51 protein-coding genes and 1 riboswitch (2 of these 52 cut by a window edge) are annotated in these 57154 nt (G+C 73.5%); of the genes, 19 read left to right on the top strand and 32 right to left on the bottom strand.

What is annotated here, in order from left to right:
* The 11 genes from ACIQVZ_RS05805 to ACIQVZ_RS05755 all read right to left on the bottom strand — a co-directional run.
* Positions 1–463, bottom strand: partial view of a hypothetical protein gene (locus ACIQVZ_RS05805; protein WP_402447483.1) — the 5' portion only. 434 nt of this gene lie to the left of the window's left edge; only the first 463 of its 897 coding nucleotides appear in the window; it begins with the start codon at positions 461–463; its stop codon lies beyond the left edge, outside the window.
* On the bottom strand, positions 460–1131 hold the full coding sequence (locus tag ACIQVZ_RS05800; protein ID WP_402447481.1) for a hypothetical protein: 672 nt from the start codon (positions 1129–1131) through the stop codon (positions 460–462). Before ACIQVZ_RS05800 ends, ACIQVZ_RS05805 begins: the two co-directional genes overlap by 4 nt.
* Positions 1124–2437 (bottom strand): putative T7SS-secreted protein, encoded by a 1314-nt coding sequence (locus ACIQVZ_RS05795; RefSeq protein ID WP_402447479.1) that lies wholly within the window; start codon positions 2435–2437, stop codon positions 1124–1126. The genes ACIQVZ_RS05800 and ACIQVZ_RS05795 overlap by 8 nt, the downstream gene beginning before the upstream one ends.
* Positions 2434–2730, bottom strand: coding sequence for a hypothetical protein (locus tag ACIQVZ_RS05790; protein WP_350880384.1), 297 nt, complete (start codon positions 2728–2730; stop codon positions 2434–2436). The genes ACIQVZ_RS05795 and ACIQVZ_RS05790 overlap by 4 nt, the downstream gene beginning before the upstream one ends.
* A gap of 147 nt (positions 2731–2877) precedes the next feature.
* Positions 2878–3366, bottom strand: coding sequence for a hypothetical protein (locus ACIQVZ_RS05785; RefSeq protein WP_350880382.1), 489 nt, complete (start codon positions 3364–3366; stop codon positions 2878–2880).
* A 101-nt stretch (positions 3367–3467) separates the two neighbouring features.
* Positions 3468–3788: a multidrug efflux SMR transporter gene (locus ACIQVZ_RS05780; protein WP_350880380.1), complete on the bottom strand. Its 321-nt coding sequence runs from the start codon at positions 3786–3788 to the stop codon at positions 3468–3470.
* 5 nt (positions 3789–3793) lie between these two features.
* Positions 3794–4531 carry an HAD family hydrolase gene (locus ACIQVZ_RS05775; protein WP_402447477.1) on the bottom strand — a complete coding sequence of 246 codons (738 nt, stop codon included), beginning with the start codon at positions 4529–4531 and terminating at the stop codon, positions 3794–3796.
* A 55-nt stretch (positions 4532–4586) separates the two neighbouring features.
* The gene (locus tag ACIQVZ_RS05770; protein ID WP_402447476.1) at positions 4587–5672 is read right to left on the bottom strand and encodes an ABC transporter ATP-binding protein; all 1086 of its coding nucleotides are present in this window, start codon (positions 5670–5672) and stop codon (positions 4587–4589) included.
* A 78-nt stretch (positions 5673–5750) separates the two neighbouring features.
* Complete coding sequence (locus ACIQVZ_RS05765) at positions 5751–6560, bottom strand: ABC transporter permease (RefSeq protein WP_402447708.1); 810 nt, start codon at positions 6558–6560, stop codon at positions 5751–5753.
* Positions 6560–7582 (bottom strand): ABC transporter permease, encoded by a 1023-nt coding sequence (locus ACIQVZ_RS05760; protein WP_402447474.1) that lies wholly within the window; start codon positions 7580–7582, stop codon positions 6560–6562. The genes ACIQVZ_RS05765 and ACIQVZ_RS05760 overlap by 1 nt, the downstream gene beginning before the upstream one ends.
* 7 nt (positions 7583–7589) lie before the next feature.
* Positions 7590–8756 carry an extracellular solute-binding protein gene (locus ACIQVZ_RS05755; protein ID WP_350880372.1) on the bottom strand — a complete coding sequence of 389 codons (1167 nt, stop codon included), beginning with the start codon at positions 8754–8756 and terminating at the stop codon, positions 7590–7592.
* A 369-nt stretch (positions 8757–9125) separates the two neighbouring features.
* Between ACIQVZ_RS05755 and ACIQVZ_RS05750 the strand changes: the two genes are divergently transcribed.
* Positions 9126–9905, top strand: a complete 780-nt coding sequence (locus ACIQVZ_RS05750; RefSeq protein WP_063349562.1) for a GntR family transcriptional regulator — start codon at positions 9126–9128, stop codon at positions 9903–9905.
* Between the two features lie 48 nt (positions 9906–9953).
* On the opposite strand, the gene ACIQVZ_RS05745 is transcribed toward ACIQVZ_RS05750, so the two are convergent.
* Complete coding sequence (locus ACIQVZ_RS05745) at positions 9954–11549, bottom strand: TauD/TfdA family dioxygenase (protein WP_402447472.1); 1596 nt, start codon at positions 11547–11549, stop codon at positions 9954–9956.
* A 245-nt stretch (positions 11550–11794) separates the two neighbouring features.
* The gene (locus ACIQVZ_RS05740; RefSeq protein WP_350880367.1) at positions 11795–12880 is read right to left on the bottom strand and encodes an aminotransferase class V-fold PLP-dependent enzyme; all 1086 of its coding nucleotides are present in this window, start codon (positions 12878–12880) and stop codon (positions 11795–11797) included.
* A gap of 97 nt (positions 12881–12977) precedes the next feature.
* On the opposite strand from ACIQVZ_RS05740, the gene ACIQVZ_RS05735 reads away from it, so the two are divergent.
* The 7 genes from ACIQVZ_RS05735 (at position 12978) to ACIQVZ_RS05705 (ending at position 20085) form a co-directional block, all read left to right on the top strand.
* Positions 12978–14069 (top strand): amidohydrolase family protein, encoded by a 1092-nt coding sequence (locus tag ACIQVZ_RS05735; RefSeq protein ID WP_402447469.1) that lies wholly within the window; start codon positions 12978–12980, stop codon positions 14067–14069.
* 124 nt (positions 14070–14193) lie between these two features.
* Complete coding sequence (locus tag ACIQVZ_RS05730; protein ID WP_402447467.1) at positions 14194–14871, top strand: uracil-DNA glycosylase; 678 nt, start codon at positions 14194–14196, stop codon at positions 14869–14871.
* A 184-nt stretch (positions 14872–15055) separates the two neighbouring features.
* Positions 15056–16141 (top strand): SCO1860 family LAETG-anchored protein, encoded by a 1086-nt coding sequence (locus ACIQVZ_RS05725; protein WP_402447465.1) that lies wholly within the window; start codon positions 15056–15058, stop codon positions 16139–16141.
* A 238-nt stretch (positions 16142–16379) separates the two neighbouring features.
* Positions 16380–17402 (top strand): glutamine synthetase, encoded by a 1023-nt coding sequence (gene glnII, locus ACIQVZ_RS05720; protein ID WP_350880359.1) that lies wholly within the window; start codon positions 16380–16382, stop codon positions 17400–17402.
* A gap of 217 nt (positions 17403–17619) precedes the next feature.
* A complete protein-coding gene (locus tag ACIQVZ_RS05715; RefSeq protein ID WP_402447463.1) occupies positions 17620–18717 on the top strand; it encodes an LLM class flavin-dependent oxidoreductase in 1098 nt (365 codons plus the stop codon).
* Positions 18718–18766: 49 nt separating this feature from the next.
* Positions 18767–19297, top strand: a complete 531-nt coding sequence (locus ACIQVZ_RS05710) for a hypothetical protein (protein ID WP_350880355.1) — start codon at positions 18767–18769, stop codon at positions 19295–19297.
* The gene (locus ACIQVZ_RS05705; RefSeq protein ID WP_402447461.1) at positions 19294–20085 is read left to right on the top strand and encodes an MOSC domain-containing protein; all 792 of its coding nucleotides are present in this window, start codon (positions 19294–19296) and stop codon (positions 20083–20085) included. Before ACIQVZ_RS05710 ends, ACIQVZ_RS05705 begins: the two co-directional genes overlap by 4 nt.
* A 43-nt stretch (positions 20086–20128) precedes the next feature.
* Here the strand turns inward: ACIQVZ_RS05705 and cobC are convergent, their stop codons facing one another.
* Positions 20129–21175 (bottom strand): Rv2231c family pyridoxal phosphate-dependent protein CobC, encoded by a 1047-nt coding sequence (gene cobC, locus ACIQVZ_RS05700; RefSeq protein WP_402447460.1) that lies wholly within the window; start codon positions 21173–21175, stop codon positions 20129–20131.
* Positions 21172–22410, bottom strand: a complete 1239-nt coding sequence (locus tag ACIQVZ_RS05695) for a cobalamin biosynthesis protein (RefSeq protein WP_402447459.1) — start codon at positions 22408–22410, stop codon at positions 21172–21174. Before ACIQVZ_RS05695 ends, cobC begins: the two co-directional genes overlap by 4 nt.
* A 243-nt stretch (positions 22411–22653) precedes the next feature.
* Here ACIQVZ_RS05695 and ACIQVZ_RS05690 point away from each other — a divergent pair, with 243 nt between their 5' ends.
* The 4 genes from ACIQVZ_RS05690 to ACIQVZ_RS05675 all read left to right on the top strand — a co-directional run bounded on the left by ACIQVZ_RS05690 (position 22654) and on the right by ACIQVZ_RS05675 (position 26818).
* A complete protein-coding gene (locus ACIQVZ_RS05690; RefSeq protein ID WP_350880347.1) occupies positions 22654–23589 on the top strand; it encodes an alkaline phosphatase family protein in 936 nt (311 codons plus the stop codon).
* Between the two features lie 5 nt (positions 23590–23594).
* Positions 23595–24926, top strand: a complete 1332-nt coding sequence (locus ACIQVZ_RS05685; RefSeq protein ID WP_402447456.1) for an MFS transporter — start codon at positions 23595–23597, stop codon at positions 24924–24926.
* Positions 24923–25957, top strand: a complete 1035-nt coding sequence (locus ACIQVZ_RS05680) for a TolB family protein (protein WP_402447454.1) — start codon at positions 24923–24925, stop codon at positions 25955–25957. Before ACIQVZ_RS05685 ends, ACIQVZ_RS05680 begins: the two co-directional genes overlap by 4 nt.
* Before the next feature lie 66 nt (positions 25958–26023).
* On the top strand, positions 26024–26818 hold the full coding sequence (locus tag ACIQVZ_RS05675) for a hypothetical protein (RefSeq protein ID WP_402447453.1): 795 nt from the start codon (positions 26024–26026) through the stop codon (positions 26816–26818).
* Positions 26819–26840: 22 nt separating this feature from the next.
* Here the strand turns inward: ACIQVZ_RS05675 and ACIQVZ_RS05670 are convergent, their stop codons facing one another.
* Both ACIQVZ_RS05670 and ACIQVZ_RS05665 read right to left on the bottom strand, forming a co-directional pair.
* The gene (locus ACIQVZ_RS05670; protein WP_350880339.1) at positions 26841–27800 is read right to left on the bottom strand and encodes a hypothetical protein; all 960 of its coding nucleotides are present in this window, start codon (positions 27798–27800) and stop codon (positions 26841–26843) included.
* A 21-nt stretch (positions 27801–27821) separates the two neighbouring features.
* On the bottom strand, positions 27822–28625 hold the full coding sequence (locus ACIQVZ_RS05665; protein WP_402447451.1) for a serine hydrolase: 804 nt from the start codon (positions 28623–28625) through the stop codon (positions 27822–27824).
* A 369-nt stretch (positions 28626–28994) separates the two neighbouring features.
* On the opposite strand from ACIQVZ_RS05665, the gene ACIQVZ_RS05660 reads away from it, so the two are divergent.
* A complete protein-coding gene (locus ACIQVZ_RS05660) occupies positions 28995–29459 on the top strand; it encodes a hypothetical protein (protein ID WP_350880335.1) in 465 nt (154 codons plus the stop codon).
* A gap of 70 nt (positions 29460–29529) precedes the next feature.
* Positions 29530–29991 (top strand): prevent-host-death family protein, encoded by a 462-nt coding sequence (locus ACIQVZ_RS05655; RefSeq protein ID WP_402447449.1) that lies wholly within the window; start codon positions 29530–29532, stop codon positions 29989–29991.
* Between the two features lie 132 nt (positions 29992–30123).
* Here ACIQVZ_RS05655 and ACIQVZ_RS05650 read toward each other — a convergent pair whose 3' ends face one another.
* From ACIQVZ_RS05650 to ACIQVZ_RS05630, 5 genes are read right to left on the bottom strand one after another with little or no spacing between them, the layout of a single operon-like run.
* Entirely contained in the window at positions 30124–31533 is a 1410-nt protein-coding gene (locus ACIQVZ_RS05650; protein WP_402447447.1) for a cobyrinate a,c-diamide synthase, read from the bottom strand.
* Positions 31534–31537: 4 nt separating this feature from the next.
* Complete coding sequence (gene cobO, locus ACIQVZ_RS05645; protein WP_350880327.1) at positions 31538–32143, bottom strand: cob(I)yrinic acid a,c-diamide adenosyltransferase; 606 nt, start codon at positions 32141–32143, stop codon at positions 31538–31540.
* Between the two features lie 6 nt (positions 32144–32149).
* A complete protein-coding gene (locus tag ACIQVZ_RS05640) occupies positions 32150–34285 on the bottom strand; it encodes a putative cobaltochelatase (protein WP_402447444.1) in 2136 nt (711 codons plus the stop codon).
* Positions 34282–35820, bottom strand: a complete 1539-nt coding sequence (locus ACIQVZ_RS05635; RefSeq protein ID WP_350880323.1) for a cobyric acid synthase — start codon at positions 35818–35820, stop codon at positions 34282–34284. The genes ACIQVZ_RS05640 and ACIQVZ_RS05635 overlap by 4 nt, the downstream gene beginning before the upstream one ends.
* Complete coding sequence (locus tag ACIQVZ_RS05630; protein WP_402447442.1) at positions 35817–36785, bottom strand: cobalamin biosynthesis protein; 969 nt, start codon at positions 36783–36785, stop codon at positions 35817–35819. Before ACIQVZ_RS05630 ends, ACIQVZ_RS05635 begins: the two co-directional genes overlap by 4 nt.
* 107 nt (positions 36786–36892) lie before the next feature.
* Positions 36893–37025: riboswitch (cobalamin riboswitch) on the bottom strand.
* 352 nt (positions 37026–37377) lie between these two features.
* On the opposite strand from ACIQVZ_RS05630, the gene ACIQVZ_RS05625 reads away from it, so the two are divergent.
* Complete coding sequence (locus ACIQVZ_RS05625; protein ID WP_402447441.1) at positions 37378–38490, top strand: alpha/beta hydrolase family protein; 1113 nt, start codon at positions 37378–37380, stop codon at positions 38488–38490.
* Positions 38491–38835: 345 nt separating this feature from the next.
* Positions 38836–40269, top strand: a complete 1434-nt coding sequence (locus tag ACIQVZ_RS05620) for a hypothetical protein (RefSeq protein WP_350880317.1) — start codon at positions 38836–38838, stop codon at positions 40267–40269.
* Positions 40270–40350: 81 nt separating this feature from the next.
* On the opposite strand, the gene ACIQVZ_RS05615 is transcribed toward ACIQVZ_RS05620, so the two are convergent.
* From ACIQVZ_RS05615 to ACIQVZ_RS05575, 9 genes are all read right to left on the bottom strand, one after another.
* Positions 40351–41229, bottom strand: coding sequence for a CDP-alcohol phosphatidyltransferase family protein (locus ACIQVZ_RS05615; protein WP_030059975.1), 879 nt, complete (start codon positions 41227–41229; stop codon positions 40351–40353).
* A complete protein-coding gene (locus tag ACIQVZ_RS05610) occupies positions 41216–41908 on the bottom strand; it encodes a phosphatidylserine decarboxylase (protein WP_402447439.1) in 693 nt (230 codons plus the stop codon). The genes ACIQVZ_RS05615 and ACIQVZ_RS05610 overlap by 14 nt, the downstream gene beginning before the upstream one ends.
* Before the next feature lie 534 nt (positions 41909–42442).
* Positions 42443–43645: an acyl-CoA dehydrogenase family protein gene (locus ACIQVZ_RS05605; RefSeq protein ID WP_350880313.1), complete on the bottom strand. Its 1203-nt coding sequence runs from the start codon at positions 43643–43645 to the stop codon at positions 42443–42445.
* Between the two features lie 176 nt (positions 43646–43821).
* Positions 43822–44325: a MaoC family dehydratase gene (locus tag ACIQVZ_RS05600; RefSeq protein ID WP_350880311.1), complete on the bottom strand. Its 504-nt coding sequence runs from the start codon at positions 44323–44325 to the stop codon at positions 43822–43824.
* 11 nt (positions 44326–44336) lie between these two features.
* Positions 44337–45299, bottom strand: a complete 963-nt coding sequence (locus tag ACIQVZ_RS05595) for a CoA ester lyase (RefSeq protein ID WP_371519419.1) — start codon at positions 45297–45299, stop codon at positions 44337–44339.
* A 27-nt stretch (positions 45300–45326) separates the two neighbouring features.
* Positions 45327–47354 (bottom strand): protein meaA, encoded by a 2028-nt coding sequence (locus ACIQVZ_RS05590; protein ID WP_350880307.1) that lies wholly within the window; start codon positions 47352–47354, stop codon positions 45327–45329.
* A gap of 10 nt (positions 47355–47364) precedes the next feature.
* The gene (ccrA, locus tag ACIQVZ_RS05585; protein WP_350880305.1) at positions 47365–48702 is read right to left on the bottom strand and encodes a crotonyl-CoA carboxylase/reductase; all 1338 of its coding nucleotides are present in this window, start codon (positions 48700–48702) and stop codon (positions 47365–47367) included.
* A 367-nt stretch (positions 48703–49069) separates the two neighbouring features.
* Entirely contained in the window at positions 49070–49990 is a 921-nt protein-coding gene (locus ACIQVZ_RS05580) for a TetR family transcriptional regulator (RefSeq protein ID WP_350880303.1), read from the bottom strand.
* 194 nt (positions 49991–50184) lie between these two features.
* A complete protein-coding gene (locus ACIQVZ_RS05575) occupies positions 50185–51960 on the bottom strand; it encodes a 3-hydroxyacyl-CoA dehydrogenase family protein (protein ID WP_402447436.1) in 1776 nt (591 codons plus the stop codon).
* Positions 51961–52491: 531 nt separating this feature from the next.
* On the opposite strand from ACIQVZ_RS05575, the gene ACIQVZ_RS05570 reads away from it, so the two are divergent.
* From ACIQVZ_RS05570 to ACIQVZ_RS05560, 3 genes are all read left to right on the top strand, one after another.
* A complete protein-coding gene (locus tag ACIQVZ_RS05570) occupies positions 52492–53946 on the top strand; it encodes a glutamine synthetase (protein WP_402447435.1) in 1455 nt (484 codons plus the stop codon).
* 3 nt (positions 53947–53949) lie between these two features.
* Positions 53950–55086 carry an amidohydrolase family protein gene (locus ACIQVZ_RS05565; protein ID WP_402447433.1) on the top strand — a complete coding sequence of 379 codons (1137 nt, stop codon included), beginning with the start codon at positions 53950–53952 and terminating at the stop codon, positions 55084–55086.
* Between the two features lie 208 nt (positions 55087–55294).
* The gene (locus ACIQVZ_RS05560) at positions 55295–56782 is read left to right on the top strand and encodes a S8 family serine peptidase (RefSeq protein ID WP_350880295.1); all 1488 of its coding nucleotides are present in this window, start codon (positions 55295–55297) and stop codon (positions 56780–56782) included.
* A gap of 130 nt (positions 56783–56912) precedes the next feature.
* Here ACIQVZ_RS05560 and ACIQVZ_RS05555 read toward each other — a convergent pair whose 3' ends face one another.
* Positions 56913–57154 carry the 3' portion of a HipA family kinase gene (locus tag ACIQVZ_RS05555; RefSeq protein ID WP_350880293.1) on the bottom strand. 652 nt of this gene lie beyond the right edge of the window, so the window shows 242 of its 894 coding nt (coding positions 653–894); the start codon falls outside the window, past its right edge; it ends in the stop codon at positions 56913–56915.

Here is a 57154-nt window from a genome sequence, read left to right as displayed (position 1 = left end):
CGCCGGGGTTGAAGCGCCGGCTGTCCGGCTCCAAGGGTCCGCCGGGGACCTTCTCGCCCCGCGTGGAGAGGTCGTACGTCCGCTTCGTGCCGTGGGTCGACTTGTCGACGTGCTCGGCGATGACCACCGCCTTGACGTCCCGCCCCGAACTCAGCAGCTGGTTGTGCCAGGCGTCGGCGCCCGCACCGGTGGCGATGAGGAAGGCGAAGAGGACGAGGACCAGCCCGGCGCCGACGTCCTTGCCATCGGGGTCGTTCCCCGGTCCTCCGAGCTTGGCGAGGCCGACGCCCGCCGCGACCGTGTAGAGCGCACCCAGGCCGAAAGCCAGGAGGGTGCCGACGTACACGAACGCGAGGACGGTGCCGACGGACAGGCAGGTCAGGACGGCGACCAGGACGGCGCCACGGCGGAGCCAGTGCGCCGCCTTGCTTCCCGTCTCCGGGGCGGACTGGGCGAGTGTCACCCGAAGGCCTTTCGGATGTTGTCCCGCCGCTCCGGCGACAGGGCGTTCTGTGCTTCGTCGAACGGAGGGTAGAAGGAGATCCCGCCGATGGCGGCGCCCACCAGCACCGACCACCCGTCCCAGTAGTCCAGGTGCTGGGTGGTGAAGACGACGGCGAGCACGTGAGGGCTCCACGGATGAGGGAACAGGGCTTCCAGCTGGCGGACGGTGACGACGCCCGATCCCGGCAGGCCGTAGACCGCCCCGGACACGGGTACGGCCAGGTCGCGGACGGTCACGGTGGCACGGCCGAGCCGGAAGTCGAGGACGTCGACGTCGGCGTCCGGCCAGGCGGCCGCGAGCTCCTCGGCGACGCGCTGGGGGTAGGTGCCCGGGGCGCCGTGCTCCTGCTCGCGGAGGAACAGGCTGAACATGCCCTGGACGATCGTGCCTTCCTCGGTCTGTACCAGGCAGTTGGAGACGTGGACCGCACCCTCGCGCAGCTGCGCCTGGAGGGCGAGCTCGGCGGAGACGGTGATACCGAGCTTCTGTTCCGGACCGGCATCGGTGAGCGCGTCGAGTCCGTCCACGATCCGACTCATGCGGTCGCCCGGATCCTCGGACAGGTCGATGCTCGTGAACCCTTCGGGCAGGGAGAGCCAGAACGACGGGGCGGTCGTGTCAGTCATGGCCGACTCCCCACACGCCGGTGACGATCGCACTGCCGCCACCGAGCAGTCCGGCTACGATCCGGCTCTTGCCGCTGCCGCCGATGGTGGCTCCGGCACCGTTGAGCGCCGTGCCGCCTCCCGTGGTGTAGTTCACCGCGGCGCTCAGCCCCGGGCTCGGGTCGTCCTGGGTGAGGCCCCAGGCGGTGGGGGCCGTCAGCGCGACGCCACTGGCTGCCTGCACGCCGTCGGAGACGTTCATCGCGGTGGCCTTGGAGAGCCCGAGTTTGATGGCGGGCTTCTCGATCGCCGTCGTGAAGATCGGGCTGGCCGGGTCCATCGCCCTGGCGGCGGTGCGGATCTCGGTGGCGCCGGCGCTCACGGCCTTGACCCCGGTGCCGGTCGCGCGGGCGCCCCGGAACGCGGTGATTCCGCCTTTGAGGAGGGCTCCTCCGGGGAGCGCCCCGAGGAGATCACCGGCCAGGGTGAGGTCGTTGCCGAGGTTCGCCATGCTGGTCGGCATCAGTCCCTTGATGCCGTACTGCTTCGCGTGCGCGCCTGCGGCGGCGGCGCTCAGCAGGATGGCCGGGAGTGCGAAGGCGGGGAAGAAGATCGCCGCGACGCCGCAGATGCCGGCGGCCACGGTGAGCATGTCGGCGCCGTGGTTCTTGAGCCAGTTGCCGACCTTGCTGAGCCAGCCGGGCTCCGGCGGCGCCTTGCTGTCGGCGGCCTTGCGGATGGCGGCCGCGGTCTTGTGGGCGTCGGACTTGTGGCCCCCGGCGAGTTCGTGGGCCTGCTTCCGGAGCTGGGTGAGGTCGTTGGCGGCGCTGCCGACGAGTGCGGCGGCCGCGTCCAGGTGGTTCTTCGCCGTGGTGTAGCGCTGTTCGGCGGCGGCGAGGGCGGCGTCGTCGGGGAAGGTCTGGCCGGCGAGCTTGAGGTCGGGGGCGGCGGCCGCGGCGGTGTGCGCCTGTTCGGCCTGCTCCTTCTGCTGCTTGGCGGCGACCGCGGCGCGGGCCAACTCGGCGGCCTTGGGCTGGTGTTCGGTCAGTGCCGTGTACCAGACGTCGAGGGCCTGGTAGGCGGCGGTGATCGAGTCGGCGGCGTCCTGGAGATAGGTGGGGAGCTTGCCGAACTGGCCGGCGAAGGCCTGGGCGGCCTCGCCGGTCCACTGGCCCTGGTTGGCGGAGAGCTGCGAGAGCGTGGTGTGGACGTCGGTCAGGTGCTGGCCCACCCGGCGCAGGTTGCTGCTGAGGCCGGCTACGGCGGTCGGCTCGCCGGGGGTCGGGTTGAAGCCGAGGCCGGACCAGTCCGGCGTGGGGTCGGTCACGACCGCGCCGCCGGGGTGAGGACCTTGGTGATGCTCTGTTCGGTGCCGTCGTAGCTCTGTTGCACCGTCTCCAGCCCGTCGTCGAGCACCTTGACGCACTCGCGGACCTTCTTCAGCCCGTACTCCCACGTGCTCTGGAAGTGTCCGCAGGCCTCGTCGAGGAAGTCGTAGCCCAGTCCGCTGCGACTCGCTTCCTTGAGCGCCTTGAGTCCCTGGTCGAGTTCGTCGCCGCAGCCTTTGAGGTCCTTGGCCAGCTTGGCGAGGAACTCGGTGCTGACCGTGAAGTCGGCCACTGCTCCCCCGATGTGTCGATGGCGTGACCGGCCGAGCATAGCCGCAGTCGGTACGCGGGCGATCTGTCGTGACGGGTGCTTCGCGGTGCGATGGCGGGACCTTGACGATGCGTCGGCGCGCGGCGTCGGCAGTACACGCCGTCGGGGTCAGCGGCGCCAGAAGCCGCGCTTCTTCGGGGTGACGAGCTTCGCCACCGCGGCGACGAACAGTTCGGCGACGGGGGAGGGGCCTTCGCCGTGGTTGAGGTGGCCCTCGGACGACCACTCGCCGAGGACGGTGCCGGGGCTGCCGTCGAAGGGGTTGAGCGCGTGCTCCAGGGTCACGTAGCGGACGGTCCTGGTGCCCTGGGGGTGGACGGCGGCGACGAAGTGGGCCTCGGTGGCGCCGGTCGGGGTGGGGAGGGTGACGAGCAGCAGGGGGTGGCCGTCGGCCCGCAGGTGCCGGCAGTCCAGGCCGTGGCTGGGCAGCCGGTCCTCGGGCGGGAGGGTCTGGCCGAGGTCGTCCCAGATGCCGGTGATGACGGGCAGGAGGCTGCCGCCGGCGTCCGGGACGGTCAGCCGCGGGCCGAACTCGAGGACCTGGCGGGCGAGCTCGCGGTGGACGAAGCGGTAGTGGTGGGGCCGTGGTTCGGTCATGGGGCCCACGGTAGCGAACCGCTCGGAGCGGGAGGTCGGCACATCCGACGTCCCGCTCCGAAAGGGCAGTTGACCAGCACCGCGGGCCTGGTGGCGGCCCGTCAGTGACTGTTCCTGAGGTTGAGCACGACCACTCCGACGATCACCAGGGCGATCCCCAGCCACTGGAGGCGGCCCAGCGATTCGCCGAAGGCGACCACGCCTATTCCGGCGACCGCCGCCGTCCCGGCCCCGGACCAGACGGCGTAGGCGACCGAGACCGGGATGTGCTTGAGCGCGCGCCCGAGCAGTACGAAGGACAGCACGTAGCCGACCGCCACCCCCACGCTCGGCCAGAGGCGGGTGAACCCCTCGGTGAGCTTGAGGCAGCTGGTCGCGCAGACCTCGCTCAGGATGGCGAGGGAGAGCAGGAGATAGGGCATGCCGGTCAAACGGCCCGGGCGGCGCCGAGCTTCCCCAGCAGGGCGAGGTCGGCCTGTTCCAGGCTGGCGAGCAGGGTGATCCGGCTGCCGTCGGGCATCGGCGTCGCGGTGGACGGCACGGCGAGCACGGCGCAGCCGGCCGCGGCGGCGGAGGCGACTCCGGTCGGGGTGTCCTCGACGGCGACGCAGGTGGCCGGGTCCAGTCCGAGCCGTTCGGCGGCGGCGAGGTACGGGTCCGGTGCGGGCTTGGTGTGCGGGGTGTCCTCGGCGGCCAGGGTGACGGCGAACCAGTCCCGGCCGATGGCGGCGAGGACCAGGTCGACGACCCGGCGCGGGGAGGCGGAGACCAGCGCGGTGGGCACCCGCGCGTCCCGCAGGGAGGCCAGCAGGGCGAGGGCGCCGGGGCGCGGGACGGTCTCGGCGGCGACCTTGGTGGCGAAGGACTCGCCGAGCCGGGCGGCGAGTTCGGCCTCGGTGAGGGTGGTGCCGCTGACCTTATGCAGGTGGGCGGCGGTGTGCTCGACGGCCTGGCCGAGCACTTCGGGGGCGTCCTGGTCGGTGAGCGCGTGGTGGAGTTCGTCGGCGAGTTCGGCGGCGGCCTGCCACCAGAGCTGCTCGGTGTCGACCAGGGTGCCGTCCATGTCGAACAGGACGGCGGCGGGGCGGGGGGCTTCCGGCGTCAGGGCGTCAGGCGTCAGGGCACCGGGCGTCAGGGCGGAGTCGGGCGTCAGGGCTTCAGGCATGGCGGTACCTTCGGTGGTTCATCAGATGGTGCTGCGCAGATGGGGTTCGAGGCTCTCAGACGGTGCGGCGGTCCACCAGCACCGGACGCTCCGGCAGCAGGAGCTCGGCGCGCGAGCCGGCCGGCAGCGCGGCGGCGGCCTCGGTCGGCAGGTCGGCCTTGACCTCGGTGCCGTCGTCGAGGCGGACGGTGAGCCGGGTGACGGCGCCCAGGAAGGACGCGGTGATCACCAGGGCCGGGCCGGTCTCGGACGGGGTCAGGGTGACGTTCTCCGGGCGTACCAGCACCTGGAGTTCGCCGTCGGCGGGCAGGTCGCCGTCCACCGCGTGCCGGCGGCCGAGTACCTCGACGCCGTCGGACGTGCGGGTGCACGGGATGCGGCTCATGGTGCCGACGAACTCGGCGACGAACGCGGTGGCCGGGCGCCCGTACAGCTCGGACGGGGTGGCGCACTGCTCCAGCCGGCCCGCGCGCAGCACCGCGACCCGGTCGGCCATCGACAGCGCCTCCTCCTGGTCGTGGGTGACGAACAGGGTCGTGATCCCCAGCTCCTGCTGGAGCCGGCGGATCTCCTCGCGCAGCTGGAGGCGGACCTTGGCGTCCAGCGCGGACAGCGGCTCGTCGAGCAGCAGCACGCGCGGCTGCAGGGCGAGCGCCCGGGCGAGCGCGATGCGCTGCTGCTGGCCGCCGGACATCTGGTGCGGGTAGTGCTCGGCGCGGTGCGGCAGGCCGACCAGCTCCAGCAGCTCCTGGGCGCGCTTGCGGCGCTCGGCCTTGCCGGCGCCGCGCATCCGCAGCCCGAAGGCGACGTTGTCCAGCGCGCTCAGGTGCGGGAAGAGGCTGTACGACTGGAACACCATGCCCGCGTCGCGCTTGTGGGCGGGGATCGCGGTGATGTCCTGCCCGTCGACCAGGACCTCGCCGGAGTCGTGCTGCTCGAAGCCGGCCAGGATGCGCAGCGCGGTGGTCTTGCCGCAGCCGGACGGGCCGAGCAGGGCGAGCAGTTCGCCCGGGTGGACGGTCAGGTCCAGGCCGTCGAGGGCGGTGGTGGCGCCGAACGAGCGGCGCAGCGAGCGGAACTCGACGGTGGCGCCGCCGGGGGCGAGCGCGACACCGGTGACGGGGGCGGAAACCGTGGTCATGGCTGGTGACTCCTGGAAAGCGTGGGGTGGTTCAGGACCGTGCGGCCGGAGCGCGGGATGGCCGTGCGGCGGGGGCCGTCAGGCCCGCGCGCCCTTGCGGCCGCGGCCGGCGGCGGACATCAGCAGCAGGACGAGCCAGACGATCAGCAGGCTGAGCATCGAGACGGCGACGGACATCTGGCCGTCGCTCTTGCCGTTGGAGTTGATCCACACCGAGAAGGGGGTGAAGCCGAGGATGGAGGCGGTGGTGAACTCGCCGAGCACCAGGGCGACGGTGAGGACGGCCGCGTTCAGCAGCGCGCTGCGCAGGTTCGGCAGGACGACGGTGAACACCGCGCGCAGCCAGCCGGCCCCGCAGTTGCGGGCGGCCTCGACCAGGGTGGCGACGTCCACGCCGCGCAGCCCGGCGTCCAGCGCCCGGTAGGCGAACGGCAGCGCCATCAGCACGTAGGCGATGACCAGGACGATCGGGAACTTCGGGTCCTGGATGGCCACGATGGTCTGGAACAGCGGGGTGTCCCGGAGGTAGTCCGGGCCCCAGCGCAGCACGCCGATGATGCCGGTGGTGAGCGCGACCACGGGGACGACCAGCGGCATCGAGCACATCACCTCGATCACCGGGCGCAGCTTCGGCGCACCGAGCCGGGCGGCGAGCATCGCCGGGACGAGCAGGAGCAGCAGCACCGCCACCGTGACGCCGGCCAGCTCCAGGCTCAGCACCAGGCTGTCCAGGAAGCCGGGCGCGTTCAGCAGCTCGGTGTAGGCCCGGAAGGTGGTGCCGCCCTTGTTGTCGTCGACGCTGAAGATCACCGAGGAGGCCAGCGGTACGGCGAAGTAGACGCCGCAGAGCAGCAGGACGAGGCCGCGGCCGAAACGGATGCGATTGATCAGGCGAGCCACTTGGCACTCCGGCGCTGAAGGGGCAGGTACACGGCCATCACCAGGCAGGCGACCACGATCATGTCGAGGCCGAGGGCGAGGGCGAGGTTGCCCTGGCCGACCAGGACGTTGCCGGACAGCGCGTCGCCGATCTGCATCGAGATCAGCGGCACCGAACTGCCCACCATGGCCTCGGCGGTGGCGTACGCGGCGAAGGAGGCGCCGAACAGCAGCACGAAGCCGCCGAGCAGCGAGGGCACCAGGACCGGCAGGGCCACGTGTCGCCAGTACTGCACGACGGTGGCGCCGTTGTTGTACGCGGCCTCGCGCCACTGGGTGCGCAGGCCCTCCAGGGCCGGGGTGATGGTGATGACCATCAGCGGCACCAGGAAGTACAGGTAGACCACGGAGAGGCCGGTGAAGGTGTAGAGGTTCCAGCCGTGGCTGGTGAGGCCGAACTTCTTGGTGACCTCGCCGGCGTTGCCGAGGGTGGCGACGAACATGAAGGCGAGCGGCACGCCGCCGAAGTTGGCGAGGACGCCGGAGGCGGAGAGCACCGCCTCGCGGAACACCCGGAACCGGGAGGTGGCCACGGCCTGGGCCAGCGGCAGGCCGACCACGGCGGCGATCAGCGCGGTCAGCAGGGAGAGCTTGACGCTGCCCCACAGGGCGGTCCAGTAGGCGCCCTGCAGCGAGCCGGTGAGGTTGTCGGTGGTGAAGGTGCCGCCGCCGTCGGGGGCGTCGGGCGAGGTGGTGAACGCGCCGATGGCGATCGCGACGGCGGGCAGGCCGAAGCCGACCAGGAAGAACAGGAGCAGGGGGAGGGCGGCCATCCAGGCGCGGCCGCGGACGGCCCGGGGCTTGCCGGGGCGGGGGGCCCCGGCGGTCTTGGCGGTCTCGGCCGCGGTGTCGGTGGCCTTGGCCGTCGTGGCGTCGGCGGTGGCGGGGGTGGTTGCTGCGGGGCCGGGGGCGCCCCCGCCGCTCTGGGCGGCGGAGGCGGGGGCCGGCACCGGGGTGGGAGCCGTGGTCATCGTCAGGTCAGCCCGCGATCGCCTTGGCCCAGTTCTCGGTCACGGTCTTCTTGGCCGTGTCGGTCTGGTCCTGGGTCGGGAAGGTGGTGAAGGGCTTCTCGACGGTCGGCAGCTTGGCGGCGGCGGCCGTGTCCAGGGTGCCGGCCGTCTTCATGGCGTCGAACAGGGCCGGGGTGGCGTAGCCGCCCAGGAAGCCGTTCTGGCCCTCGGCGCTGTACAGGTACTCCTCCCACAGGCGGGCGGCGGCCGGGTGCGGCGCGTCCTTGTTGATCGCCTGGTTGTAGTACTGCGCGTAGGAGCCGTCCGAGGGGATGGCCACCTGCCAGTCGATGCCCTTGTCCTTGAACTTGTCGGCGTAGCCGGCGTTCAGGTACGACCAGTCGATGCTGATCGGGGTCTCGCCCTTCTCGATGGTCGCCGGGGTGACCTCGACCGGGTTGAAGTTGCCGGCCTGCTTGACCTTGGCGAAGAAGTCGATGCCGGGCTGGATGTTGTCCAGCGAGCCGCCGTTGGCGAGCGCGGCCGCGTAGACGGCGCCGAAGGCGGCCCCGGCCTTGGTCGGGTTGCCGTTCAGGGCGACCATGCCCTTGTACTCGGGCTTCAGCAGGTCGGCGAAGGTCTTCGGGCAGGCGGACACCTTCTTGGCGTCGCAGCCGATCGCCATGTAGCCGCCGTAGTCGTTGTAGTGCAGGCCGTCGGCGTTCTTCATGGTGGCCGGGATCTTGTCGAAGTCGGTGACCTTGTACGGGGCCAGCAGACCCTGCTTGGCGGCGCTCAGTGCGAAGGCCGAGCCGAGGTCGACGACGTCGGGGGCGCGGTCCTGGCCCTTGCGGGAGGTGACCGCGTTGATCTCGTCCTGGCTGGTGCCGTCCGGGTTCTCGCTCTCGATCTCGATGCCGTACTTCGCCTTGAAGTCGTCCATCAGCTTGCCGTAGTTCGCCCAGGTCCGGGGCAGCGTGATGACGTGCAGCTTCCCCTCCTTCTTGGCGGCGGCGATCAGGCCGTCCATCCCGCCGAAGTCGGCGACCGAGGTGGCGGTCTTGGCGCTCTTGCCGCCCGCGGCGTCGCCGGACTTCGCGGTGGAGGAGCCGGCGGAGCCGCAGGCGGTGAGGGACAGCGCGGCGGCGGTCAGGACCGCTGCGAAGGCGGCGGAACGGGCGCGGTGCACGGACACGGGTCAGTCTCCTGATCGGGTGTACTGCAAGGGGGTGAGCTGCGGTGGGGTTGTCTGATCGGGGGATCGTGCGAGTGGCCGTTCGGAGCCGTTCTGAGGTGCCCGGTGCCGTTCGGAGCCGCCCGGAGCCGTTCGAGGCCGTCCGAGTTGACTAGCCAACTTCGCTGACGGAGGTAAGTACGCCGGAGTCCGATGACGGGAAGGTGAACGGACGGCCCAGAACCGGGGTCGGCTGCGGGAACGGTCGAATCCGGCCATCGGAGCGTGATCCGTTCGGTGCGATGCTTCAAAGGCGCAGCGGGATAAGGTCGGGCTGTCCGTGCCGGTACGGCTGCGCAGGACACCGCCCCAGGAGGGACATTGACTGACGTGGCACTTGAGCCCGGGCGCCCCGCCGAGCGCGCTCCCGGCGCCCTGTACCGGAAGGTCGCCGCCGACCTGCGCGAGGCCATCACCACCGGCGCGTACGGCGAGGCCGGCCGGCTGCCCGCCGAGGGCGCGCTCGCCGAGCAGTACGGCGTCTCCCGCGGCACCGTCCGCCAGGCGCTCGCCGTCCTGCGCTCCGACGGGCTGGTCACCTCCCGCCGCGGCACCCGGCGCGTCGTGCTCGGGGGCGCCCGGGTGCAGAGCTTCTCCGAACTGCTCAGCTTCACGCACTGGGCGTACTCGATGGGCGAGGAGCCCGGCGGCATCCTGGACTCGCTGGTCCGCCGCCCCGCCGACACCGCCGAACGCGAGCAACTGCGCCTGGAGCCGGGCGCCGAGGTGTACGTGACCGTCCGGCTGCGCACCCTCTCCGGCACGCCCGTGATGGTCGAGCGGACCATCTACCCGCCGCGGGTCGGCGAGATCGTCGCCGAGCTGCCGGCGGACGTCGTCTCGCACACCGAAGTCCTGCGCGAGCACGGCATCCTGTTCACCGACGCCGACCACACCATCGACATCGTGGCCGCCAACGCCGAGGACGCCCGGCTCCTCGGCTGCCGCCGCGGCGGCCCGCTGCTGCGCGAACGGCGGCGCACGACGGACCCGACCGGCACTCCGGTGGAGTGGTCCCAGGACCGCTACCTGCCCGGGACGGTGGCGTTCAGCATCCACAACTCGCTGGCCGCGTCGGCGCTTTCGCGGCACGCCCGGGAGGGCGACTGAGTCCGGGGCGGAGCCCGCTCCTGCTCCCGGGCGGGCCGGCCGGTGCCGTCAGCGCATGAGCGCGGCGAGCATCGGGCGGTAGTGCTCGAATCCGGGTGTCGGCGCCCCGGCCGTCTTCGCCTGCTCGTCCCAGCGGCGGACGGCCACCGCGTCCACGGCGCCCGGGAGTTCGGCGAACGCGGCGGCCTGCCGCTCGTCCATCGGGCCGCCCTGGACGGTGAGGGTGTACTCCGAGGCCTCGGACAGCCGCTGCCGGTAGTCCGGCTCCACCGCGCACAGGTAGCGCTTGGCGGCCACGTGCAGCCGGACCGGCTCGGTCACCTCCGGGCCGAACCACCGTGCCAGCCAGTCGGCGCCGGTGTCGCTGTGCCGGTTGTCCTGGCCTTCCATCAAGTCGCGTCCGTGCGGCGCTCCCTGGCCGTGCTCATCGAAGAAGTGCCCGACGTCGTGCAGCAGCGCGGCGGCGACGAGGTGGTCCGGCGCCCCGGCCGCCTCGGCGGCGGCAGCGGCCTGGAGCATGTGCTCGGCCATGGTGACCTCCTCACCCAGGTACTCCCCGGCGCCCTCGCCCGCGAACAGCCCGGCGATCGCGTCCAGCGCGGCGGCGCGCCGGTGCAGCACGGCGAGGGTGCTGCCCAGCGTGTCCAGGTCGGCGTAGCAGCCCTGGAGGTGGCGGTGGCCGTCCTGCTGGAAGGCCGTACGGGCGTGCAGCAGCCGGGTGTTGTCGAAGATCAGGCAGTCGCCGCGGTCGAGGCGGAAGGCGAGCTGGAGCTCGGGGCGCAGGGTGATCGCGGCGAAGCGGCGGTACGCGGCGTAGAAGGCCGTCAGTTCGGTGGAACTCCCGCGCAGGGTGCCGATCGAGCGGTTGTTGAACCGCACCTCGCGGATCCGGCCCAGGGCGTCCACCTCGATCAGCGGGCGGTCGGCGCGCAGTTCGGTGCGGCGGTCGCGGAAGACGAACGGGACGGGCGTGCGGGTGAGCGTCTCGAAGTCCGCCGGCGCCTCCTCCCGGAGCAGCGCCGCCGCCCGGAACCCGTCCACCAGGCCGGAGTCGCCGCCGGTCGCGGAGTTCTCCAGGCAGAGCAGGAGCTGGAGCGTCGGCACCGGATCCCGGTACGGGTTGTCGGTGTGCGGCGCGATCGCGACGCTGGTGAAGGCCAGGTTGTTCGGATCCGGCTCGACCCGGACGTCGAACAGTTCCCCGTAGTTGGTGACCCGGACGTAGCCGAAGCTCTCGGCCACCGCGAGGACCTGCCGCTCCACCGCCGGCACCCCGCGCAGCACCGCGAAGCCGCTGCTGCGCACGGCGGTGAGGACGGCGGCCTGCTCGGCGGGGTCGGCCAGGTACGCCTCCCACCGCGCCTCGGGGATGCCGCGCGCGAAGTCCGCCGCCACCCAGAGCCGCTTGCCCTCCTCCGTCCGCCCGTCGCGGTCCCGCTCGGCGCCCAGCCAGTCCAGCGGGTAGCGCGAGCGGTGCCCGTCCGACCAGAGCACCTCCAGGCCCCCGTCGGTCTCCGTGCTCGCGGCGACCGCCAGGTCCTGCGGCAGGTCGTCGATCTGGAACAGCTTCTGCCCGTTCCTGGGGTCCCGGCACTCGGCGCAGGGGCAGTTGTCGCGCAGCCAGTACGGCGGCAGCTTGGTCACGGTGGTCTCCTCCTCGGCGGCGTTCTGGGTGAAGTTGTATAGCCAACTTCACCCATGGCCGGAGCCTGCCCGCCCCCGGTGAGATCGGCGTGCCGCGCAGATGAACGCTTCGGGAACTGTGCCGGGAGCCCATGGCCGAAACCCGCCGTGCCGTGCGCGGCCGGGCCCGGTCCGGGGGGAGAGACGCAGCGGCCCCCGGGACCGGGGGCCGCTCCGCGTGGTCGGGCCTCGACGGCGCCGTGGTGTCAGCCCTGGACGGCCGCCGTCCAGGCCGCCTCGGCGGCGGCCAGGGCCGGGGCCGGGTCCGCGTCCGTCGCGGTGGCGAGGGCGGTGAGGCAGGCGTGGACGGTGGGCAGGGCGGCGGCGGGGCCGTAGTGGTTGACGCGGAGCATCGAGGCGGCGAGGGGGCCGCCGCCGGGCTGGACGGGGAGGGCGGGGTCGAGGCGGGCGGCGAGCTCGGCCGCGTGCACGCCGGCCGGGGTGCGCAGGGTGGTGGCGACGGGGGCCGCGTGGGCGTCCTCGGTGACGAACGGGGCGAGGGTGCCGAGCGCGCGGGCGCCCGCGCGGGTGGCGGCGGAGGCGGCGCGGTGGCGGGCGATGACGGCGGGCAGGCCGTCGGCGGCGATCCGGTCGAGGCAGGCGCCGAGGGCCAGCATCTCCAACTGGGCGGGGGCGTGCGGGAGCACGGTGCGCCCGGCGTCCGTCCAGCGCTCCTTCCAGTCGAGCAGGGACAGGTAGGAGCGGCGCGGGGCGGCCGGGTTGGCGGCGATCCGCTCCCAGGCGCGCTGGGAGACGGAGACGGCGGAGACCCCGGCGGGGCCGCCCATGGCCTTCTGGCCGCCGATGACGCACAGGTCGACGCCCCACTCGTCGGTGAGCAGCGGCTCGGCGGCGACGGAGGCGACCGCGTCGAGCATCAGCAGGGCGCCGTGCTCGCGGACGGCGGCGGCGATCCCGGCGACGGGGTTGGTGTTGCCGGTGGCGGCCTCGGCGTGGACGAGGGAGACGAAGTCGATGGCCGGGTGGGCGGCGAGGGCGTCGGCGACCTGCTGCGCGCTGACCGCGCTGTCGAAGGGGACGGCCAGGTCCACGACCTCGACCCCGCAGGAGCGCAGCCAGTTGCCGAAGGTCTGCCCGTACGGGCCGGTGACGATGTTGAGCGCGGTGGAGCCGGGGTGCGCGGCGCCGCGGATCGCGGCCTCCAGCGGCAGCAGCGCCTCACCCTGGGTGACGATGACGTCCGCGGTGGTGTGCAGCAGTGCGGCCACCTGGTCCTCGATCGCCGCGAACTCGGCGGCGCTGAGCGGGGGGAGGTCGAGGAAGGGACTCACGGTAGCGGCCTTTCGGACATGAGGTGGTGGGTGCCGGAACGAGTCTGCCGCATCTTCGCTGCTTACAGGGAACACGCCCGTCGGTAGAGTGCGGGCCATGAGCGATGGCGCGGTGCTGCACGTCCGGGGTCGGGTGCTGGTCGGTCCGGAGGACGTCCGGGACGAACTCTGGGTCGTGGACGGCCGGGTGAGCTTCACCCGACCGCCCGGCGCCGAGGACGTCCGGACGGTGACCGGCTGGGTGCTGCCCGGCCTGGTGGACGCGCACTGCCACGTCGGCCTGGACGCGCACGGCGCCGTCGACGCGGAGACCAGCGAGAAGCAGGCGCTCACCGACCGTGACGCCGGCACCCTGCTGATCCGCGACGCCGGCTCGGCCGCCGACACCCGGTGGATCGACGAACGCGAGGACCTGCCCCGGATCATCCGCGCCGGGCGGCACATCGCCCGTACCCGCCGTTACATCCGCAACTACGCGCACGAGATCGAGCCCGGCGACCTTGCCGCGTACGTCCGTGCGGAGGCCCGGCGCGGCGACGGCTGGGTGAAGCTGGTCGGCGACTGGATCGACCGCGAGCGCGGCGACCTCGCCGCCTGCTGGCCCGGCGACGCGCTGGCCGAGGCGATCGCGGCGGCGCACGAGGAAGGCGCGCGGGTCACCGCGCACTGCTTCGCCGCCGAGTCGCTGCCGGACCTGCTGGCGGCCGGCATCGACTGCATCGAGCACGCCACCGGGCTGACCGAGGAGCTGATCCCGGCCTTCGCCGAGCGCGGCGTGGCGATCGTCCCGACGCTGGTCAACATCGCCACCTTCCCGGGCCTGGCCGCCGGCGGCGAGGCGAAGTTCCCGGCCTGGGCGGCCCACATGCGGCGGCTGCACGAGCGCCGCTACGCCACCGTCGGTGCCGCGCACGACGCCGGCATCCCGGTGTTCGTCGGCACGGACGCGGGCGGCTCGCTGGCGCACGGGCTGGTCGCGGAGGAGGTGGCGGAGCTGGTGAAGGCGGGGCTGAGCCCGGCGCAGGCGCTGTCGGCGGCCAGCTGGGGGGCGCGGGAGTGGCTGGGGCGGCCGGGGCTGGAGGAGGGGGAGTCGGCCGACTTCGTGGTGTACGGGGAGGACCCGCGGGCGGACGTCCGGGTGCTCGCCGACCCGCGGCTGGTGGTGCTGCGCGGGCGGCCGGTGGGGTGAGCGGGCGGCCGGTGGGGTGAGCGGGTGGCCCGTCATGGCCGGCCGCCGGGCCGGGCGGCCCCGGGTCCGTGTGCATGATCATCCGCTGAACGCGCTGTCGGTGTAGGCCGATAGGGTGGCCACCATGGCACCGCGTCCACTGAACGAGATCGTCGAGCCCGGTTGGGCCACCGCCCTGGAGCCCGTCGGCGGGCAGGTCGCCGCCATGGGCGACTTCCTGCGCGCCGAACTGGCCGCCGGCCGTACCTACCTGCCGTCCGGGCCGAACGTGCTGCGGGCCTTCCAACAGCCCTTCGCCGACGTGCGGGTGCTGATCGTCGGACAGGACCCGTACCCGACCCCGGGTCACGCCGTCGGGCTCAGCTTCTCGGTGGCGCCGGAGACCCGGCCGATCCCGGCCAGCCTGATCAACATCTTCCAGGAGTACGGCAGCGACCTCGGCCTGCCCCAGCCGTCCAACGGCGACCTCACCCCGTGGACGCGGCAGGGCGTCCTGCTGCTCAACCGCGCGCTGACCACCGCGCCTCGCAAGCCCGCCGCGCACCGGGGCAAGGGCTGGGAGGAGGTCACCGAGCAGGCGATCCGGGCGCTGGTGGCGCGCGGCGGCCCGCTGGTGGCGATCCTGTGGGGGCGCGACGCCCGCAACCTGCGGCCGCTGCTCGGGGAGGTCCCGGCGATCGAGTCGGCGCACCCGAGCCCGTACTCGGCGAGCGGCGGCTTCTTCGGCTCGCGGCCGTTCAGCCGGGCGAACGAGCTGCTGGCGCGGCAGGGGGCGCAGCCGGTGGACTGGCGACTGCCGTAGCAGACCGGAGTCAGCGGCAGGCGTCAATCTCACTCCAACGAGTGAAATGACGTTCTGTGTGGCTCCTGTGACGGACTGTTCGAGAAGACTGGCGGCTCACCGTTCGGAACGCCGGCCCCTCCCCGCCTGTCGCGGGTGACGTCCGGGCGCGCTCCGGATCAACAGCACCTGTGGGGGTACCGCCATGTCTTCTCGTTCCGCCAGTTCGATCCGTTCGGCCCGTTCGGCCCGTTCGGCCCGCTCCGCCGGCTCCGTCCGCCGAACCGCTTCCGCCGCCGCCGTGGTCGCGGCCTGCACGCTGCTCACCGTCCCGCCCGCGTACGCCGCCCCGGCCGCCCCGGCGGCCACCGCGTCGTCCGCTCCGTCGTCCGCCGCCTCGCCCGGCAAGGCGCGCGCCGTCACCGCCGAACTCGCCCTGGACGTCAGCCTGTTGAACAAGGCGGTCGACGTCCCCGTGGACCTCGCGCTCAACAAGGTGGAGACGCCGGCCCAGCGCGAGGGCTCGCTCCTCACCGCCAAGGTCGACGGCGTCGACCAGCAGGGCCCGGTCACCCTGGTCAAGGCCGACGTCGGCACGGCCGTGACCCGCATCGATGCCAAGGGCACCGCCGCCTCCGTCAAGCTGGTCAACGCCGACGTGCACGCCCCCGGCCTGCCCGCCACCACGCTGATCGGCCTGGAGGCGATGAGCGCCGAGGCGACCTGCCCCGTCGACGGGCAGCCGACCGCGGACGTCGTCGCGCCCGCCAAGCTGACGGTGCTCGGCAAGCCCGTCACCATCGGCCTGTACGGGCCGACCAAGGTGGACGTGCCGCTGATCGGCAGCGTGTCGGTGGAGCTCTCCAAGAAGAGCACCACCTCGACCACCGCCGCCGCCTCCGCCCTGGAGGTCCAGGTGGAGGTGAACCCGCTGAACCTGAACGTCGCCAAGGTCACCGGCAAGATCACCGTGGCCTCGGTGAGCTGCGAGAAGCCCTCGGTGCCGGCTGCCGGCGCGACCCCGACCCAGGCCCCGACGTCGCCCGCGCCGACCGGTACCGCCGCCACCGCCCAGCCGGTCGCCGACACCACCACCAACCGCGCCGTCGTCCCGCAGGCCGCCACCGAGAAGCCCGGCCCGTCGCAGAAGCCGGCCGCCGGCCTCGCCGCGACCGGCGGCAGCAGCGCCACCGGCCCGCTGGCCGCCGGGGCCGCCGCCCTCGTCGCCGGCGGGGCCGGTGCCCTGTGGGCCACCCGGCGCCGCCGGGCCGCGCACGCCCGCCGGCACTGATCCCCGGCCCTCGCGGTGCGGGAGCGCCGTCCCGGGTGCCACCCAGGCACCCCGGGCGCCGCTCCCGCACCGGGCGCCGCTCCCGACACTCCGGTTGCGGCCCTGGCACTCCCGCACCGTGACCGTGCCAATACGGAGGGTTGGTTCACATCCGCGTTACACGAGAGGAACAACCGGGAAACGGCGGCTTGCGACGCTACGCGGGCACCCACCACCCAGCAATGCGAGGTACACCGCCGTGGCAATCAAGGCCGAGTACATCTGGATCGACGGCACCAAGCCGACCGCGAAGCTCCGTTCCAAGACTCGGGTCCTGCCCAACGCGGACAAGATCCCGACCTGGGGTTTCGACGGCTCCTCGACCAACCAGGCGGAGGGCCACGCCTCGGACCGCGTGCTGGACCCGGTGAAGGTCGTGCCGGACCCGATCCGCGGCGGTGACAACATCCTCGTCCTGTGCGAGGTGCTGGAGACCGACGGCACCCCCCACAAGTCCAACACCCGCGCCCTGCTGCGCGAGGTCGACGAGAAGTACGCGGCCCAGGAGTCGATCTTCGGCATCGAGCAGGAGTACACCTTCTTCAAGGGCTCCCGCCCGCTCGGCTTCCCGGAGGGCGGTTTCCCGGCCCCGCAGGGCGGTTACTACTGCGGCATCGGCGCCGAGGAGGTCTTCGGCCGCGAGATCGTCGAGCTGCACCTGGACCGCTGCATCGACGCCGGTCTGGCGATCTGCGGCATCAACGCCGAGGTCATGCCCGGCCAGTGGGAGTTCCAGATCGGCCCGGTCTCCTCGCTGACCGTCTCGGACGACCTGTGGATCGCCCGCTACCTGCTGTACCGCACCGCCGAGGAGTTCGGCATCGACGCCACCCTGGACGCCAAGCCGGTCAGGGGCGACTGGAACGGCGCGGGCGCGCACACCAACTTCTCCACCAAGGCGATGCGCGAGGGCTACGACGCCATCATCACCGCCTGCGAGTCGCTCGGCGCCTCCCAGGACAAGGTGCTGGAGCACGTCAGCCAGTACGGCGACGACATCCAGTCCCGCCTGACCGGCAAGCACGAGACCGCCCCGTGGAACGTCTACAGCTACGGCGTCTCCAACCGCGGCGCGTCGGTCCGCATCCCGTGGCAGGTCGAGGTGGAGCAGAAGGGCTACATCGAGGACCGTCGCCCGAACGCCAACGTCGACCCCTACGTCGTCACCCGCCTCATGATCAACACCTGCTGTGAGGCCCTGGAGAAGGCCGGCCAGGTCTGATCCGCCCCCTCCGCGCACCGGCCGCCGGTCCTCCCGTACGAGGGAGGGCCGGCGGCCGTCGTCGTCGGGCATAATCGCTCGCATGACCGCTTCCGCCCGCCGTGTTCTCGTGCGACGTCTGCACGTGGACCTGGTGCGGGTGTGCGCGGCCGCGTGTTGCCGGTGAGTGTCTCCGTCCTCATCCCGCAGGCAACCCGGCGTAGGAGCGTGTCCGTCCATGTCGATCGTGTTCCACTGGTTCCTTCCCACCAACGGTGACAGCCGGCAGATCGTCGGGGGCGGACACGGGTCCACGCCGGGGGCGGCGGGCACGGACCGGCCGCCGAGCCTGGGGTACCTGGGGCAGGTCGCCCGCAGCGCCGAGCAGCTGGGGTTCGAGGGGGTGCTGACGCCGACCGGTGCGTGGTGCGAGGACGCCTGGCTGACGACGGCGATGCTGACGCAGGTGACGGAGCGGCTGAAGTACCTGGTGGCGTTCCGGCCCGGGCAGATCAGTCCGACGCTGGCCGCGCAGATGGCCGCGACGTACCAGCGGCAGTCCGGCGGGCGGCTGCTGCTGAACGTGGTGACCGGCGGGGAGTCCGCCGAGCAGCGCGCCTACGGGGACTTCCTGGACAAGGACGCCCGGTACGCGCGGACCGGGGAGTTCCTGGACATCGTCCGGCAGCTGTGGGCGGGCGGGACGGTCGACCACCACGGGCCCCATCTGCGGGTCGAGCGGGCCCGGCTGAACCGGCTGCCGGAGCCGGTGCCGGCGGTGTACTTCGGCGGCTCGTCCCCGGCGGCCGGCGAGGTCGCGGCGCGGTCCGCGGACGTCTACCTGACCTGGGGCGAACCGCCCGCCCAGGTGCGGGAGAAGATCCGCTGGATCCGCGAACTCGCCGCCGCCCGCGGGCGGGTGGTGCGGTTCGGGATCCGGCTGCACGTGATCACCCGGGACACCGCCGCGCAGGCCTGGGCGGAGACCGAGCGGCTGCTCGCCGGAATGGACCCGGGGCACGTGCGCCGGACCCAGCGGGCGCTCGCCGAGAGCGAGTCGCAGGGCCAGCGGCGGATGCTCGCGCTGCACGGCGGCTCGGCCGAGCGGCTGGAGGTGTACCCGGGGCTGTGGGCCGGGATCGGCCTGCTGCGCGGCGGCGCCGGGACGGCCCTGGTGGGCAGCCACCGCGAGGTCGCGGACCTGATCACCGAGTACCACGAGCTGGGGATCGACGAGTTCGTGCTGTCGGGCATGCCGCACCTGGAGGAGGCGTACTGGTTCGGCGAGGGCGTGCTGCCGCTGCTGGCCGCCCGCAACCTGTGGCACCGGCCGTGAACCCGCAAACCGCTGGTCAATCCGCCGGGGCGGCCGGAGAATTCACGGCATGACGCTGCCCCTGCTCCTCCTCGACGTGGACGGACCGCTCAACCCCTACGCCGCACCGAAGACCCGGCGGCCGCAGGGGTACGACACCCACCGCCTGCTCCCGACCTGGTGGGCGGACCGGCAGGCGCGCCACTCCCACGCGCGGGCGAAGCCGCTGCGGGTGTGGCTGAACCCGGCGCACGGGCCGGAACTGCTCGGCCTGCCGTACGAACTGGTGTGGGCCACCGGCTGGATGGGCGAGGCGAACACCCACATCGGCCCGAACCTCGGACTGCCCGAACTCCCCTACATCCAGTGGACGGACCTGTTCGGGCAGGACCCGGACGGCCTGCACTGGAAGACCCGGGACGTGGTCGCCTGGGCGGACGGCCGCCCGTTCGTCTGGGTGGACGACGAACTCGGCCCGCAGGACACCGCCTGGATAGCCGCCCACCACCCCGCCCCCGCGCTCACGTTCCACGTCAACCCCCGACTCGGCCTGCTGGCCGCCGACTTCACGGCCCTGCGCGAATGGGCGGTCGCGGCATGAGGATCGGGACGGTCGAACGGCTGCGGCGCTACCCGGTGAAGTCGCTGCTGGGGGAGGAGCTCGCGGCGGTCGGAGTGGACGGGCGCGGCCTGGAGCGGGACCGCGGCCGCGCCCTGCTCGACCTCGACACCGGGAAGGTCGCCAGCGCCAAGAACCCGCGGCTGTGGGCGGGCCTGCTCGGTTACACGGCGGCGACCACGGCGGGCGGCGTGGTGATCACCGGCCCGGACGGGCGGTGCGTGGACGAGGAGGAGCTGTCGGCGGCGCTCGGCCGCAAGGTCGCCCTGATCGCCGAGCGCCCGCCCGGGGCGACGATCGAGCGGGCCGTGCCGGAGGAGGTGCTGGCGCACGGCATCGAGGCCGAAGTCGACGTCACCGTCAATGAGTTGGGCCGGGCCGCGCCGGACGGCGGCTTCTTCGACTTCGCCCCGCTGCACCTGGTCACCACCTCGACGCTGGCCGCGACCGGCGCCGAGGCGGAGCGCTACCGCCCGAACCTGGTGATCCGTACCGAGGGCGAGGGGTACGTCGAGAACGCCTGGGTGGGGCGGGAGGTGGCGATCGGGCCGGCGCTGCGGCTGCGCATCGTGGTGCCCACGCCGCGCTGCGCCGTCCCGACCCTGCGGCACGGGCCGCTGCCCCGGAGCACGTCGGCCCTGCGCGTCCCGGCCGAGCGGAACCGCCTGGTCCCGCTGGAGGGCATGCCCGCGCTGCCCTGCGCGGGGGTGTACGCGCAGGTGCTGGTGCCCGGCCGGGTCGCGGTGGGGGATGCGATCAGGTTGGGCTGAGGTTGGGCAGGGGCAGGGGCAGGGGCAGGGGCAGGCGGAGGGGTCAGGCTGGGCCGAGGACGGCGGCGAGGGCGTCCAGGAAGCGGTCGGTGGTGGCCTCGTCCCGGACGGCGATCCGCAGCCACTCCTCGCCCAGCCCCGGGAAGGTGTCCCCGCGCCGGACGGCGAAGCCGCGCCCGCGCAGCCGCTCCCGGACGGCCGCCGCCTCCGGCAGCCGTACCAGGACGAAGGACGCGGCCGGCTCGCCGTACACCCGAAGAGTCGGGAAGGCGGCCAGGCCCTTCAGCAAGTACGTCCGCCACAGGGCCAGTTCGGCGGCCGCCTCCTCCGCCTCGGCTAGCGCGGCCGGGCTGCTGCACGCCTCGGCGGCGGCCAGCGCGGGGGTGGAGACCGGCCAGAGCGGCTGGGCGGCGCCGAGCGCGGCGATCAGCGGCGCGGGCCCGAGGACGTAGCCGATCCGCAGCCCGGCCAGGCCCCAGGTCTTGGTGAGGCTGCGCAGGACGACCACCTGGCCGGGCAGGTCCCGGGTCGGGGCGAGGGACTCGCGTTCGCCGGGCACGGTGTCCATGAACGCCTCGTCGACCACCAGGGTGCGTCCGGGGCGGGCGAGCGCGGCGACGGCGTCGGCGGGGTGCAGGACGGAGGTCGGGTTGGTGGGGTTGCCGAGGACGACCAGGTCGGCCTCCTCCGGGACGGCCCCCAGTCGGAACCCGTCCTCGGGGGGCAGCAGCACCCGGTGCACCTGGTGTCCGGCGTCCCGCAGCGCCGCCTCGGGTTCGGTGAACTGCGGGTGGACCACGACGATGTGACGTGCCGTCAGGACGCGGGCCAGCAGGACGAAGGCCTCCGCCGCCCCCGAGGTGAGCAGCACCTCGTCGGTCGGCCGCCGGTGCCGGGCGGCCACCGCGGCGCGGGCGGCGCCCTGGTCGGGGTAGGCGGCGAGGTCGCCGAGGGTCGCCGCGAGCCGGTCGCGCAGCCAGGTCGGGGGTGTGCCGGTGCGGACGTTGACGGCGAGGTCGACCAGGCCGGACCCGTCGGCGCGCACCTCGGCGTCGCCGTGGTGGCGCAGGTCGGGTTCGGGGGCGGTCACGCGGGGTCTCCTTGTGGGTGGGCGGGCGCATCGGGGGCGAGTGGGTGGAGGGGCAGCCCCGGGACGCGGTGGACGTCGTACGCGCCTGGCGGCACGCTCAGCGCCGCGCCGTCGCCGAGGGCGACCAGCGCGACGGCGTGCCCGTGCGCGGCCAGGTCGACAGCCAGGTCGACAGCCATGTCGACAGCCATGTCGACAGTCGGGTCGACGGCCGCGCCGGCGGCCGCCCCGGCGCCGTCGTCCGCCGCGATCCGCCTGGTCCCGGGCCGCAGCAGCTCGGCGACCGCCCCGACCGCGCCCGGCGCGCCCACGACCGCCGACGCGCGCCGCAGTTCCGCCAGCGCGCGCGGCACCAGCAGGTCGTGCGCGCCGGGCCCGAGCCCGACGACGGCGAGGCGTCCGCGGACCGCCGCCCGGGCGATCGCGACCGTCGCCGCGGCGGACTTCCGTTTGGTGGCGACGAGTTCGCCACCCGGAGCGCTCGCCAGGGCGGCCGCCTCGGCGACGCTCGCGGTGCCGACGGCCGCGCCGACCAGGTCCGACGGGTTCGGCACCGCCACCGAGGCCAGGGCCGCCGCCGGGTGCTCGTCCACCGGCACCCCGCCGAGGCAGAACGCGGCCCAGCGCACCTCCGGGTGGTCCGCCTTGCCGGCCACCGTCGCCAGCCGGGCGATCGAGGCGCGGGCCAGACCGTGTTCGGCCAGGGTGTCCGTGATCAGCCGCATCAGCTCGGAGTCCGTGGCGCCGCCGCCCGCGCCGACCCCGACGACCAGGGTGCGCGGGTGCACGAGGAGCACGTCCTCGCCGGGGTGGGCGCGGTCGGTGACCCGCAGGACAGGGCCTGGCTGCGCGACGGGCGGGGCGGTGGCCGGGGGAGGGCTGCTGGTCAGGACGGCCCGGACGCCGAGCAGGGCGGCGAGTTCCTCGGCCAGTTCGTCGGCGCCGCTGTCGCGGCCGGTCAGCGGGACGGCGTAGCGCAGGTCCAGGTCCAGGCTGACCAGGCCGGGCCCGCCCGGGCGCAGGTGCAAGCCGTCGATCAACAGCCGCACGGTGGTCGCGACCGGCGCGAGGCAGACCACCAGGTCGTCCCGGCCGAGGGCGTACTCCAGGGCCTCGGTCGGACCGAAGCAGGCACTGACCACCGCGGTGTGGATGCGGGTGGTCTCGGGCCAGGCGGCGTGGATCTCGTCGGCCAGCAGGCGGCCCGTCCCGTTGAGGGCGACCAGTCCGATCACGTCCCGCTCCTTCGCCCAAAGCCCCGCGATCCCCGCGCACGGGCATCCGCGATCCCGCCACCAGGGCCCCCGTGATCCCACCACGCCCGGTCGGAACGGGTCAATCGGGGCGGCTGTGACGTGGACCGCCGACGGGCGGCAGCTGTTCGTCTGTTCTTCACTTGTCTTGTGCGGTACACGACACGGCGCGATCCTACTGTTCTCGGCGCTCCAACCAGGCAGCCCCGACGCACGGAGGACCCGATGGCCTTCGCACGACTCCGCACCCCCGGAACCACGTCCCCCCGCCGCCCCACCCGCCGCCCGCTCCGCCGACCCCTCACCGCCCTCGCCGCCGGGCTCGGCCTCGTCGGCGGCTCGCTCGGCCTGTGGGCCGCCGGCGGCAGCGCGGCCGCCGACACCGCCGGCGGGCTGCCCTCGCCCGACCACGTGATCGTCGTGATGATGGAGAACCACGCCTACTCGCAGGTCATCGGCAGCAGCTCCAGCGCGCCGTACATCAACAACACGCTGGTCGCCGGCGGCGCCGCGCTCACCCAGTCCTTCGCGCTCACCCACCCCAGCCAGCCCAACTACTACATGCTGTTCTCCGGCAGCGCCCAGGGCGTCACCGACGACAGCTGCGTCGACGTCGGCGCCCTCCAGCAGCCCAACCTGGGCTCCGAACTGCTCGCCGCCGGCCAGACCTGGGCCAGCTACAACGAGGGCCTGCCCGCCCAGGGCGCCACCGACTGCCGCGTCGACAACTACGCGCAGAAGCACAACCCGTGGTTCGGCTTCGGCAACGTGCCCGCCTCCAGCGCCTACGGCATGGACGCCTTCCCGACCGACTACACCACCCTGCCCAAGGTCTCCTTCGTCATCCCGGACCTGTGCAACGACATGCACGACTGTTCCGTCGGCACCGGTGACACCTGGCTGCAGACCAACCTCGCCGCCTACGCCACCTGGGCCAAGAGCCACAACAGCCTGCTCGTGGTCACCTTCGACGAGGACAACCGCCTCGCCGGCAACCGCATCCCGACCGTCGTCTACGGCGCCCACGTCACCCCCGGCAGCAGCACCGGCACCACCTACAACCACTACAACGTGCTGCGCACCCTGGAGGACCTCGCCGGGCTGACCACCCACGCGGGCAACGCCGCCAACGCCACCGACATCACCGGCATCTGGAACTGACGCCCGTGTACGTCGCGGACTCCCGCAGCTCCAAGGCCCCCGCCGCCCCGGCCTCCGCAACGGAGTCGCCGGGGCGGCGCGGCGCCGCCCTGCGCGCCGTACCCGGGACGGTGCTCGCCCTCGGCGCCGTCAGCCTGGTCACCGACATCTCCTCCGAGATGGTCACCGCCGTCCTGCCGCTCTACCTGCTCACCGGCCTCGGCCTCTCCCCGCTCGGGTTCGGGCTGCTGGACGGCATCCAGAACGGGTTCAGCGCGCTCGTGCGCCTCGCCGGGGGCCACCTCGCCGACCGTCGCGGCCGTGACGGCGCCGCCCGCCACAAGGCCGTCGCGGCCGTCGGCTACGGCCTGTCCGCGCTCTGCAAGCCGCTGCTGCTGCTCGTCCACACCGTGCCGCTGATCGGCGCCGTGATCGCCGTCGACCGCACCGGCAAGGGCCTGCGCACCGCGCCCCGGGACGCGATGATCTCGCTCTCCACCGAACCCGCCCACCGCGGACGGGCGTTCGGCGTGCACCGGGCGATGGACACCGCCGGCGCCCTGCTCGGCCCGCTCACCGCCTTCCTCGTGCTGCGCCTGGCGGGCGGGCCGATGCTCGCCGACGGGGGCGAACGGCACGGCTACAACGCGGTGTTCACGGTCAGCGCGTGCGTCGCAGCCCTCGGCGTACTGGTCCTGCTGCTGTTCGTGCCGAACCGGACGTCGGCTGACGATTCGTCAACTGTCGTACCCTCGCTGCGTGACAGCCTCACCTTGCTGCGGCTTCCCGGGCTGCGACGGCTCACGCTCTGCGCCGTCCTGCTCGGACTCACCACCGTCAGCGACTCCTTCCTCTACCTCCTCGTCCAGCGCCGGCTCGGCCTCTCCGTCGACCTGTTCCCGCTGCTGCCGCTGGGCACCGCCGCCGCCTTCCTGCTGCTCGCCGTCCCGCTCGGCGCCCTCGCCGACCGGATCGGCCGCCGCCGGCTCTTCCTCGGCGGGCACGTGCTGCTGCTGCTCGCGTACGGGCTGCTGCTCTCGCCGGCCGGCGGCCCGGCGGTGGCCGTCTGCGTCCTCGTGCTGCACGGCGCCTTCTACGCGGCCACCGACGGCGTGCTCGCCGCCGCCGCGGCCGACGCCGTCCCGGCCGGGCAGCGCGGCGCCGGACTCGCCCTGGTCGGCACCGGGCAGGCCCTCGCCCGGTTCGCCTGCTCGCTGCTGTTCGGCGCGCTGTGGAGCGCGGTCGGCGGCACCGGCGCGCTGGGCTGGTCGGCGGGGGCGCTCGCGCTCTGCGTGCTCGGCGCGGCCGCCGTCCTGCGTGAACCCGCCGCCACCACCACCGTCGAGGAGAGCCCGTGAACCGACTCCAGAACCGGACCAGGGTGATCATCCTCCTGGCCGCCGTCCTGCTGCTCGGCGCCGTCGGCACCGGGGCCGTCCTCCACGCCGCCGACCGCACCGCCCGGCGCGACCAGGCCCAGCCCGGTGGCCCCGCCGTCACCGAGGGCGCCGTCACCCTGCAAGAGCCCTCCGAGGGGCGGACACTGGTCTTCCGCAACATGGCCTGGGGCCCGCACCGCGACGAACTCACCGCCGTCCCCGCCGACCGCCCGGACGGTCCGCGCACCGCCTCCGGCGTCCAGTGCCTGCGCTTCTACGCCGCCGCCGGCACCGGCATCTGCCTCCAGGCCCAGCACGGCGCCCTGGAGGACACCTACCGAGCCGTCGTCCTCGACGACCACCTGCGCGAACGGCGCTCCTACCCGGCGGCCGGCATCCCCACCCGCTCCCGGGTCTCCCCGTCCGGACACCTCGCCGCCTGGACGGTCTTCGTCAGCGGCGACTCCTACGCGGGCACCGACTTCTCCACCCGCACCTCCATCGTCGACGTCCGCGACTGGAACCTCCGGGACAACCTGGAGACCTTCGACGTGATCAAGGACGGCCACCCGTACCAGGCCCACGACATCAACATCTGGGGCGTGACCTTCGCCGACGACAACACCTTCTACGCGACCCTCGCCACCGGCGGCCACACCCACCTCGCCCGCGGCGACCTCGCCGCCCACACCCTCACCACCCTGCACGAGAACGTCGAGTGCCCCTCGCTCTCCCCGGACGGCACCCGCATCGCGTACAAGGAGCGCGTCCCCGGCCTGTCCCCCGACGCCCCCTGGCGCCTGTACGTCCTCGACCTCGCCACCATGACCGAGACCGCCACCGCCGAACAGCGCAACATCGACGACCAGGCCGTCTGGTCGGACAGCGGTACGCTCCTCTACGCCATGCCCGGCGACTACGGCGCCGACCTGTGGACCGTCCCCGCCGACGGCGGCGGCGCCCCCCGGCGGGTCACCCAGGCCGCGGTCGCCCCCGCCTACCTGGGCTGAGGAACTCTCGGCTACGGTCCCTCGTCGAGCACAATGACGTCCTGATCGAACGGGGGAACGACAATCGTGGACGGCATCCCGCCCGAGCGCGCGGTCACCGACTCCTGGCCGGCCCTGCACGGCCGACCCGTCCTGCGGCGCACCGTCGCCGTCGGACTGGTCCTCTGCGTGTCCGTCGCGGCCGCCCTCGTGGTGCGCGGCGTCAACTCGCTCACCGCCGGCCGCGTCGGCCGCGAGACCGACCGCGACCGGGCCGAACTCCTCGCCGGCCTCCACCCCTCCCAGCACCCCGGCGTCGGCCGCTCCTACGTCCCCGTCGGCGCCATCTACACCCACACCCCCGACGGCGCCCCCATCGCCTACCTGCACTACCGCGTCGCGGGCAAGGACGTCGGCCTCGGCGACTTCCTCCGCGCCTACGACCTCCCGGCCCCCGGCCCCGCCGCCCCCCTCCCCGCCGACCTCACCGCCGCCCTCGGCGGCGACGGCCCGGCCGAGGCCCCCGAACTCCTCCCGGACCCCGAGCCCACCCCGACCCCCACCCCGTCACCCACCCTCTCCCTCACCCCCACCGCCGACCCGGCGCCCCCGGCACCCCCTGGCCTCCAGGCCGCCGACCCCGACGCCGAACCAGACGCCGACGCCGACGCCGACCCCACCCCGGAGCTCGACGACGACACCCCCTCCGTCACCCTCCCCCCGACCCCGACCTCCACCCCGACACCCACACCCACCCCCACCCCCTCCCTCACCCCCACGACGCCCCCCACCCACCCCCAGACCACCCGCCGCATCTACGTCGCCACCATCCCCGGCGCCGCCCCCGGCGCCGCCGACATCTACATCCGCGCCACCGGCTGAGCCCGCAGCGCGGCACGGCAGCTCAGGCCACGTCCCGGTCGATGGTGAACGCCATGACGCTCCCCGGCTGGAGCGGGAAGGGCAGCTGGATCAGGCCTGCCGTGTTGTTGAAGGGGGCGGGGAAGGTGGCCCGGACACTTGCGCCGTGGGCCGCCCCGAGTGCGCTGATCTCCGAGGCGTTCACGCTCAGGCGGGTAGGTTTGAGAGCAGGGTCGATGGTGAGCCGGTACTCGGCATCGGTGACGTGGCGGAACACCTGAGCCTGGATGCGGACCCGGCGATCGTGGCCCACGAACTTGCGTGCCGTGATGCTCAGCTCGACGAGATGGCCCATGGTGACCTGGGCGTCGCGAGGCACCGAGAAGTGGTCGATCCGGGCTCGCCCGCCGGCGACGGTCTCATGCGTCGAGGGCCTGCGTTCCAGGTCCCGGTTGTCCACCCGGACCGCTCCGATGGTGAAGACCTCGGGATCGTCCGGATCCAGGTTGTCGTCGACCATCCACCGGAGCAGGCACTCCGGCCCGGTGAATCCGTCCAGGCCCGCATCGTCGTTGGAGGCGAGACAGGCGATGGTCACCGTCTTGGGGAGGACGTCGATCCGGTAGGAGATCCGGAAGCTCTGGTAGAGGTAGTCGGGGTGGGCGTCGCCTGCGGGCGCAGGTGAGAGCAGGCAGTCGTAGCGGTAGGCGGACAGCGCGCCGGAGAACAGCGGATCGCGTACCGGGCCGAGGACGTCCTGCATGCCGCGAAGGACAGCGCTGTCCACCTGCTCCGTGGTCTCCCGCACGGTGAGGGATCCGATGGCCAGGGTCACGGCCGCGGCCGAGACGAAGGCGCCGCCGATGAGGCTGAGAACGGTGGCGACGACCTGCTGGTGGGTCAGCAGTGCGGCCGCCACCACGCACGCCAGTCCCGTGGTGAGTGCGAGGATGTTGACGAGCGCCAGGATCTTGCGCAGTTGTCGCTCTCGAGACACGGCCATGCGGCACCCCCGTGGGCGACGTCAGGACGCCGCACCGTCTGCGATGATCCGGACGATCCGCTCGGAGACTTCCCCGATCTCCTGCGCCGTACGAACGTTATCGGACTGATTGTCCGTCAGGAACACCATGGCGATGGGAGTGGCCGGATGGAGGACGATGCCCGCATCGTTGACGATGCCACGTAGGCTGCCGGTCTTGTGCCGCACCGGGACATCGTCGTCCAGCCGGGACGGAATCCTGTCGTTCCTCAGGTAGTTGACCAGGTACCGGCGGATCGGCTCCAGATGCGGCGCCCGGTCGATGTGCTCGACCAGCCGCAGCACGTCCTCGGCGGTGGTGGTGTTGGCGCGTCCGAGGGGGCCGAGTTCACGCTCGGAGAACCCTGCCGGGAAGAGGGTCGCGTGCAGCCCGAGTGTCTTGATCGTGGCGTCGATCCGGTCCTGACCCAGCACCGCGCGAAGGTGCTCGGCCGCTGGATTGTCACTGGTCACCAGGGTGAAGCCACACAGCTCCCGTACGGTGACGGTCGAATCGGGGTCGAGGGCTTGGAGCACGCTCGGGTACATGGTGCCGGGAAGGGATCCGATGCGGACCCGGGCGTCCAGGTCGACTTCGCCGCGCTCGGCCCACTCGAAGAGCGCGACCCCCAGGATCATCTTCGCCAGGCTCGCGGCGGGCAGCACGAGGTCCGCACGGTGGGCGACGGTGAGCTGCGGGTTGCCGAGTGTCTTGACCAGGACGCTGCGCACACCCGCGTTGGTACCTTGGGTGAACTCCTCGATCTGTGCGGCGATCGCAGTACGCACGCCGTCGGAATCGACCATCAGGCCACCCCGTTCCTTTCGTGCCGGTTGGGTTCAGGCTAACTGTCGTCTACCCGCCCGGGGGCATCACACGCCATGTGCTAGGAGCGCATCCTCGCGCCCAACTCGACGGCCTGGCGGGCAAGATCCGCATCGCCCACGGTGGCGCCGAGCCCCTGCTGGGCTGAGCGCGGCCCCCGGCGTCTGTGGCTGAACCGCCGCGCGGTCCGGCACTTCGGCGTACGTTGGGGGGCCGGGGCGGCCCGGCGGTGACGGTCGGTCCGGGCGTGCGCGGGCAGCCGCAGGCGGCCGTAGTGGTCGGGCCGTTCGCGTGTCCATGCCCTCCCCGGTGGCGTTAACCCGGCGGGAACCGCACCGGAGGAGGAGCCGATGAAGGACAGGACCCCCAGGGACATCGCCGTCGACGACCAGCTGCGGGCGGCCGGGGCGGAGGGCGCCCAGTGGCTCAGTGCCGCCGGGTGGGGGCCGCCGGTGACGGTCCCGGTGCAGAGGGCCGCCAGGTGGCAGCAGGAGACCAGGGCCCGGATGCTGGCGGCGCAGGCGGACGAGTCCTGTACGTGGTGCGTCCACCTGCTCAACGGCGGCCCCCAGCCCGTGGTCGTCCACGCCGAGCACCCGACCCACCTGGTCTGCCGCGCCTGCTCCATCGCCGCCCGCCCCCGCCGCGTCTGCCTGGACTGCGGCGGGCCGGCCGCCTCCGCCTCCCCGGCGGACGGCCGCGAGGACGTCTTCATGGGCCCGGTGGCGATCTACACCCGCCTCCGCTGCGCCCCCTGCCACCGCGCCGACCGCCCCGATCCCCTGACCGGCACCTTCGGCAACGGCCCGTCCTGAGACGGGCAGGGCGCGGCCGGGCGGCCCCGTGCGGTTGACTTCGGAACGTGTTCCGAACTAGCGTCGAGCCATGTCGACTCTCACCGTGTCGTTCTCCGACCTGTCGAAGAACTCCAAGCGCGTCGCGGACAGTGTGGAGCGAGTCCAGCGCGTGCACGTCACGCGTCGCGACGGGGAGGACCTGTACCTCACCACCGAGCGTCACGACCGTCAGCGCGAGCAGACCGCGGATGTCGCCGCTCGCCTGTTCGCCGCGTTGATCGGCAGCGATGAGGGCACGCGGGCAGTGCTCCTGGCTCTCCCCGCCGTCTTCCCCTGGGTCCGGCACCTGTCGGCCGATGAGGTGCGCGAGTTCGTCGTCGACCTCGTGGACGCGACGCGCGACGCCGTGGACCTGGGCGTGCACGCCAATCTGCACCGGGTGATAGTCGAGTGGCGAGCCACCGCGAGAGTGCTGGCGGATCCGGAGCTGGCGGCAGAGCTCGCCAGGCCCCTGCCCGGTGACGATCACGGCGAGGTGATCGAGCCGTGAGCCCGAAGCGCGGTGATGACGTCGCACCCCCACCCGTCTACGCCTTGCCCAGGCATCCGAAGGACACCGAGGCGTAGCGGACGGGCGTCCGGCCCTCGGGCCCTGCCGACGCAGGGCCGCCGCCGAGGGGGATCACGGTGACGCAGGGCTCCCGGGGGTTGCCTGGTAGGTGGCTGCGGCGGAGGTGAAGGAGGTGGCCAGGGACGGGGCTCCGGCCCAGTGCAGGTGCAGGTAGGAGGCGTGGACGTGGCTGCCCGCGAAGCCCTCGGTGCGGGGGCCGGTGGGCAGGCGCCAGCCCCAGGCGGGGTGTTCGCCCGCGCCCGGTTCGCAGACCGTGCGGTGGAACTCGTGGCCGCGCACCCGGGTGCCGGTCGGGGCGAGCGGGGAGTCGTGCAGGGCGACGGCCTCCCGGTAGCCGAGGGTGAGCCGTTCGGTCATCCGGGCGCCGGTGTCCAGCACGCCGCACATCGGCAGGCCGTCCAACTCGCGCCCGAGGTAGAGGAGTCCGGCGCATTCGGCGGCGATCGGGCCGCCGCCGGCGGCGAACGCCGAGATGGCGCCGCGCAGCGCCGTGTTGCCGCTGAGTTCCCGGACGTACAGCTCGGGGAAGCCGCCGCCGATCACCAGGCCGGCCGTGCCGTCGGGCAGTGCCGAGGCGTGCAGCGGGTCGAAGGGGACGACCTCGGCGCCTGCGGCGGTGAGGAGTTCGGCGTTCTCGGCGTACGAGAAGGAGAACGCGGCGCCGCCCGCCACCGCGATCCGCGGCGTGCCGGCCACCGGGTCGACCTCGGCCGACGGGTCCCACGGTTCGGCGGTCAACTCCGGTGCCGTCCCGGCGAGTTCGAGCAGGGCATCCAAGTCGACCGAGGCGGCGACGAGTTCACCCATGTCGGCGACGGCGCGCAGGGCCTCCGCCGAGCGCTCCACGGCTGGGATCAGCCCGAGGTGGCGGGACGGCGTGGCGACGGCGGTGGAGCGGCGCAGCGCGCCCAGCACGGGCACGCCCGAGCCCTCCTCCAGGGCCTCGCGCAGGAGGTGCTCGTGCCGGTCGGAGGCGACCCGGTTGAGGATCACCCCGGCGAGGCGCACCTCAGGGTCCCAGGAGGCGAAGCCGTGCACCAGCGCGGCCACCGACCGGGACTGCGAGGAGCCGTCCACCACCAGGACCACGGGCGCCCGCAGGAGCTTGGCGACGTGCGCGGTGGAGGCCAGCTCCCCCCGCCCGGAGGCTCCGTCGAACAGGCCCATGACCCCCTCGACCACCGCGACGTCGGCCCCTGCCGCACCGTGCAGGAAGAGCGGGGCGATCCGCTCCGGGCCGCACATGAAGGCGTCCAGGTTACGGCCCGGGCGCCCGGCGGCGAGCGCGTGGTAGCCCGGGTCGATGTAGTCGGGGCCGACCTTGTGCGGGGACACCGCCAGCCCGCGCGCGGCGAGCGCCGCGATCAGGCCGGTGGCGACGGTGGTCTTGCCGGCGCCGGAGGAGGGCGCGGCGATGACGAGGCGGGGGATGGCGGCCAACGGCCTGCCGGCAGTGCTCAACGGTCTACCACTCGATACCGCGCTGGCCCTTGCGGCCGGCGTCCATGGGGTGCTTGACCTTGGTCATCTCGGTGACCAGGTCGGCGAATCCGGTCAGCGGCTCGGGCGCATACCGGCCGGTGATGACGACGTGCTGGCTGCCCGGGCGGTCCTTGAGCACCGACACGACCTCTTCGGGGTCGACCCAGCCCCAGTGCATCGGGTAGGTGAACTCGTCCAGCACGTAGAAGCGGTAGGTCTCGGCCGCCAGGTCGCGCTTGACCTGCTCCCAGCCCTCCTTGGCGGCCGCCTCACTGTCCATCTCCATCTCGCTGGAGCGCTGGATCCACGACCAGCCGGAGCCCATCTTGTGCCAGTCGACCGTCCCGCCCTCGCCGGAGGCGCCGAGCACGCGCAGCGCGTTCTCCTCGCCGACCTTCCACTTGGCGGACTTCACGAACTGGAACACCCCGACGGGCCAGCCCTGGTTCCAGGCCCGCAGTGCCATGCCGAACGCGGCCGTGGACTTGCCCTTGCCGGGGCCGGTGTGCACGGCGGTGATCGGCTGCGTGCGGCGCTGACGGGTCGTCAGGCCGTCGTCGGGGACGCTCTCGGGGACACCCTTGGGCATGTCGGCTCAGGCCGCCTTTCGCATGGTGGTAGCACGGTTCTCGCGCCGGCTGTCCTGCCGGTTCTCGCGGACGAGCGAGGCGACGCCCTCGGGGCGCAGCTCGTCCAGGCTGACGGCGGTGCCGCCGAGCAGCCCGGCCAGGGTGCGGGCGAGGCCGAGCCGGACGGGGCCGGACTCGCAGTCCAGCACCACGCTGGCGGTGCCCTGTGCGGCGAACAGCCCGGCCGCGCGCTGCGACCGGGCGAGCGCGTCCCGCCCGCCGGTGGCCCGGCCGTCGGTCACCACGACCAGCAGCGGGCGGCGGCTCGGGTCGCGCAGCCGCTCCACCCGCAGTACCTCGTGCGCGCGCAGCAGGCCGGCGGCCAGCGGGGTGCGGCCACCGGTGGGCAGCGACTCCAGCCGGGCCGCGCCGACCTCCACGGACGATGTCGGCGGCAGCGCCAGTTCGGCGTCCGCGCCCCGGAAGGTGATCATGCCGATCTTGTCGCGCCGCTGGTAGGCGTCCATCAGCAGGGACAGCACGGCGCCCTTGACGGCGGTCATCCGCTGCCGGGCGGCCATCGAGCCGGAGGCGTCGACGACGAACAGCACCAGGTTGGACTCCCGCCCCTGGCGGACCTGTTCGCGGAAGTCGTCCTTGCGCAGCACCAGCGCCCGGCCGGCCCGCCCACGCGCGGCCTGGTGCGGTGCGGCGGCCTGCAGGGTGGCGGTCAGGTGCAGGCGGCTGAGTGTGCCCTGGGGGCGCCGGGCGCGCACGGTGTGCCCGCCGGTGGTCTCGGCGGGGGAGCGGCGGCCCTGGGCGCCGTGGCCGGTGCCCTGCACGGTGAACAGCTTGGTCCGGTACGGGTCGCCGGCCGCGACCGGCGCCGACTCCCGTGTGGGGGCGGGGTGTTGGGCCGGTACGGGCTGCTGGAGCGGCTCCTCCGGCTCGGCGGCCGACGCTTCCGGGCCGGAGGCGGGCTCGGGGGCTCCGCCGCCGTCCGGGCCGCCGCCGGGGCCGCCGTCCGGGCCCGGACCGTCGTCCTCGGGGCCGTCGCCCTCGCCCTCGCCCTCAGCCTCTCCCGAACCCCCGGACCCCCCGGACCCCTCGGGCTCCGAAGGCTCCTCGGGCTCCTCGGGCTCCGAAGGCTGCGCATGCTCCTCCAGCGTCCGGTCGAGCTGCTCCTCGTCCAGCCCCGGCGCGTCGAAGGGGTTGCGGCGGCGCCGGTGCGGCAGCGCCAGCTGGGCGGCCTTGCGGACGTCCTCCTCCAGCACCTCGGTCCGCCCGTCCCAGGCGGCGAGCGCGACGGCGGTGCGGGCCATCACGATGTCGGCGCGCAGCCCGTCGACCTCGAACGCGGCGCACACGGCGGTGATCTGACGCAGCGCCACATCCGTCAGCTCCACCTTGGGCAGCAACTCCCGGGCGGCGGTGATGCGTTCGGCGAGCGCCTGCTCGTCCGCGGCGAACCGCGCGGCGAAGCCGGCCGGGTCGGCGTCGTAGCCGAGCCGGCGGCGGACCACCTCGGCGCGCTCGGCCGGGTCCCGGGTGGCGGCGATCTCGACGGTCAGGCCGAACCGGTCGAGCAGCTGCGGCCGCAGCTCACCCTCCTCCGGGTTCATCGTGCCGACCAGCAGGAAGCGGGCGGCGTGCCGCACCGACACGCCCTCGCGCTCGACGTACGAGCGGCCCATCGCGGCGGCGTCCAGCAGCAGGTCCACGACGTGGTCCTGGAGCAGGTTCACCTCGTCGATGTAGAGCACGCCGCGGTGCGCCTTGGCGAGCAGCCCCGGCTCGTACGCCTTGACGCCCTCGGCGAGCGCCCGTTCCAGGTCGAGCGAGCCGACGATCCGGTCCTCGGCCACGCCGACCGGCAACTCGACCAGCTGGGCGGGGCGTTCGGACGCCGAGGGGCGGTCGTGCGGCCCGTCCGGGCACTGCGGGTCCGGAGCGGCCGGGTCGCAGGCGAACCGGCAGCCGTCGACGGCCGCGAGGGTCGGCAGCAGGCCGGCCAGCGCGCGCACCATGGTCGACTTCGCGGTGCCCTTCTCGCCGCGCACCAGCACGCCGCCCACGGCCGGCGAGACCGCGTTGAGCAGCAGCCCGAGCCGCAGGTCGGGCATGCCGACGATCGCGGTGAACGGATAGCGGACGTCACTCATGCATACTCCCCAGGTGCCCCGGGCGCCAGGAACGGCAGCGATCCGGCCGCCGGCACCCCGCCCTCGATCAGCTTCCACAGCGCGTCGGTGTCCGCGTGTTCCTCGATCAGGTCGCCCAGCCGGTCCAGCCGGGCCTCGCGCGCCTCGGCGAACGAGGTGTCCGGCGCCGGCACGAACGCCCGTCCCGCCAACGCGGCGACCTCGCGCAGGAGTTCACGACGGAAGCCGTCGTTCTCCAGCGCGCCGTGCCAGGTCGTGCCCCACACCGGGCCGACCCGGCAGCCGTCCAGGCCGTGCCCGTCGTCATCGGAGAAGAACGGTTCGCCCCCCTCCACGGCCACCACCCCGTGGTGGATCTCGTACCCCTCGACCCGCTGCCCGTACGCCGTGCCGACCGGCCGCGCCAGCACCTTCTCGGCGCCGAACCGCACGTGCGTCGGCAGCAGGCCCAGGCCGTCGACCGAGCCGGCCCCGGACTCCACCTCGTCCTCGATCCCGCGCGCCAGCATCTGGTAGCCGCCGCACACCCCGAGGACCGGCAGCCCGGCCGCCGCCCGCGCCTTCAGCGCCGGCTCCAGGCCGCGTTCGCGCAGCCAGGCCAGGTCGGCCACGGTGGCCCGGGTGCCGGGCAGCACCACCAGGTCGGCGTCGGCCAGTTCCTCCGGCCTGGTCACCCAGCGCACCAGCACGCCGGGCTCCTGGGCCAGCGCGTCCAGGTCGGTGAAGTTCGACAGCCGGGGGAAGCGCACCACGGCGACCCGCAGCACGTCCGCCCCGAGCGGGCCGCGGCCGTCCACCCGGTCCACCACCGTGGACAGGTCCAGCGAGTCCTCGGCGTCCAGCCACAGGCCCGGCAGCATCGGCAGGGTGCCCAGCACCGGACGGCCGGTCAGCCCGTGCAGCATCTCCAGGCCGGGCGCCAGCAGCCGCGCGTCGCCGCGGAACTTGTTGACGAACCAGCCCGCCACATGCCGCTGGTCCTCCGCCGACAGCAGTGCCAGCGTCCCGTACATCGCCGCGAAGACGCCGCCGCGGTCGATGTCCCCGACCACTACCACCGGCAGCCCGGCGGCCGTCGCCAGGCCCATGTTGGCGATGTCCCGGTCCCGCAGGTTGATCTCGGCGGGCGAGCCGGCGCCCTCGCAGACCACCACCTCGTAGCGGCGGCGCAGATCCGCCAGGCACTCCAGCGACCGTTCCAGCAGGACGGGCTTGCGCTCGCGGTAGTCCAGCGCGCCCACCTCGGCGACCGGCCGGCCCAGCAGCACCACCTGGCTGCGGCCGTCCGCGCCCGGCTTCAGCAGCACCGGGTTCATCGCCGCCTCCGGTTCCACCCGGGCCGCCTGCGCCTGCATCGCCTGTGCCCGGCCGATCTCGGCGCCGTCGGCGGTGACGAAGGAGTTCAGCGACATGTTCTGCGCCTTGAACGGAGCGACCCGCACCCCCTGCCGGGCCAGCCAGCGGCAGATGCCCGCGGTCACCACGCTCTTGCCCGCGTCCGAGGTCGTCCCGGCGACCAGCAATGCGTTGCTCATGCCCTTCCCCTCCACCGTGTCGTCAGCGAGCGCAGCGCGACGTGCCCCGCGACCGTCGTACCCAGGGCCAGCGCGCCCACCCGCCGGGAGAGCACGCAGGCCCGCTCGATGTCGTCGACCGTCACCGGCCGCAACTCCGCGCCCAGCACCGGCCGGTGCTCCACCCGCTCCCCGTACTGGAGGGTCCCGCCCAGTCGGACGCCCACCGCGCCCGCGAAGGCCGCCTCCGCCTGGCCCGCGTTCGGGCTCGGGTGCGCCGAGCCGTCCCGCCGCCAGACCCGCCAGGCCGTTTTCGGCTGCGGCGCGGCGGCCACCGTGAGCAGCGCCGTCAGCCGGGCGCCCGGCCAGCCCGCCACGTCGTCCAGCCGGGCCGAGGCCCAGCCGAACCGGGCGTACCGCGGCGAGCGGTGGCCGACCATCGCGTCCAGCGTGTTCACCGCGCGGAACGCCAGCAGCCCCGGGGTGCCCGCCAGCGCGCCCCAGACCAGCGCGTTCACCACGGCGTCCGCCGTGTTCTCGGCCACCGACTCGACTACCGCGCGGGCGATCTGAGGCCCGTCCAGCGCGCTCGGGTCCCGCCCGCACAGGTGCGGCAGCCGCTCCCGCGCGGCCGTCAGGTCGCCGGTGGCCAGTGACCGGCCGATGGTGCGCGCCTCGCGGGTCAGCGAGGTGCCGCCCAGCACCGTCCAGGTCGCGGCGGCCGCCAGCGCGGCCCGGCCCAGCGGACGCCGGCCCACCGTACGGTCCAGGGCCGCCGCGCCGGCCGCGACCGCGCCCACGCACAGCGCCGTGTACCCGGCGCCGGCCACCCGGTCGTCCTGCCACACCCGCCGCTCCAGCCGGGTCGCCGCACTGCCGAAGACGGCCACCGGGTGGCCGCGCCGGGGGTCGGCGAAGCGGGCGTCGGCGGCGAAGCCCGCGGCGGCGCCGAGCGCGAACGCGGCGGCGCGGGTCAGCGGGCGCACGGCGGGTTCGGCGGAAGGCCGCGTGGGGTCCGGCAGGGCGGGGCAGCCTGCATCGCGTGCGTGTCCTCACTCAGGGTCCGCGCCCTGGATCGACGTACCGGGGGCGAGAGTCTCCTGGCTTCCGGGTCGGACGCACCCCCGGGCCTTCCAGCGGCTTCTGACGGCCCGCCGTGGCGATGTTCCGAGCGTGCTCCCCGGTGACAGTGGCGGGACCGCGCCGGACTCGCACCGGCTTCCTCTGCATGCCTCCGTTTGGCCCCAGGATCCCATCACGCGGCCGAACCGGGAGTCAACCGAGGTCACGGAGGGGTTGGTCACACCTCGGAGCCCCGTCGCCACCTCCGATCCGCCCGCCCCGCCCGACGCCCCGCCGTGCCTGACGCCCGCCCCGCCCGACGCCCCGCCGTGCCTGACGCCCGCCCCGCCCGACGCCCCGCCGTGCCTGACGCCCGCCCCGCCCGAGCCCCCGCCGTGCCCCGGACGGCCCAGCCCGGTGGCCGCCCGCGCGGCCCCCCGGTGAACTGGTGCCCGAACACCGTCCGCACACCGCCCGGACACCGTCCGGTCCAAGACCAGCAGAGCGGGGAGCGATATGCGTTGGGGAACCGCGGCCGTCGTGGCGGCCGCCGTCGTCGGCGCCGGGGCCGCCGTCCTGGTGATCGGCCGTCGGGCCTCCGAGCGGCTGGTCCACCCGGCGAGCGCCGCCCGGGAGTCCGGCCCCGTCCTGGTGCGGAGCCTCGCCGCGGGCCGGATCACCTTCAACCGCCGCCCCGAGAGCCTGCGCCCCGGCCGCTGGGCCGTGGAATGGGACGACCACGGCCACGCCGTCGTCGAGGAGGTCCTGCACAGCGACGAGAACGGCGTCACCCGCCGCCTCGTCCGCGCGGACCGGGGCACCCTCACCCCCGGCACCGAGGTCCACTTCACCCCCCGCGTCCACCTCGGCGACCCCACCGAGGCGCTCGGCCTCCCCTTCACCGACACCGCCGCCGACGGCGAACTCGGCGCCCTCCCCGCCTGGCGCCTCGACGGCAAACGCGGCACCTGGGTGATCCTCGTCCACGGCCCCGGCGCCGACCGGCAGCAGACCCTCCCGGTCCTCCCCGTCCTCGACCGCCTCGCCCTGCCGGCCCTCGCCGTCACCTACCGGGGCGACCAGGGCGCCCCGGCCTCGCCGGACGGGCTCGGCCACTTCGGCGAGACCGAGTGGCGCGACGTCGAGTCGGCGGTCCGGCTCGCCCTCGACAGCGGCGCCGGCCGGGTCATCCTGTACGGCTGGTCCCTCGGTGCCACCATGGCCCTCCAGACGGCCGCCCGCTCCGCCTGGGCCCATGCCGTCAGCGGCCTCGTCCTGGACTCGCCGGTCCTCGACCTGCCCGCCACCGCCCGCCGCGGCGCCGCCCGGGTCGGCTACACCGGCGCCGCCGCCGAGCTCGGCGCCCTCGCCGCCGAGGGCCGCACCGGCGTCGACCTCGCCGACTTCAGCCGCATCGCCGAGGGCGCCGACCTGCGCGTCCCCACCCTCCTGCTGCACAGCCCCGACGATCAGGTCGCCCCCTTCCGCGCCGCCGAGCGCCTCGCCGCCGCCCGCCCCGGCGTGGTCAGCCTCCGACCCTTCCCGGGCGCCGACCACGCCACCCTCTGGAACTCCGCCCCCACCCACTACACCGAACTCCTCCGCCGCTGGCTCACCCCCCTTCTCTGAACCCAGCCCCCCCGCACGAGAAGTCACACCGACAGGGCCTCTGTACGAAACCCGAACCTCACCCGTCAGCCACGGAGCGTGACCGGTCGGGCGGGTAGCGCGACCGCCGCCGCAAGGGTTGCGCCGGGATGGCATGACCCCGCCACCTGTTTCCGGCCAGGCGGTTTGCCTCTGTTGCCCGATTGTTGCCCGATCTTGGGGAGGTGCCGTCGACGGCCGCCCGTCCGTACAGCCAACCGGATGTGACAGAAGGCCGGTACAAGGGGAAGACTGCTCGACGTGACGTCTCGGAATCCGCGCGACCGTGATGCCCCGCTCCCTCCGACGATCGGTACTGGTGCGACGGTGACCCGTCTCCCCGGTACGGCCCACCGGCCCGCCGCCGGCAAGCCGGGCGGGGCCGGGGTACCCCGCCGACGAGGGCCCGCTGCGGCGCCCGGTCGGGGGAGGGTTCCCGTACCGGAGGGCTTCCCCGCGCCGGCCGAGCTGGCGCCGCTGGCCCGCCGGATGCTGGTGGACGCCGTCCGGATCGCCCGCTGGGCGGGGGACCTGGAAGAGGTCGACAAGCGGGGCGAGCTGCTGCCCGACGACGCCCGTGCGGCGGGTCGGGCGCTGGCCATGACGGTCGGCGCCGCCGCCAAGGCGTGGGGGCAGGCACTGCTGGTCGGCCTGGTGGAGGCCAGGGACGGCGGTGCGGTCCCGGGTTGGCGCCTGCACGCCTGGGAGCACGACGACGAGGCGGTGGTCCGCGGCTGGTCGGCACTGTTCGACGCCTGGACGCTGCTCGCCCCGGTGCCGCCCGCCGCCCTGCGGGGCGTGTTCGCGGTGCTGGCCGGCCAGGCGGTGGACCAGGCGCCGCAGCTGCTGTCGTTCCTGCACCTGGTGGCCGGTCCGGTGTCGGACGGCGAACTGCTGGAGCTGCTGCGCCGGGGGCTGGACGAGCGCCGGGTGGGTGGCGCGGACGGTTCGGGCCTGTCGCCCGTGCCGCACGCCGCCTCGGCGGTCTCGGCGGTCCGTGGCACGTGCCGGGAGCCGCAGATCGACACCCCGCCGTCGCCGGCGGACGTGGCCGCGGTCCTGGACTGGATGCTGGACGGCCTGGCGGCCGTCGGGGCCGTGGTCCGCAGGGACGAGGCCGCCGAGCTGTCGCCGCTGGGCCACTGGGCGGTGCGGGCGAAGCTGGAGGAGATCTGCACGGTCGCGCAGACCGCGGCCGGGCACATCGAGCAGAGCGCCTTCGAGCTGCTGAACGCCTGCGCGGACTACTCGCCGGGCCCGGCACGGGCCGAGTTCCGCGCCTGGGTGGCGGCCCGTCCGGCCGATCGGGCGGTGGCGGAGCTGCTGGACGCGGCGCAGGGGGACGACGCGCTGGTGCGCGGGCTGGCCTTCGAGGCGCTGCGGGTGGCCGGCGGCCCGGCCGAGCAGGCGGTGCGGGCGTCGGTGGACGAGCCGGTGCTGCGCCCGTACGCGCTGCTGTGGCTGGCGGAGCGATCCGACGAGGGCGTTTCGCCGGCGGACGTGCTGGGGGCGGAGGACGCGGCCTGGCTGTGGGTGGACACGGCGGCGGCGGTGCTGGACCACGGGGAGACGGAGCTGCTGGTGGGCCACGTCGAGGGCGCCGCGGCGGGCGATCCGGTGCGGTTGTTCGCCCGGGCCCGGCAGTCGGGGCACCCGCGGGCGGCCTCGGTGCTGACGGCGGTCTCGGGCGTGCACCCGGATCCGGGCGTGGCGCGGGCGGCCCGCCGCTCGGCGTTCAGCGTGCACACCGGCGGCGCCTAGGCCTGTCCGGCCGAAGAGCGAGTACGACGAAGAGGGGCCCGGATCCGACTGGATCCGGGCCCCTCTCGCGTACGGGAACGACTAGCCGAGGCGGGACTCCGCCCGCCTGGCGCGGACGTCGCCGACCTTCTGTCCGACCTTGCGCCGGATGACCAGCAGCGGGGCCATCGCGGCGAGCGTGATCTGGGCGAAGGCGCCGACGTGCATCAGCGCGTCGCCGCCGGGCAGGCCGGTCGCCCAGGCCGCGAGGCAGCCGATCGAGACGACGATCCAGCACAGCGTGGCGGTGGCCAGCAGCCCCTGGGGCTTGGGGTACTCGATCCGGCTGACCATGAGGTACGCGGCGCCGAAGATGGCGAGCAGACCGGGCAGGAACGGCGGGTCGAGCAGCACGATGGCGATGACCGTCATCGCGCCCATCGGGCAGGGCATGCCCTGGAACACCCCGGGTCGCATCTTGACGGCGGAGAAGCGGGCGAGCCGCAGGACGACCGCGAGCAGGACGGTGATCGCGATGAGCGCCGAGAGCTTGCTGTTGGAGCCCTGCGAGACCATGCCCCAGACGGCGACGAAGTAGGCCGGCGCGATGCCGAAGCTGATCAGGTCGGCCAGGTTGTCCAGTTCCGCTCCGAGGGCGGAGGAGCGGAGCTTGCGCGCCACCAGTCCGTCGAAGAGGTCGCACATGGAGCCGATGAGCAGCAGCGTGACCGCGGTGGCGGCGCTGTGCCGGTCGGGTGCGGCGTCCGGGTTGGTGATGTGCGGGACGAGGACCCCGGTGGTGATCGAGTAGATCGCCAGGAAGCCGCAGACGGCGTTCCCCAGGGTCAGGAAGTCGGCGGTGGACAGGTGCTGGGGAGAGCGCGGGGCGCGCAGCTCGCGGTCGCGCGCCCAGCGGCGACGGCGCAGGGCCGTCTCCTCGTCGTCCAGGCCGACGATTGTCTCAGGATCAGTCACGGTCAAGGCGCGTCACCCCGGCTGTGGTCTTCTGGCCGACCTCGACGCCGACCTCGACGCCGGCCGGCAGGTAGGTGTCGACCCGGGAGCCGAACCGGATCAGACCGATCCGGTCGCCCTGCTCGACCTTGGTACCGGCGGCGACGTACGGCACGATGCGACGGGCCACGGCCCCCGCGATCTGCACCATCTCGATGTCGCCGAGCTCGGTGTCGAAGTGCCAGACGACCCGCTCGTTCTGGTCGCTGTCCTTGTTGAACGCGGGGACGAAGCCGCCCGCGACGTGCTCGACCGACGTCACCGTGCCGGGCAGGGGCGCGCGGTTGACGTGGACGTTGAGCGGGCTCATGAAGATCGCGACCCGGGTGCGGCCGTCCGGCCAGGCGTCGATGCTCTGCACCACGCCGTCGGCGGGGGAGATCACTCTGCCCGCGCCGACCTCACGCTCGGGGTCGCGGAAGAACCACAGCATGCCCGCGCTGAGCGCACAGGCGGGTACCGCTGCCAGGGCCCACTTGCCGCTGCGCCGGGTGAGGGCGGTGGTCACGGCGGCCGTGGCGAGGGTGGGGACGAACCAGGGGGTGGCTCCGCGCGCGATGGTCACGCGGGGTCGCCGACCGGCCGCCGTGGCTGCGAGGGCATCGCGGTCCGTGACGGAGGAGTGAGGGGACGGGCTGATGGGCATCGAAGACCTTTGTCGCGGGGGATCATGGCCGCTGGACGGGGGCCACCGCGGGATCGGGTAATAGAGGGACGGCTTGCTGTCCCGGTGGATGCTATCGGGAGCACACGGTGGGTGGGCAACCCGCCTGCTCGTTCACGTGTCCGGTGGAAGCGCGTGTGCGCGTCCCACCTCTACGACCGTAGCTCGCCCCGGTCCGGTTCCCAAGGGACCGGACGGGGCTGGTGACACTTGTCTCAACAGGCCTGTCGGCGGAACCCGGTGGGCGGAACGGGCCGTTCGCAGTCCGCCGGGGGTGCGGGGCACGGCCTGCCGAGGGTGTGCGGAAGCGGCCGCGGGGCGTGTCGCCGCAGCTGTACGCCCTGCGGCCGCTTCCGGAGGGCCGTGCCGGACCCAGGCGGACCAGGCCGGGGCCGTGATGGCACGGCGGGGGGCCGGGACGGGCCCGCACGCCCGTCGACCGGCGGTTCGGAAGGGGTCGTCCAGCCGGCCCGGAGCGCCCGGGGGGCCGCTCGTCGAGCCGGGGTGACCCGGTGCTCACTCCGCGATCCGGTACTCCTCCAGGAGCCGGCGTCCGACGATCATCTTCTGGATCTCCGCAGTTCCTTCACCGATGAGCAGCATCGGGGCCTCGCGGTAGAGCCGCTCGATCTCGTACTCCTTGGAGAAGCCGTAGCCGCCGTGGATGCGGAAGGCGTCCTCGACGACCTCCTTGCAGTACTCGGAGGCGAGGTACTTGGCCATGCCGGCCTCCAGGTCGTTGCGCTCGCCGCCGTCCTTCTTGCGGGCGGCCATGACCATCATCTGGTGGGCGGCCTCGACCTTGGTGGCCATCTCGGCGAGCTTGAACTGGATGGCCTGGTGCTCGGCGATCTTCTTGCCGAAGGTGGAGCGCTGCTGGGCGTAGGAGATGCCGAGTTCGAAGGCGCGGCGGGCGACGCCGCAGCCGCGGGCGGCGACGTTGACGCGGCCGACCTCGACGCCGTCCATCATCTGGTAGAAGCCGCGGCCGGGGACGCCGCCGAGGATCCGGTCGGCCGGGATCCGGACGTCCTGGAGGACCAGTTCGGTGGTGTCGACGCCCTTGTAGCCCATCTTCTCGATCTTCCCGGGCACGGTGAGGCCGGGGACGGTCGGGTTCGGGCCGAATCCTGGGGTCTTCTCGATCAGGAAGGTGGTCATGTTCTTGTACGGGGTGCCGGCGCCCTCGTCGGTCTTGCACAGGACCGCGACGAGGGTGGAGGTGCCGCCGTTGGTGAGCCACATCTTCTGGCCGTTGAGGACGTAGAATTCCCCGTCCTTGACGCCCTTGGTGGAGATGGCCGAAACGTCGGAGCCGAGGCCGGGCTCGGACATCGAGAACGCGCCGCGGATTTCCCCGGCGGCCATCTTCGGCAGGAAGTGGTCCTTCTGCTCCTGGGTGCCGTGGGCGTTGATCATGTGCGCCACGATGAAGTGGGTGTTGACGATGCCGGACACGCTCATCCAGCCGCGGGCGATCTCCTCGACCACCAGGGCGTAGGTGAGCAGCGACTCGCCGAGGCCGCCGTACTCCTCGGGGATGGTGAGGCCGAAGAGGCCGAGCTGCTTCATCCCCTCGACGATGGCGGTCGGGTACTCGTCCTTGTGTTCCAGCTCGGTCGCGACCGGAATGATCTCCTTGTCGACGAAATCCCGCACGGTGGCGAGGATGTCCCGCTGGATCTCGGTGAGGCCGTCGGTCTGTGCCAGGCGTCCCATCGTGCGGCTCCGAAAGGTTCAAAGGGGGGCGGGGGGGGGATTGCCGGGGGCCCTGCCGGCGTGGCTGCGGCAGCAGGGCCCCCGTTCCGGGTGGGGGTCGGCCGATGAAGGCGGCCTGCCCCTCCGGGGTCTCAGGGAATTCCGGGTCCTGGGAAACGGGCCCAGGGAAAGGGGTCCTAGGAAAGGGGAGTGGGACGGCCGGGCTGCTCGCCGCCGCGCTCCTTGACGTACGTCTCGGTCGGCACCATCACCTTGCGGCGGAAGACGCAGACGACCGTGCCGTCCTGCTTGTACCCCTTGGTCTCGACGTACACGATGCCGCGGTCGTCCTTGGACTTGGACGGCCACTTGTCGAGGACGGTGGTCTCGCCGTAGAGGGTGTCGCCGTGGAAGGTCGGCGCGACGTGCCGCAGCGACTCGATCTCCAGGTTGGCGATGGCCTTGCCGGAGACGTCCGGGACGGACATGCCCAGCAGCAGCGAGTAGACGTAGTTGCCCACCACCACGTTCCTGCCGAAGTCCGTCGTCCGCTCGGCGTAGTTGGTGTCCAGGTGGAGCGGGTGGTGGTTCATGGTGAGCAGGCAGAAGAGGTGGTCGTCGTACTCGGTGACGGTCTTGCCGGGCCAGTGCTTGTAGACCGCGCCGACCTCGAACTCCTCGTAGGTGCGTCCGAACTGCATCGCGTCGGGCCTCAGCTTTCCGGGATCTCGAACTTGGTGGTGCGCTCCAGGCCGGCGGCCCGGCCCTTGCCGGCGATGACCAGGGCCATCTTGCGGCTGGCCTCGTCGATCATCTCGTCGCCGAGCATCGCGGAACCCTTGGCGCCGCCCGCCTCGGAGGTGCACCAGTCGTAGGCGTCGAGGATCAGCTCGGCGTGGTCGTAGTCCTCCTGGGAGGGCGAGAAGATCTCGTTCGCGGCGCCGACCTGGTCGGGGTGGAGCACCCACTTGCCGTCGAAGCCGAGGGCGGCGGCGCGCCGGGCGACCTCGCGGTAGCCCTCCTGGTTGCGGATCTGCAGGTACGGGCCGTCGATCGCCTGGAGGTCGTTGGCGCGGGCGGCCATCAGGATGCGCATCAGGATGTAGTGGTAGGCGTCGGCCGGGTAGCCGGCCGGCTGCTCGCCGACCACCAGGGACTTCATGTTGATGGAGGCCATGAAGTCGGCGGGGCCGAAGATGATGGTCTCCAGCCGGGGCGAGGCCTCGGCGATGGCGTCGACGTTGACCAGGCCCTTGGCGTTCTCGATCTGCGCCTCGATGCCGATCCGGCCGACCTCGAAGCCCATGGTCTTCTCGATCTGGGTGAGCAGCAGGTCGAGCGCCTTGACCTGTTCGGCGTCCTGGACCTTGGGCAGCATGATGCAGTCGAGGTTGGGGCCGGCGCCCTCGACGACGGTGATCACGTCGCGGTAGGTCCAGTGGGTGGTCCAGTCGTTGACCCGGACGACGCGGGTCTTGCCGCCCCAGTCGCCGTTGTTGAGCGCGTCGACGATGTGGTGGCGGGCGCTCTCCTTGACGAGGGGGGCGCAGGCGTCCTCCAGGTCGAGGAAGACCTGGTCGGCGGGGAGGCCCTGGGCCTTCTCCAGGAAGCGCGGGTTGCTGCCGGGCACGGCGAGGCAGGAGCGGCGCGGGCGCAGACGGTTGACGGTTGACATGAGGGTGGGTCGGTTCCTTCCCAGTGGTCAGCTGGTGGGCGCGGGTGCGGGCGTCCAGGGCTGGAGCTTGTTGGCGAGCCGGATCTCGTCCACGATCCGGCCGATGATGGTGGTGATGCCGAAGTCCTTCGGGGTGAACACGGCGGCGACGCCGGAGGCCTTGAGGGCCTCGCCGTCCGCTGCCGGGATGATGCCACCCACGATCACCGGGACATCCTGCACCCCGGCCCGGCGCAGCCGCCGCAGGACGTCGGGTACCAGCTCGCAGTGGGCGCCGGAGAGGATCGACAGGCCCACGCAGTGCACGTCCTCCGCGACGGCGGCGGAGACGATCTGCTCGGGGGTCAGCCGGATGCCCTGGTAGACCACCTCGAACCCGGCGTCGCGGGCCCGGACGGCGATCTGCTCGGCACCGTTGGAGTGCCCGTCCAGGCCGGGCTTGCCGACCAGCAGGCGCAGCTTGCCGGAGCCCAGCTCCTCGGCGGTGGCGGCGACGGCGGCGCGCACCGCGGCCAGTTCCCCGCCGGGTTCGGCGGCCACCGCGACGGGGGCGCCGCCGACGCCGGTGGGCGCGCGGTACTCGCCGAAGACCTCGCGCAGGGCGAAGGCCCACTCGCCGGTGGTGACGCCGGCCCGGGCACAGGCGAGCGTGGCCGGCACCAGGTTGGCGTCGGTGGCCGCGGTGGCCTTGAGCTCGGCCAGCGCGGTCTGGACGGCGGCCTCGTCGCGCTGTCCGCGCCAGGCCTCCAGGGCGGCGAGCACGGACTGCTCGGAGGCCGGGTCGACGACCATGATGGCGGTGTCGAGGTCGGCCGTGAGCGGGCTCTCCTCGGTGGTGTCGAAGCAGTTGACGCCGACGATCTTGTCCTCGCCGGACTCGATCCGGGCCCGCCGGGCGGCGTGCGAGGAGACCAGGTTGGACTTCAGGTAGCCGGACTCGACGGCTGGGATCACCCCGCCCATGGCCAGCACCTTGGCGATCTCCGCCTCGGCGCCGGCCAGCAGGTCGGCGGTCTTGGCCTCGACCACCTCGGAGCCGTTGAAGAGGTCGCCGTACTCCAGCAGGTCCGACTCGTAGGCCAGCACCTGCTGGATCCGCAGCGACCACTGCTGGTCCCAGGGCCGGGGCAGGCCCAGTGCCTCGTTCCAGGCGGGCAGCTGGACGGCGCGGGCGCGGGCGTCCTTGGAGAGGGTGACGGCCAGCATCTCCAGGACGATCCGCTGGACGTTGTTCTCCGGCTGGGCCTCGGTCAGGCCGAGCGAGTTGACCTGGACGCCGTAGCGGAAGCGGCGCCGCTTCGGGTCCTGGACGCCGTAGCGCTCCAGCGTGACCTTCTCCCACAGCTGGGCGAAGGCGCGCATCTTGCACATCTCCTCGACGAAGCGCACGCCGGCGTTGACGAAGAAGGAGATCCGGGCGACCACCTCGCCCATCCGCTCGGCCGGCACCTGGCCGGAGTCGCGGACGGCGTCGAGCACCGAGATGGCGGTGCACATCGCGTAGGCGATCTCCTGGACGGGCGTGGCCCCGGCCTCTTGCAAGTGGTAGCTGCAGATGTTGATCGGGTTCCACTTGGGGATGCTGCCGACGGTGTAGGCGATCATGTCGGTGATCAGGCGCACCGAGGGGCCGGGCGGGAAGACGTGCGTCCCGCGCGAGAGGTACTCCTTGACGATGTCGTTCTGGGTGGTGCCGGTGAGCTTGGCGATGTCGGCGCCCTGCTCCTCGGCGACCACCTGGTAGAGCGCCAGCAGCCACATCGCGGTGGCGTTGATCGTCATGGAGGTGTTGGTCTGTTCGAGCGGGATGCCGTCGAACAGGGTGCGCATGTCGCCGACGTGGCCGACCGGGACGCCGACCCGGCCCACCTCGCCGCGGGCGAGGAGGTGGTCGGAGTCGTAGCCGGTCTGGGTCGGCAGGTCGAAGGCGACGGAGAGGCCCGTCTGGCCCTTCGCCAGGTTCCGCCGGTAGAGGGCGTTGGAATCGCTCGCGGTGGAGTGCCCGGCGTAGGTGCGCATCAGCCAGGGGCGGTCGCGCTCGTGCTGATCGGTCATCGGATGGGCCTCAGACGTTCCGGAAGCGGTTGATCGCCGGCAGGTGCCGCTCGCGCAGCGCGTGGTCGCGCACGCCCAGGCCCTCCTCCGGCGCCAGGCAGAGCACGCCGACCTTGCCCTGGTGCTTGTTGTGGTGCACGTCGAGGGCGGCCTGGCCGGTCTCCTCCAGGGAGTAGACCTTGGACAGGGTCGGGTGGATCCTGCCCTTGGCGATCAGGCGGTTGGCCTCGAAGGCCTCGCGGTAGTTGGCGAAGTGCGAGCCGACGATGCGCTTGAGCGACATCCACAGGTAGCGGTTGTCGTACTGGTGCATGAAGCCGGAGGTGGAGGCGCAGGTGACGATGGTGCCGCCCTTGCGGGTGACGTACACCGAGGCGCCGAAGGTCTCCCGGCCCGGGTGCTCGAAGACGATGTCGACGTCCTCGCCGCCGGTGAACTCGCGGATCTTCGCGCCCAGGCGCTTCCACTCGCGCGGGTCCTGGGTGTGCTCGTCCTTCCAGAACCGGTAGCCCTCGGCGGAGCGGTCGATGATGGCCTCGGCGCCCATGGCGCGGCAGATGTCGGCCTTCTGGTCGTTGGAGACCACGCAGATCGGGGTGGCGCCGCCGGCCAGCGCGTACTGGGTGGCGTACGAGCCGAGGCCGCCGCTGGCGCCCCAGATCAGCACGTTGTCGCCCTGCTTCATGCCGGCGCCGTTGCGCGAGACCAGCTGGCGGTACGCGGTGGAGTTGACCAGGCCGGGGGAGGCGGCCTCCTCCCAGGTGAGGTGCTTGGGCTTGGGCAGCAGCTGGTTGGTCTTCACCAGGGCGATCTGGGCCAGCCCGCCGAAGTTGGTCTCGAAGCCCCAGATGCGCTGCTCCGGGTCCATCATCGTGTCGTTGTGGCCGTCCGGGGACTCCAGCTCGACGGAGAGGCAGTGCGCGACGACCTCGTCGCCGGGCTTCCAGGCGTTGACGCCGGCGCCGGTGCGCAGCACCACGCCCGCGAGGTCGGAGCCGAGGATGTGGTACGGCAGGTCGTGGCGCCTGGTGAGCGGCGACAGCCGGCCGTAGCGCTCCAGGAAGGAGAAGGTGGAGACCGGCTCGAAGATCGAGCTCCAGACGGTGTTGTAGTTCACCGCGCTGGCCATGACGGCGACCAGGGCCTCGCCGGGGCCCAGCTCGGGCAGGGCGACCTCGTCGAGGTGAAGGGACTTGCGGGGGTCCTTGTCGCGGCTGTCGAGGCCCGCGAACAGCTGCTCCTCGTCCTTGTGGAGCGTCACCGCCCGGTAGGACTCGGGAAGCTTGACGGCGGCGAAGTCCTCCGACGTGGCGTCGTTGCTGAGGATCGCGTCGAGGATTTCCTGCATGGCTGCCTCCGAAGGCGTACCTGTGTGAGGGCACAGGGCGTCTGGGGTAGCCGGGAGCGGACACCGGCTTCGCTGAGGTGGGTGGTGGGTGGTCGGGCTGGGCGCCCGGGGTGGACCGGGCCGAACGCGCACTGCTCCCGGGGTGTGGGAACGCCGGACGGCGGCGCGCCGAGGTGGGGAGCCGCGGCGCCGCGACTGGTGAGTAACAAGGTAGTGGCACCCTGTGCCATGCGTAAAGACACCGGGTGTCACGAATTCCGGCGCGCTGGAGCGGCCCTCGAACGCGCTACGGGGGGTGCCCAAAGGGCCCGCGTCGACTGCTCGACGCGGGCCCTTGATATCGCTCTGACCTGGCTGGATAGCGGGCTCAGGACTCCCTGGCGCCACTCAGCGCGGCCCGGATGCTGTCCACCACCACGTCCAGCGGAGCGTCCGTCCGGGCGACTGTGATGAGCACCTCACCTCCAGGGCTGGCACTCAGTGCGCTCTCGGCCAGCACGTCACCGGGAGCCCCATTGGCACCCGGTGCCACCAGGGAGCCGCGGCGTCTGGCACCCGGCGTGCTGGCGGCCCAGAAGGTCCGCCGGATCACCTCGAAGGAGTGGTCCAGCTGCGCCTCCACGTCCCCGCGCCCGCCGGCCCGCAGCCAGCGCCGCAGCACGTGGTTGTGCGCCGCGACGACCGCCGCCGCCGACACCTCGGCCAGCATCGAGTCGTCCTCGCCGCCGCGCTGCCAGCCCGACGGGATGGACTCCCCGGTGTCGAAGCGGCCCAGCAGGTACCGGGTGAACAGCCGCTCGTACCGGGCCACCACGGCGATCTCCCGCTCGCGCAGCGCCGGGACCTGACGGATCAGCTGGTACCGCGCGACCGACACCCCGGGGGTCGAGGCGTACATCCGCAGCACCTCCTTGATGCCCCGGCAGACCACGTCCAGCGGGTGCTCCTCCGGCTCGGCGCTGGCCAGCAGGTCGGCCACCCGGACGAGGGTGTCGTCGTGGTCCGGGAAGATCGCCTCCTCCTTCGACCGGAAGTACCGGAAGAAGGTCCGCCGGGCCACCCCGGCGGCGGCCGCGATCTGGTCGACCGTGGTCTCCTCGTAGCCCTGCGAGGAGAACAGCTCCATCGCGGCCGTGGCCAGGTCCTGACGCATCTGCTGGCGCTGCGCCGCCGCCCGGCGGCTGCCCGGCCCCCCTTCCGGCCCGGTGCCCCCGGTCGAGGGGGCCGCCCGGTCGGCGCCGCGCGGTCCGGCGGAGTGCTGCGGGGTGGCTGACTGAACCCGATCCATGTCCGGAACGCTACACGGCCCCGGCGGTTCGGCCGCGGCCCTTCCCCGACGGACGGGTGCGACCGGGCCGGTGACGGCCGGTCTGGGCCAGCGCGCGGACACCGTCCCCGGGCTCCAGCCCGGTCTGGCGGGGCCCGACCCGGCCCCGGGCGGCGCCGCCTCGCGCGCGGCGGCGCCCCCGGCGGCTGACGTGGTCACCGGCGCGCGTGGTCGCGGAAGCCGCGGCCGGTCTTGCGGCCCAGGCAGCCGGCGGCGACCAGGTGCTCCAGCAGCGGCGCGGCGGCCAGGCCCGGCTCGCGGAACTCCTGGTGCAGCACCTGCTCGATGGTCAGCGAGACGTCCAGGCCGACCACGTCCAGCAACTCGAACGGGCCCATCGGGTAGCCGCAGCCCAGCTTCATCGCGGTGTCGATGTCGTCCACCGTCGCGTAGTGCTCCTGGAGCATCCGCACCGCGTCGTTCAGGTAGGGGAAGAGCAGCGCGTTGACGATGAAGCCGGCCCGGTCGCCGCACTCCACCGGGTGCTTGCGGACCTCGGCGGTCAGCTCCAGCACGGTCGCGGTGACGTCCGGCGCGGTCAGCACGGTGGAGACCACCTCGACCAGCTTCATGGCCGGCGCCGGGTTGAAGAAGTGCATGCCGATCACGTCCTGCGGCCGCGAGGTGGCGGTCGCGCAGCTGATCACCGGCAGCGAGGAGGTGGTGGTGGCGAGCACCGCGCCCGGCCTGACGATCTTGTCCAGGGTGGCGAACAGCTCGCGCTTGACCGTCAGGTCCTCGGCCACCGCCTCGATCACCAGGTCCACCTCGGCCAGGTCGGCGTACTGGCCGACCGGGGTGACCAGCGCCAGCGCGGCGTCCCGCGCCTGCGCGCTCAGCCGGCCCCGGTCGACCGCGCGCGCCAGCGACTTCGCCAGCTGCGCCTTGGCCCGGTCGGCCTTCTCCTGGCTGCGGGCGGCCAGCAGCACCGGGCGGCCGGCCTTGGCGAAGACCTCGGCGATGCCGGTCGCCATGGTGCCCGAGCCGCAGACGCCGACCGTGCGGACCTCCCGGCCCGCCACCGCGGGCCGCGCCGGGCCGGTCGCCGCGTCCACGGCCCTGGACGAGCCGGGCGCCTCGTAGGTGTAGAAGCCGCGGCCGGACTTGCGGCCCAGCAGCCCGGCCGCGACCAGCTGGCCGAGGATCGGGGCGGGCGCGTGCAGGCGGTCCCGGGACTGCTCGTACATCGCCTCCAGGACGGTCCGCGCGGTGTCCACGCCGATCAGGTCGAGCAGCGCCAGCGGGCCCATCGGCAGGCCGCAGCCGAGCCGCATCGCGGCGTCGATGTCCTCCCGGGAGGCGTACTTGGACTCGTACATCGCGGCGGCCTGGTTCAGGTACGCGAACAGCAGGCCGTTGACCACGAAGCCGGCCCGGTCGCCGGCCGCCACCGGCTCCTTGCCGAGGTCCCGGGCGAACGCGGCGGCGTCCTCGGCGACCTGCGGGGAGGTCAGCACCGTGCGGACCACCTCGACCAGCTTCATGCTGTGCACCGGGTTGAAGAAGTGCAGGCCCAGCACCCGCTCCGGGCGGGCGGTCGCGGCGGCGATCCTGGTCACCGAGAGCGCGGTGGTGCCGGTGGCCAGCACCGTCTCCGCCGGGCAGATCCGGTCCAGCTCGGCGAAGAGCTCCCGCTTCAGCTCCAGCTGCTCGGGCACCTCCTCGATCACCAGCCCGGCCCCGGCGGCGGCCGACAGCTCGTGGCCGACCGAGATCAGCGCCAGCAGCGCGGTGCGCTCCCCGGCGGTGATCCGCTCCCGGTCGACCGCGTGCGCGGTCGCCTCCTCGATCCGGGCCAGTGCCCGGGCGGCCGAGTCCTCGGTGGCCTCGATGCCGATCACCCGGCGGCCGCTCCTGGCGACGGCCACCGCGACACCGGCACCCATCGTGCCGAGGCCGACGACGGCGACCGTGGAAAAGGGACGCTCCATCTGTCCTGACTCCTAGTCCTGAAGGGCCCGCGCACGCCCCGGCGGCCGGGCCGCCGCGCCCGCGCGTGCGGCGGGGGCGGCCGCCGCCGGGGGAGGGTCCGCGCGCGGGGCTGGGGAGATGACGGGTTCCGGCACACCGCCGCGGCGGCCGGTCCGCTCCGGCCGAACTGAGGGGTGTGCCGTGGTGCTCAGGCGCTCAAGGGTGAAAGGAAGCGGCTCTGATACGAGGGAGGAGACCCGGCCCGCCGCGGTCCGCGGCGCCGGCCGGTGAAATGACGCACCGCGCGCCCGCCGTGGACACGGCGACCGCAGGCCCCCGCCGGTGCGGCTCCCGTAGCCCGGCGGTGGTGCGTCCGGCCACTGTAGCGAAGCTACCCGCGAGTAGGAAGGGGTGTGGGCGTCACAAAAGGCATCGGGACGGCGGGGCGGGGTCCGGTGGCGACCCGAACGGGTGAACGGGCGGACGGGCGTCCACGGGGACCACCCGATAGGGGAGTTACCCGGCGGCGACGGGCGGGGCAGCATGGGGGCATGACCCTCGGAACCGCCGCCGGCCCCGCCGCGTCCGCCACCGGCTCCACCGGCCCGGCCGGAGGCCTCGGCGGGCACCTCGCCGCCGTCACGCTGCCCCCGTGCGCCGAGCGCGTCGAACAGGCCGAGGCCGCCGTCGACCGGCTGCGCACCGCCGCCGTCGACGCGGTGGCCCTCACCTGGGTGGACAACGCGGGCATCACCCGGGTCAAGGCCGTCCCGCTCGGCGCCCTGGTGCACGCCGCGCAGTGGGGCGTCGGCGCCGCACCCTGCTTCGACGTCTTCCTCGCCGACGACGGCATCACCGCCAGCCCGAGCACCGGCGGCCCCACCGGGGACCTGCGGCTCTACCCCGACCTCGACCGGGTCGTCCCGCTGGCCGCCCAGCCCGGCTGGGCCTGGGCCCCGGGAGACCGGCACACCCAGGACGGCACCCCGCACCCCGGCTGCCAGCGGCTGTTCGCCCGCCGGATGGAGGCCGCCGCCGCCGAGCGCGGGCTGACCCTGCGGGCCGGCATCGAGGTCGAGTGGGTGGTCGCCCTCGCCGGCGGCCCGCAGGACGAGCCGCAGTACCCGACGCACGGCCCCGCGTACGGGATGCACCGGCTCACCGACCTCACCGACTACCTGCGGGACGTCCTGCGCGCCCTCGGCGAGCAGGGGCTGACCGTCCTGCAGATCCACCCCGAGTACGCCCCGGGCCAGTTCGAGGTCTCGGTGGCCCCCGAGGGCCCGGTCGGCGCCGCCGACACCTCCGTCCTGGTCCGGCACACCGTGCGGGCCGTCTCCGCCCGGCACGGCCTGCGGGCCTCCTTCGCCCCCGTGGTCGAGCCCGGCGCGGTCGGCAACGGCGGCCACCTGCACCTGAGCCTCTGGCGGGACGGCCGCAACCTCGGCCACGGCGGCCCCGGCCCGCACGGCCTGACCGCGGAGGCCGAGGGCTTCCTCTCCGGGGTGCTCGGCGCGCTGCCCGAACTCCTGGTGCTGGGCTGCTCCAGCCCGGCCGGCTACCTGCGGCTGGTGCCCTCGCACTGGGCCGGCGCCTACCAGTGCTGGGGCCTGGAGAACCGCGAGGCCGCGCTGCGCCTGGTGACGGGCTCCGCGGGGGAGCGGGCCGCCGCCGCCAACGCCGAGGTCAAGTGCTTCGACGCCAGCGCCAATCCGTACCTGGCGGTCGGTGCGGTGCTCGCCGCCGGTCTCGCCGGTCTCGACCAACACCGTTCGCTGCCACCGGAGTTCACCGGGGACCCGGCCGCCGCCGAGCCCGGCACGGTGCCGCGGCTGCCGACCGGCCCGGCGCAGGCGCTGGCCGCGTACGAGCGTTCGGCGGTGCTGCGCGAGGCGCTCGGCGGGCCGTTGTACGAGGCGGTGCTGGCGGTGCGCCGGGCGGAGGGCGAGCAGTACGCCGCCGCCACCCCCGAGCAGTTGGTCGCCGCCACCCGCTGGCGGTACTGACCGGTGGACGCCGGGGCCCTGGCGGTGCCCGCGCTGGTCGACCACCACTGCCACAGCGTGGTGGCGGCCGACCTCGCCGACGACGCCCTGGCCGGGCTGCTCACCGAGTCCGACCGACCGCCCGCGCCCGGCTGTTCGCCCTTCGACAGCGCGCTCGGCCTGGCCGTCCGGCGCTGGTGCCCGCCCGTCCTCGGCCTGCCCGCGCACGCCCCGGCCGCGGACTACCTGGCCCGGCGGCGCGAGCTGGGCGGCGCCGAGGCCACCCGCCGGCTGCTGGCCGCCGCCGGGCTGGACACCTGCCTGGTGGACACCGGGCTGACCGACGCCGCGGGCCTTCCGCTGCTGCCGCTCGGTGAACTGGCCTCGGCTGCCCGGGCGGTGGTGCGCGAGGTGGTCCGGCTGGAGTCGGTGGCCGAGGCGGTGGCGGGCCCGGCCGAGTCCTGGCCGCAGGCCGTCGGGGAGGCGCTGGCGGCGGCCGCCGAGGGTGCGGTCGCGGTCAAGTCGGTGCTCGCCTACCGGCACGGCCTGGCCGCCCCCGCCGAACGGCCCGCGCGGGCGGCCGTGGTGGCCTCGGCCGGCGCCTGGCTGCGCGGCGGGCGTGGCCGGCTGGCCGATCCGGTGCTGCTGCACCATCTGCTCTGGACGGCCGTGGACGTCTGCGCCGGACTGGGCCTGCCGCTCCAACTCCACACCGGCTTCGGCGATCCCGACCTCACCCTGCACCGGGCCGATCCGTCGCTGCTGACCGGCTTCGTGCGCGCCGCCGAGCCGAGCGGCGTCCCGCTGGTGCTGCTGCACTGCTACCCGTACCACCGCCAGGCCGGGTGGCTGGCCCAGGCCTTCCCGACGGTGTACACCGACCTCGGGCTGACCGCCTCCTACACCGGCCCGAGGGTGGCGGCGGTGCTGGGCGAGATGCTGGAACTGGCGCCGTTCGGCAAGCTGTTGTTCTCCACCGACGCGTACGGGCTGCCCGAGTTGTACCTGGTGGGCGCCGCCCAGTTCCGGTACGGACTGGGCGCGGTGCTGGCCGACTGGCAGGCGGGTGGCGCCTGTTCGGCGGCGGACGCGCAGCGGCTGGCCCGGCTGGTCGCCGCGGACAACGCCCGCGCGCTGTACTCACTGCCCGGCGCACCGTAGCACGTCGGCGAACCGTCACTTTTTAACACTCTTCAACTCTGTTGACGTGTTGGGCCTCCGGACTCCTCGGTTCCGATGTTGGCCAACATGTGACGATTAGATGACTACCTCTTGCGCTTATCAGCGAATATTCATTAGCGTCCCGATCATTCCAGGCGCACCTGCCACACCGCAGCTGCCGCATGACGACTCGGGAGGGCCAACCCCTATGAGAGTTCCTCGGATCAGCCGGACCCGGTTCGCGGCCGTGGGCCTCGTGCTCGCCACCGCCGGCGCCCTCGCGCTCCCGGCCGGCACCGCCGTCGCGGCCCCCTCGGCGGGCTCGACGACCGGTCCGCTGCTCAGCTACGTCGTCAACACCAAGGCCAACCACGGCCAGGTGCAGAAGGTCGAGAAGGCGATCACCGCCCTCGGCGGCTCGGTGGTGTACTCGTACGAGCAGATCGGCGTCGTCATCGCCCGCTCGGACGACACCGCGTTCGCGCAGAAGCTGCGTCAGGCCAAGGGCGTCGACTCCGTCGGTGCCAGCCGCACCAAGGGCATCACCGCCGCCGACCAGGCCAAGGCCGAGGTCGCCGCCGAGCCCGCCGGCGCGCCCGCTGCCGGTCAGGAGCCTTACGAGGCCAACCAGTGGGACATGCGCCAGATCGGTGTCGACAAGGCGCACAAGCTCTCGCTCGGCAGCCGCAACGTCACCGTCGGCGTGCTGGACTCCGGCATCGACGCGACGCACGAGGACCTGGCCGCCAACGTGGACGCCTCGCAGTCGGTCTCCTGCATCGACGGCGGCAAGCCGAACACCGACTGGAAGTCCTGGCAGCCCACCACCAGCGACCACGGCACCCACGTCGCCGGCACGATCGGCGCCGCCAAGAACGGCAAGGGCGTCGTCGGCATCGCCCCGAACGTGAAGCTGGCCGCGGTCAAGGTCGTCGACGACGGCGGGTTCATCTACCCGGAGTACGCGATCTGCGGCTTCGTGTGGGCCGGTGAGCACCAGTTCAAGGTGACCAACAACAGCTACTACGTCGACCCGTGGATGTTCAACTGCCCGAACGACAAGGACCAGGCCGCGATCAGCGCCGCCGTCCGCAAGGCGGTCTCGTTCTCGCAGCGCAAGGGCGTCCTCAACGTCGCCGCGGCGGGCAACGAGAACATCGACCTGGCGCACAAGACCGTTGACGTCGCCAGCCCGGACGACACCACCAAGGTGACCCGCCCGGTCACCAACGACTGCCTGTCGCTGCCGACCGAGCTGCCCGGCGTCATCGCCGTCTCCTCGGTGGGCGTCAACGGCGACAAGGCGTACTACTCCAGCTACGGCAAGGGCGTCGTGACCGTCGCCGCGCCGGGTGGCGACGCGCGCTACCAGATCCCGGACACCCCGGACAAGAACGGCCGGATCCTCTCCACCATCCCGGGCAACAAGTACGGCTACATGCAGGGCACCTCGATGGCCACCCCGCACGTCGTCGGCGTGGTCGCGCTGCTCGCCAGCACCTTCCCGTGGGCCAACCCGGACGAGCTGACCGAGCTGCTCACCAACCAGGCGGAGTCGCACCCCTGCCCGAAGGGCGAGTACAACCCGGGCGGCACCGGCGCGTACAAGGCCACCTGCGAGGGCGGCGCGGACGACAACGGCTTCTACGGCGCGGGCATCATCAACGCCGAGAAGGCGGTCCAGTGGTGGCGCTGACGCGCTGACCACGGCGACACCTGAACACTGAGCCGGGGAGCGGGCCCATCCGGGTCCGCTCCCCGGTCGTTTCCGGGCCGCCGCGCCCGTGCCCCGCCCGGCCGACTTCTCCGGGCGAGCCTCGACACACTCACTCGACGTGCTGGTCCCAGCCGGTCTCCACCGACGGCTTGCCGTGCAGGTCCGGGACTTCCCGGAGCCAGGCGGGCCGGCCGGCCCGGGTCCGGGCCTCCCGGCGGCGTTCGGCCTCGCGCAGCTGCTCGGGGGTGGCGAAGCCCTCCGGGAGCCACTGCGCGGAGAGCACCACCCGGGCGGCCAGGTGGGTCACGTAGGCGTGCCGGACGGCGGCCACCGAGTCGAAGCCGGGCTCGT

The sequence above is a fragment of the Kitasatospora sp. NPDC098663 genome (assembly GCF_044760075.1).
In the GTDB taxonomy this organism is placed as follows: Bacteria; Actinomycetota; Actinomycetes; order Streptomycetales; family Streptomycetaceae; genus Kitasatospora.
This window is presented reverse-complemented; position numbering and strand designations above follow the sequence as displayed.

Coding starts and splice junctions, on each gene's coding strand:
- ACIQVZ_RS05800 (WP_402447481.1), bottom strand. CDS start 1,131: ATGACTGACACGACCGCCCCGTCGTTCTGGCTCTCCCTGCCCGAAGGG.
- ACIQVZ_RS05785 (WP_350880382.1), bottom strand. CDS start 3,366: ATGACCGAACCACGGCCCCACCACTACCGCTTCGTCCACCGCGAGCTC.
- ACIQVZ_RS05780 (WP_350880380.1), bottom strand. CDS start 3,788: ATGCCCTATCTCCTGCTCTCCCTCGCCATCCTGAGCGAGGTCTGCGCG.
- ACIQVZ_RS05775 (WP_402447477.1), bottom strand. CDS start 4,531: ATGCCTGAAGCCCTGACGCCCGACTCCGCCCTGACGCCCGGTGCCCTG.
- ACIQVZ_RS05770 (WP_402447476.1), bottom strand. CDS start 5,672: ATGACCACGGTTTCCGCCCCCGTCACCGGTGTCGCGCTCGCCCCCGGC.
- ACIQVZ_RS05760 (WP_402447474.1), bottom strand. CDS start 7,582: ATGACCACGGCTCCCACCCCGGTGCCGGCCCCCGCCTCCGCCGCCCAG.
- ACIQVZ_RS05735 (WP_402447469.1), top strand. CDS start 12,978: ATGAGCGATGGCGCGGTGCTGCACGTCCGGGGTCGGGTGCTGGTCGGT.
- ACIQVZ_RS05730 (WP_402447467.1), top strand. CDS start 14,194: ATGGCACCGCGTCCACTGAACGAGATCGTCGAGCCCGGTTGGGCCACC.
- ACIQVZ_RS05725 (WP_402447465.1), top strand. CDS start 15,056: ATGTCTTCTCGTTCCGCCAGTTCGATCCGTTCGGCCCGTTCGGCCCGT.
- ACIQVZ_RS05715 (WP_402447463.1), top strand. CDS start 17,620: ATGTCGATCGTGTTCCACTGGTTCCTTCCCACCAACGGTGACAGCCGG.
- ACIQVZ_RS05710 (WP_350880355.1), top strand. CDS start 18,767: ATGACGCTGCCCCTGCTCCTCCTCGACGTGGACGGACCGCTCAACCCC.
- ACIQVZ_RS05705 (WP_402447461.1), top strand. CDS start 19,294: ATGAGGATCGGGACGGTCGAACGGCTGCGGCGCTACCCGGTGAAGTCG.
- ACIQVZ_RS05690 (WP_350880347.1), top strand. CDS start 22,654: ATGGCCTTCGCACGACTCCGCACCCCCGGAACCACGTCCCCCCGCCGC.
- ACIQVZ_RS05670 (WP_350880339.1), bottom strand. CDS start 27,800: ATGGCCGTGTCTCGAGAGCGACAACTGCGCAAGATCCTGGCGCTCGTC.
- ACIQVZ_RS05665 (WP_402447451.1), bottom strand. CDS start 28,625: ATGGTCGATTCCGACGGCGTGCGTACTGCGATCGCCGCACAGATCGAG.
- ACIQVZ_RS05660 (WP_350880335.1), top strand. CDS start 28,995: ATGAAGGACAGGACCCCCAGGGACATCGCCGTCGACGACCAGCTGCGG.
- ACIQVZ_RS05655 (WP_402447449.1), top strand. CDS start 29,530: ATGTCGACTCTCACCGTGTCGTTCTCCGACCTGTCGAAGAACTCCAAG.
- cobO (WP_350880327.1), bottom strand. CDS start 32,143: ATGCCCAAGGGTGTCCCCGAGAGCGTCCCCGACGACGGCCTGACGACC.
- ACIQVZ_RS05640 (WP_402447444.1), bottom strand. CDS start 34,285: ATGAGTGACGTCCGCTATCCGTTCACCGCGATCGTCGGCATGCCCGAC.
- ACIQVZ_RS05635 (WP_350880323.1), bottom strand. CDS start 35,820: ATGAGCAACGCATTGCTGGTCGCCGGGACGACCTCGGACGCGGGCAAG.
- ACIQVZ_RS05625 (WP_402447441.1), top strand. CDS start 37,378: ATGCGTTGGGGAACCGCGGCCGTCGTGGCGGCCGCCGTCGTCGGCGCC.
- ACIQVZ_RS05610 (WP_402447439.1), bottom strand. CDS start 41,908: ATGCCCATCAGCCCGTCCCCTCACTCCTCCGTCACGGACCGCGATGCC.
- ACIQVZ_RS05605 (WP_350880313.1), bottom strand. CDS start 43,645: ATGGGACGCCTGGCACAGACCGACGGCCTCACCGAGATCCAGCGGGAC.
- ACIQVZ_RS05600 (WP_350880311.1), bottom strand. CDS start 44,325: ATGCAGTTCGGACGCACCTACGAGGAGTTCGAGGTCGGCGCGGTCTAC.
- ACIQVZ_RS05595 (WP_371519419.1), bottom strand. CDS start 45,299: ATGTCAACCGTCAACCGTCTGCGCCCGCGCCGCTCCTGCCTCGCCGTG.
- ACIQVZ_RS05590 (WP_350880307.1), bottom strand. CDS start 47,354: ATGACCGATCAGCACGAGCGCGACCGCCCCTGGCTGATGCGCACCTAC.
- ccrA (WP_350880305.1), bottom strand. CDS start 48,702: ATGCAGGAAATCCTCGACGCGATCCTCAGCAACGACGCCACGTCGGAG.
- ACIQVZ_RS05580 (WP_350880303.1), bottom strand. CDS start 49,990: ATGGATCGGGTTCAGTCAGCCACCCCGCAGCACTCCGCCGGACCGCGC.
- ACIQVZ_RS05575 (WP_402447436.1), bottom strand. CDS start 51,960: ATGGAGCGTCCCTTTTCCACGGTCGCCGTCGTCGGCCTCGGCACGATG.
- ACIQVZ_RS05570 (WP_402447435.1), top strand. CDS start 52,492: ATGACCCTCGGAACCGCCGCCGGCCCCGCCGCGTCCGCCACCGGCTCC.
- ACIQVZ_RS05560 (WP_350880295.1), top strand. CDS start 55,295: ATGAGAGTTCCTCGGATCAGCCGGACCCGGTTCGCGGCCGTGGGCCTC.